56 protein-coding genes, 1 tRNA gene and 1 pseudogene (1 of these 58 cut by a window edge) are annotated in these 56,119 nt (G+C 58.1%); 34 read left to right on the top strand and 24 right to left on the bottom strand.

Going from position 1 to position 56,119, the window contains the following annotated elements; translation table 11 throughout:
• Positions 1–538 carry the 3' portion of an enoyl-CoA hydratase gene (locus H7698_RS20000; protein WP_194692588.1) on the top strand. The gene continues 212 nt to the left of window position 1, outside the view, so the window shows 538 of its 750 coding nt (coding positions 213–750); its start codon lies off the left edge, out of view; the stop codon is at positions 536–538.
• A gap of 102 nt (positions 539–640) precedes the next feature.
• On the opposite strand, the gene pyk is transcribed toward H7698_RS20000, so the two are convergent.
• Positions 641–2,092: a pyruvate kinase gene (gene pyk, locus H7698_RS19995; protein WP_162439638.1), complete on the bottom strand. Its 1,452-nt coding sequence runs from the start codon at positions 2,090–2,092 to the stop codon at positions 641–643.
• Between the two features lie 173 nt (positions 2,093–2,265).
• Between pyk and H7698_RS19990 the strand changes: the two genes are divergently transcribed.
• Both H7698_RS19990 and H7698_RS19985 read left to right on the top strand, forming a co-directional pair.
• Positions 2,266–2,640: a tetratricopeptide repeat protein gene (locus H7698_RS19990; protein ID WP_162439637.1), complete on the top strand. Its 375-nt coding sequence runs from the start codon at positions 2,266–2,268 to the stop codon at positions 2,638–2,640.
• 232 nt (positions 2,641–2,872) lie between these two features.
• On the top strand, positions 2,873–3,232 hold the full coding sequence (locus H7698_RS19985; RefSeq protein WP_194692587.1) for a PilZ domain-containing protein: 360 nt from the start codon (positions 2,873–2,875) through the stop codon (positions 3,230–3,232).
• Between the two features lie 82 nt (positions 3,233–3,314).
• Here the strand turns inward: H7698_RS19985 and H7698_RS19980 are convergent, their stop codons facing one another.
• Genes H7698_RS19980 through H7698_RS19955 form a run of 6 tightly spaced genes read right to left on the bottom strand, consistent with a single transcriptional unit; the run spans position 3,315 to position 10,084 of the window.
• Entirely contained in the window at positions 3,315–4,646 is a 1,332-nt protein-coding gene (locus tag H7698_RS19980) for a DUF58 domain-containing protein (RefSeq protein WP_194692586.1), read from the bottom strand.
• Positions 4,647–4,695: 49 nt separating this feature from the next.
• Positions 4,696–5,697 carry an AAA family ATPase gene (locus H7698_RS19975; RefSeq protein ID WP_194692585.1) on the bottom strand — a complete coding sequence of 334 codons (1,002 nt, stop codon included), beginning with the start codon at positions 5,695–5,697 and terminating at the stop codon, positions 4,696–4,698.
• Positions 5,694–6,839, bottom strand: a complete 1,146-nt coding sequence (locus tag H7698_RS19970; RefSeq protein WP_194692757.1) for a DUF4350 domain-containing protein — start codon at positions 6,837–6,839, stop codon at positions 5,694–5,696. The genes H7698_RS19975 and H7698_RS19970 overlap by 4 nt, the downstream gene beginning before the upstream one ends.
• Positions 6,840–6,853: 14 nt before the next feature.
• Entirely contained in the window at positions 6,854–8,398 is a 1,545-nt protein-coding gene (locus H7698_RS19965) for a DUF4129 domain-containing protein (protein ID WP_194692584.1), read from the bottom strand.
• Positions 8,385–9,362, bottom strand: a complete 978-nt coding sequence (locus tag H7698_RS19960) for a stage II sporulation protein M (protein WP_194692583.1) — start codon at positions 9,360–9,362, stop codon at positions 8,385–8,387. The genes H7698_RS19965 and H7698_RS19960 overlap by 14 nt, the downstream gene beginning before the upstream one ends.
• Positions 9,359–10,084 (bottom strand): RDD family protein, encoded by a 726-nt coding sequence (locus H7698_RS19955; protein WP_194692582.1) that lies wholly within the window; start codon positions 10,082–10,084, stop codon positions 9,359–9,361. The genes H7698_RS19960 and H7698_RS19955 overlap by 4 nt, the downstream gene beginning before the upstream one ends.
• A gap of 183 nt (positions 10,085–10,267) precedes the next feature.
• Between H7698_RS19955 and sbcB the strand changes: the two genes are divergently transcribed.
• Complete coding sequence (sbcB, locus tag H7698_RS19950; protein WP_194692581.1) at positions 10,268–11,698, top strand: exodeoxyribonuclease I; 1,431 nt, start codon at positions 10,268–10,270, stop codon at positions 11,696–11,698.
• A 98-nt stretch (positions 11,699–11,796) separates the two neighbouring features.
• Here the strand turns inward: sbcB and mvaT are convergent, their stop codons facing one another.
• Positions 11,797–12,174 (bottom strand): histone-like nucleoid-structuring protein MvaT, encoded by a 378-nt coding sequence (mvaT, locus tag H7698_RS19945; RefSeq protein ID WP_007933316.1) that lies wholly within the window; start codon positions 12,172–12,174, stop codon positions 11,797–11,799.
• Between the two features lie 337 nt (positions 12,175–12,511).
• On the opposite strand from mvaT, the gene purU reads away from it, so the two are divergent.
• Complete coding sequence (gene purU / locus H7698_RS19940) at positions 12,512–13,360, top strand: formyltetrahydrofolate deformylase (protein ID WP_162439629.1); 849 nt, start codon at positions 12,512–12,514, stop codon at positions 13,358–13,360.
• 87 nt (positions 13,361–13,447) lie between these two features.
• Entirely contained in the window at positions 13,448–13,627 is a 180-nt protein-coding gene (locus H7698_RS19935; RefSeq protein WP_162439628.1) for a hypothetical protein, read from the top strand.
• A 7-nt stretch (positions 13,628–13,634) separates the two neighbouring features.
• On the opposite strand, the gene H7698_RS19930 is transcribed toward H7698_RS19935, so the two are convergent.
• The 5 genes from H7698_RS19930 to H7698_RS19910 form a co-directional block, all read right to left on the bottom strand.
• Positions 13,635–13,787, bottom strand: coding sequence for a hypothetical protein (locus H7698_RS19930; protein ID WP_194692580.1), 153 nt, complete (start codon positions 13,785–13,787; stop codon positions 13,635–13,637).
• Between the two features lie 398 nt (positions 13,788–14,185).
• Positions 14,186–15,181: a lysylphosphatidylglycerol synthase transmembrane domain-containing protein gene (locus H7698_RS19925; protein ID WP_194692579.1), complete on the bottom strand. Its 996-nt coding sequence runs from the start codon at positions 15,179–15,181 to the stop codon at positions 14,186–14,188.
• Entirely contained in the window at positions 15,178–15,954 is a 777-nt protein-coding gene (locus H7698_RS19920; protein WP_194692578.1) for a DUF2334 domain-containing protein, read from the bottom strand. Before H7698_RS19920 ends, H7698_RS19925 begins: the two co-directional genes overlap by 4 nt.
• Positions 15,947–17,068 carry a glycosyltransferase family 4 protein gene (locus H7698_RS19915; protein WP_194692577.1) on the bottom strand — a complete coding sequence of 374 codons (1,122 nt, stop codon included), beginning with the start codon at positions 17,066–17,068 and terminating at the stop codon, positions 15,947–15,949. Before H7698_RS19915 ends, H7698_RS19920 begins: the two co-directional genes overlap by 8 nt.
• A 234-nt stretch (positions 17,069–17,302) precedes the next feature.
• A complete protein-coding gene (locus H7698_RS19910; protein WP_194692576.1) occupies positions 17,303–19,192 on the bottom strand; it encodes a methyl-accepting chemotaxis protein in 1,890 nt (629 codons plus the stop codon).
• Between the two features lie 172 nt (positions 19,193–19,364).
• Between H7698_RS19910 and H7698_RS19905 the strand changes: the two genes are divergently transcribed.
• Positions 19,365–20,852 carry a helicase HerA-like domain-containing protein gene (locus H7698_RS19905; RefSeq protein ID WP_194692575.1) on the top strand — a complete coding sequence of 496 codons (1,488 nt, stop codon included), beginning with the start codon at positions 19,365–19,367 and terminating at the stop codon, positions 20,850–20,852.
• A gap of 57 nt (positions 20,853–20,909) precedes the next feature.
• On the opposite strand, the gene H7698_RS19900 is transcribed toward H7698_RS19905, so the two are convergent.
• On the bottom strand, positions 20,910–21,365 hold the full coding sequence (locus H7698_RS19900) for a DUF721 domain-containing protein (protein ID WP_162439851.1): 456 nt from the start codon (positions 21,363–21,365) through the stop codon (positions 20,910–20,912).
• Positions 21,366–21,672: 307 nt separating this feature from the next.
• Here H7698_RS19900 and secA point away from each other — a divergent pair, with 307 nt between their 5' ends.
• From secA to H7698_RS19880, 4 genes are all read left to right on the top strand, one after another.
• Positions 21,673–24,408 (top strand): preprotein translocase subunit SecA, encoded by a 2,736-nt coding sequence (gene secA, locus H7698_RS19895; protein WP_162439852.1) that lies wholly within the window; start codon positions 21,673–21,675, stop codon positions 24,406–24,408.
• 120 nt (positions 24,409–24,528) lie between these two features.
• Complete coding sequence (gene argJ / locus H7698_RS19890) at positions 24,529–25,746, top strand: bifunctional glutamate N-acetyltransferase/amino-acid acetyltransferase ArgJ (protein WP_194692574.1); 1,218 nt, start codon at positions 24,529–24,531, stop codon at positions 25,744–25,746.
• Positions 25,747–25,906: 160 nt separating this feature from the next.
• A complete protein-coding gene (locus tag H7698_RS19885; protein WP_194692573.1) occupies positions 25,907–26,539 on the top strand; it encodes a glutathione S-transferase family protein in 633 nt (210 codons plus the stop codon).
• Positions 26,536–27,480 (top strand): Nudix family hydrolase, encoded by a 945-nt coding sequence (locus tag H7698_RS19880; protein WP_194692572.1) that lies wholly within the window; start codon positions 26,536–26,538, stop codon positions 27,478–27,480. The genes H7698_RS19885 and H7698_RS19880 overlap by 4 nt, the downstream gene beginning before the upstream one ends.
• Positions 27,481–27,570: 90 nt before the next feature.
• Here the strand turns inward: H7698_RS19880 and H7698_RS19875 are convergent, their stop codons facing one another.
• Genes H7698_RS19875 through H7698_RS19865 form a run of 3 tightly spaced genes read right to left on the bottom strand, consistent with a single transcriptional unit; the run spans position 27,571 to position 31,155 of the window.
• Positions 27,571–28,152: a cob(I)yrinic acid a,c-diamide adenosyltransferase gene (locus H7698_RS19875; RefSeq protein WP_162439856.1), complete on the bottom strand. Its 582-nt coding sequence runs from the start codon at positions 28,150–28,152 to the stop codon at positions 27,571–27,573.
• A 3-nt stretch (positions 28,153–28,155) separates the two neighbouring features.
• Positions 28,156–30,192 carry a sensor histidine kinase gene (locus H7698_RS19870; protein ID WP_194692571.1) on the bottom strand — a complete coding sequence of 679 codons (2,037 nt, stop codon included), beginning with the start codon at positions 30,190–30,192 and terminating at the stop codon, positions 28,156–28,158.
• A gap of 45 nt (positions 30,193–30,237) precedes the next feature.
• Positions 30,238–31,155 (bottom strand): putative 2-dehydropantoate 2-reductase, encoded by a 918-nt coding sequence (locus tag H7698_RS19865; protein ID WP_162439858.1) that lies wholly within the window; start codon positions 31,153–31,155, stop codon positions 30,238–30,240.
• A 132-nt stretch (positions 31,156–31,287) separates the two neighbouring features.
• Between H7698_RS19865 and H7698_RS19860 the strand changes: the two genes are divergently transcribed.
• Both H7698_RS19860 and H7698_RS19855 read left to right on the top strand, forming a co-directional pair.
• Positions 31,288–31,773, top strand: coding sequence for a YajQ family cyclic di-GMP-binding protein (locus tag H7698_RS19860; protein WP_007906601.1), 486 nt, complete (start codon positions 31,288–31,290; stop codon positions 31,771–31,773).
• A gap of 133 nt (positions 31,774–31,906) precedes the next feature.
• On the top strand, positions 31,907–32,749 hold the full coding sequence (locus H7698_RS19855; protein WP_162439859.1) for a mechanosensitive ion channel family protein: 843 nt from the start codon (positions 31,907–31,909) through the stop codon (positions 32,747–32,749).
• A 75-nt stretch (positions 32,750–32,824) separates the two neighbouring features.
• On the opposite strand, the gene H7698_RS19850 is transcribed toward H7698_RS19855, so the two are convergent.
• Positions 32,825–34,153: an OprD family porin gene (locus H7698_RS19850; RefSeq protein ID WP_162439860.1), complete on the bottom strand. Its 1,329-nt coding sequence runs from the start codon at positions 34,151–34,153 to the stop codon at positions 32,825–32,827.
• Positions 34,154–35,042: 889 nt separating this feature from the next.
• Between H7698_RS19850 and H7698_RS19845 the strand changes: the two genes are divergently transcribed.
• Both H7698_RS19845 and H7698_RS19840 read left to right on the top strand, forming a co-directional pair.
• On the top strand, positions 35,043–35,468 hold the full coding sequence (locus tag H7698_RS19845; RefSeq protein ID WP_162439862.1) for an HIT domain-containing protein: 426 nt from the start codon (positions 35,043–35,045) through the stop codon (positions 35,466–35,468).
• A gap of 3 nt (positions 35,469–35,471) precedes the next feature.
• Positions 35,472–35,678, top strand: a complete 207-nt coding sequence (locus tag H7698_RS19840) for a SlyX family protein (protein ID WP_194692570.1) — start codon at positions 35,472–35,474, stop codon at positions 35,676–35,678.
• A gap of 63 nt (positions 35,679–35,741) precedes the next feature.
• Here H7698_RS19840 and H7698_RS31740 read toward each other — a convergent pair whose 3' ends face one another.
• A complete protein-coding gene (locus H7698_RS31740) occupies positions 35,742–36,344 on the bottom strand; it encodes a cold-shock protein (RefSeq protein WP_162439864.1) in 603 nt (200 codons plus the stop codon).
• Positions 36,345–36,653: 309 nt separating this feature from the next.
• Here H7698_RS31740 and H7698_RS19830 point away from each other — a divergent pair, with 309 nt between their 5' ends.
• From H7698_RS19830 to nadA, 19 genes are all read left to right on the top strand, one after another.
• Complete coding sequence (locus H7698_RS19830) at positions 36,654–37,124, top strand: Dps family protein (RefSeq protein WP_162439865.1); 471 nt, start codon at positions 36,654–36,656, stop codon at positions 37,122–37,124.
• Between the two features lie 260 nt (positions 37,125–37,384).
• On the top strand, positions 37,385–37,711 hold the full coding sequence (locus H7698_RS19825) for a ribbon-helix-helix domain-containing protein (protein ID WP_162439866.1): 327 nt from the start codon (positions 37,385–37,387) through the stop codon (positions 37,709–37,711).
• 147 nt (positions 37,712–37,858) lie between these two features.
• Positions 37,859–38,080: an FmdB family zinc ribbon protein gene (locus H7698_RS19820; RefSeq protein ID WP_010457489.1), complete on the top strand. Its 222-nt coding sequence runs from the start codon at positions 37,859–37,861 to the stop codon at positions 38,078–38,080.
• A 109-nt stretch (positions 38,081–38,189) separates the two neighbouring features.
• On the top strand, positions 38,190–39,965 hold the full coding sequence (aspS, locus tag H7698_RS19815; RefSeq protein ID WP_162439867.1) for an aspartate--tRNA ligase: 1,776 nt from the start codon (positions 38,190–38,192) through the stop codon (positions 39,963–39,965).
• Positions 39,966–40,081: 116 nt separating this feature from the next.
• Positions 40,082–40,828 (top strand): YebC/PmpR family DNA-binding transcriptional regulator, encoded by a 747-nt coding sequence (locus H7698_RS19810; RefSeq protein ID WP_194692569.1) that lies wholly within the window; start codon positions 40,082–40,084, stop codon positions 40,826–40,828.
• Positions 40,829–40,982: 154 nt separating this feature from the next.
• Positions 40,983–41,507 carry a crossover junction endodeoxyribonuclease RuvC gene (gene ruvC / locus H7698_RS19805; protein ID WP_162439869.1) on the top strand — a complete coding sequence of 175 codons (525 nt, stop codon included), beginning with the start codon at positions 40,983–40,985 and terminating at the stop codon, positions 41,505–41,507.
• Between the two features lie 115 nt (positions 41,508–41,622).
• Positions 41,623–42,240: a Holliday junction branch migration protein RuvA gene (gene ruvA / locus H7698_RS19800; RefSeq protein ID WP_090187430.1), complete on the top strand. Its 618-nt coding sequence runs from the start codon at positions 41,623–41,625 to the stop codon at positions 42,238–42,240.
• Positions 42,241–43,302, top strand: coding sequence for a Holliday junction branch migration DNA helicase RuvB (gene ruvB, locus H7698_RS19795; RefSeq protein WP_162439871.1), 1,062 nt, complete (start codon positions 42,241–42,243; stop codon positions 43,300–43,302). It abuts the gene before it with no gap.
• A 127-nt stretch (positions 43,303–43,429) separates the two neighbouring features.
• Positions 43,430–43,897: a tol-pal system-associated acyl-CoA thioesterase gene (ybgC, locus tag H7698_RS19790; RefSeq protein WP_162439872.1), complete on the top strand. Its 468-nt coding sequence runs from the start codon at positions 43,430–43,432 to the stop codon at positions 43,895–43,897.
• Positions 43,887–44,582: a protein TolQ gene (gene tolQ, locus H7698_RS19785; RefSeq protein ID WP_017340467.1), complete on the top strand. Its 696-nt coding sequence runs from the start codon at positions 43,887–43,889 to the stop codon at positions 44,580–44,582. Before ybgC ends, tolQ begins: the two co-directional genes overlap by 11 nt.
• A 23-nt stretch (positions 44,583–44,605) precedes the next feature.
• Positions 44,606–45,058, top strand: a complete 453-nt coding sequence (gene tolR, locus H7698_RS19780; protein WP_162439884.1) for a protein TolR — start codon at positions 44,606–44,608, stop codon at positions 45,056–45,058.
• A complete protein-coding gene (tolA, locus tag H7698_RS19775; RefSeq protein WP_162439873.1) occupies positions 45,058–46,137 on the top strand; it encodes a cell envelope integrity protein TolA in 1,080 nt (359 codons plus the stop codon). Before tolR ends, tolA begins: the two co-directional genes overlap by 1 nt.
• Positions 46,138–46,154: 17 nt before the next feature.
• Positions 46,155–47,435 carry a Tol-Pal system beta propeller repeat protein TolB gene (gene tolB / locus H7698_RS19770; protein ID WP_178114329.1) on the top strand — a complete coding sequence of 427 codons (1,281 nt, stop codon included), beginning with the start codon at positions 46,155–46,157 and terminating at the stop codon, positions 47,433–47,435.
• Positions 47,436–47,487: 52 nt separating this feature from the next.
• Positions 47,488–47,988 carry a peptidoglycan-associated lipoprotein Pal gene (pal, locus tag H7698_RS19765; RefSeq protein ID WP_028621922.1) on the top strand — a complete coding sequence of 167 codons (501 nt, stop codon included), beginning with the start codon at positions 47,488–47,490 and terminating at the stop codon, positions 47,986–47,988.
• Positions 47,989–47,994: 6 nt separating this feature from the next.
• A complete protein-coding gene (ybgF, locus tag H7698_RS19760; protein ID WP_194692568.1) occupies positions 47,995–48,831 on the top strand; it encodes a tol-pal system protein YbgF in 837 nt (278 codons plus the stop codon).
• Positions 48,832–48,998: 167 nt separating this feature from the next.
• Positions 48,999–49,646: a 7-carboxy-7-deazaguanine synthase QueE gene (gene queE / locus H7698_RS19755; RefSeq protein ID WP_194692567.1), complete on the top strand. Its 648-nt coding sequence runs from the start codon at positions 48,999–49,001 to the stop codon at positions 49,644–49,646.
• A 1-nt stretch (position 49,647) separates the two neighbouring features.
• Entirely contained in the window at positions 49,648–50,340 is a 693-nt protein-coding gene (gene queC / locus H7698_RS19750; protein ID WP_194692566.1) for a 7-cyano-7-deazaguanine synthase QueC, read from the top strand.
• Positions 50,341–50,403: 63 nt separating this feature from the next.
• Positions 50,404–50,479 (top strand) — tRNA-Lys (locus H7698_RS19745).
• Between the two features lie 272 nt (positions 50,480–50,751).
• Positions 50,752–51,810 carry a quinolinate synthase NadA gene (nadA, locus tag H7698_RS19740; RefSeq protein WP_162439877.1) on the top strand — a complete coding sequence of 353 codons (1,059 nt, stop codon included), beginning with the start codon at positions 50,752–50,754 and terminating at the stop codon, positions 51,808–51,810.
• Between the two features lie 71 nt (positions 51,811–51,881).
• Here the strand turns inward: nadA and H7698_RS19735 are convergent, their stop codons facing one another.
• The 5 genes and pseudogenes from H7698_RS19735 to H7698_RS19715 all read right to left on the bottom strand — a co-directional run.
• On the bottom strand, positions 51,882–52,370 hold the full coding sequence (locus H7698_RS19735; RefSeq protein ID WP_162439878.1) for an RDD family protein: 489 nt from the start codon (positions 52,368–52,370) through the stop codon (positions 51,882–51,884).
• Positions 52,371–52,466: 96 nt separating this feature from the next.
• Positions 52,467–52,679 carry a cold-shock protein gene (locus H7698_RS19730; RefSeq protein WP_003175786.1) on the bottom strand — a complete coding sequence of 71 codons (213 nt, stop codon included), beginning with the start codon at positions 52,677–52,679 and terminating at the stop codon, positions 52,467–52,469.
• 403 nt (positions 52,680–53,082) lie between these two features.
• Complete coding sequence (gene gcvT, locus H7698_RS19725; RefSeq protein WP_194692565.1) at positions 53,083–54,207, bottom strand: glycine cleavage system aminomethyltransferase GcvT; 1,125 nt, start codon at positions 54,205–54,207, stop codon at positions 53,083–53,085.
• Between the two features lie 41 nt (positions 54,208–54,248).
• Entirely contained in the window at positions 54,249–55,625 is a 1,377-nt protein-coding gene (locus tag H7698_RS19720; RefSeq protein ID WP_194692564.1) for an L-serine ammonia-lyase, read from the bottom strand.
• A 205-nt stretch (positions 55,626–55,830) separates the two neighbouring features.
• Positions 55,831–56,119 (bottom strand): annotated as a pseudogene (locus tag H7698_RS19715) (glycine dehydrogenase (aminomethyl-transferring)); the annotation flags it as partial.

The raw sequence follows: 56,119 nt of genomic DNA, 5'->3' as shown, positions 1-56,119 counted from the left end.
ACAACCACCCAGCGATCTCGACAGTCCGGTGTTTCACTTCATGCTCAATTTGCTTGAATGTCGCAAACCGGTGATTGCCGGCGTGGCGGGTGCGGCGGTGGGGATTGGTGCGACACTGTTACTGCATTGCGACCTGGTGTATGTCAGCGCCGATGCGCGTTTGCGCATGCCATTCGTCAATCTCGGGTTGTGCCCGGAGTTTGGGTCCAGCCTGATCCTGCCGCGTTTGCTGGGGCATGCAAAAGCGGCTGAATTATTGCTGCTGGGGGAGCGTTTCAGTGGTGAGCAAGCGGCGGCGTGGGGCATCGCGAACGAAGCCCTGGACAGCGGCGAGGCGGCGTTAGCCAAGGCTCGAGAGATGGCGTTGCGGTTTGAGTCACTGCCGCCAGAAGCGGTGCGCATCAGCAAGCAACTGATGAAAGCCCCGGACCGGGAGTTGTTGCGCAAGGTGATAGAAGAAGAAGGGGCGCTGTTTACCCAGCGGCTGCGTTCGCCGGAGGCGATGGCTGCGTTGTCGGGGTTTATCAATCGGCATTGAATCCGACGATGAGGCCCGATCAGCCTGCACTTCTTTTGGATCAGAAACGCAAAAGCCCCGCCATTCACATGGCGGGGCTTTCGTTTTTCAGCAACCGATCACTCAGACCATCGGATCGCCAACGTGCAGGATCTTCATGCCGTTGGTGCCGCCAATGGTGTGGTAGCTGTCGCCCTTGGTCAGGATGACCCAATCGCCTTTCTCCACTACGCCACGCTTGAGCAACTCGTCGATCGCGGCCTGGCTGACTTGCTCAGGCGGCAACGATGCCGGGTCGAACGGAACGGTGTAGACACCACGGAACATGGCCGCGCGGGCCTGGGTTTCGCGGTGCGGGGAGAACGCGTAGATCGGCACCGAAGAGCGGATACGCGACATGATCAACGGCGTGTAGCCACTTTCGGTCAGGGCGATGATCGCCTTCACGCCCGGGAAGTGGTTGGCGGTGTACATCGCGGCCAGGGCGATGGACTGGTCGCAGCTTTCGAAGACCTTGCCGATGCGGTGGCTGGAGGTCTTGCTGGTCGGGTGCTTTTCCGCACCGACGCAGATGCGCGCCATGGCTTGCACGGCTTCCAGCGGGTACAGACCGGCAGCACTTTCAGCCGAGAGCATCACGGCGTCGGTGTAGTCGAGCACGGCGTTGGCCACGTCGGACACTTCGGCACGGGTCGGCATCGGGTTCTGGATCATCGACTCCATCATCTGGGTCGCCACGATCACCGCCTTGTTGTGGCGGCGAGCGTGCAGAATGATCTTCTTCTGAATGCCCACCAGCTCGGCGTCGCCGATTTCCACGCCGAGGTCACCACGGGCAACCATCACAGCATCGGAAGCCTTGATCAGCGCATCCAGCGTGTCGTCGTCAGCCACGGCTTCGGCGCGTTCAATCTTCGCCACCAGCCAGGCAGTACCGCCCGCTTCGTCGCGCAGTTGACGGGCGTATTCCATGTCGGCGGCATCGCGCGGGAAGGACACTGCGAGGTAATCCACTTCCATTTCCGCAGCGAGCTTGATGTCGGCCTTGTCTTTCTCGGTCAGGGCCGGTGCCGTCAGGCCACCACCGCGACGGTTGATGCCTTTGTGATCCGACAGCGGACCGCCGATCAGCACGGTGCAGTGCAGTTCGGTAGCAGTGGCGGTATCAACGCGCATGACCACGCGACCGTCGTCGAGCAGCAGTTCGTCGCCTACACCGCAGTCCTTGACCAGGTCCGGGTAGTCGATGCCGACCACTTGCTGGTTGCCTTCGGTCAACGGATGGCTGGTGGAGAAGGTGAATTGATCACCGATCTTCAGCTCGATCTTCTTGTTGGCGAATTTGGCGATACGGATTTTCGGGCCTTGCAGGTCACCCAGCAGGGCAACGAAGCGGCCGTGCTTGGCAGCGAGGTCACGCACCAGCTTCGCGCGAGCCTTGTGCTCGTCGGGAGTGCCGTGGGAGAAGTTCAGGCGGGCGACGTCCAGGCCAGCCAGAATCAGCTGTTCTAAAACTTCCGGCGAGTTACTGGCCGGGCCAAGGGTAGCGACGATTTTGGTACGACGGACGGACATGCAAAGACTCCTGAGTTCAAGCGCTGAGCAGAGGCTACTATGCTCCGTGGGTGTAGTCATTGTTCGAGTGCACTACTTATTTTTTTGTTTTTTTATCAATTGCATCTTTAAACGAACAAACCTGAAGATTTCGGGCAACGGGTCGATACAGAGCTCAAGACAGGAGAACCTTCATGCGATTCGTGCTTATTGCCGCCCTGGCCCTCAGTGTCACGGGCTGCACCCGTTGGTCGATGAACCATCATTTGAATAACGCCTACAGTGCTTATGACCGAGGCAACTGTGAGCAGGTGATGCTCGAACTGTCCAAGGTCGACCGCGCCAGCCGCGCCCGGCGCTATGTACAGCCAGAGGTGTCGATGATGCGGGGGCAGTGCCTTGAACGTCAGAAAATGTTCATCGATGCCGCCCAGACATACCAGTTCATCATCGCGTCCTACCCGCAAAGCGAGTACGCCTTCCGTGCCCGCGCACGGCTGGAAACCTTGCAGAGCCTGGGGCATTACCCGATGCGGTCTGCCGCTGTCGTACGCCCGACGCAGTTCTGATTGCAGTTGTCATTTGATGGCTGGCCGACCAGCGGTAGTGAGCTATAGTCCAATAATGCGGCTTTGGAGGATTGCCCCCGGGTCGATGTCATACCTGTGATCGGCAGAAGTAAGTGGCAGCGGTTCAGGGACTGTCGCACCAGGATCAGGGAGAGCGTGCCCCTCATGCAGAGAGGCCCGTTCCGAAGCATTAGTGCGGTCCTGCTTAAGGGCCTTGCGTAGCGAAATCAGCATGTTCACTGACCGCCGGATCAAGCGGCATCAACTGCCGTATTTTCTAAAAGTGTTCAACAGCGTCACTGACAAGCCAATCGGCTTTCTGGGTAACGTGTCCGAAGACGGGCTGATGCTTATCAGCCATTTGCCGATGATGATCGGGGCGGATTTTGATCTGCGCCTGAAGATCCCTGCCGGCGACGGCGTCTACCAGGTCATCGATGTGCGGGCGTATTGTTTATGGTGCCATGAAGATGCGACACCGCATCACTATGATGCCGGTTTCAGCATTCAGCAGGCGCCGCCGGAATATGGGCAACTGGTCAGCGCAATAAGGCAATATTTCAGCTTCCAGCCATTGCCGGCGTCGGCTTGAGAAAGGCTGAGGATCACGGCCTGCGAACGATGGAGTGACTACCGATCCAACAGGAGCCGCCGCAGGCTGCGATCTTTTGATCCTAAGCGCCCCCACCACGCTTCCAGTTCAAATAGTGCGTCACCATAGCCGGTCCCAACTCGCCCGGTCTCACGTCCATCACGGGAATGCCGTGGGCGCTCAAGCGCTCCTGAAGTGCTGCGCGAGCGTTCAAATAATCCACCGTCCCGCAATAGGTCAACGCCTCCCCCAGGGTTTGCACCGGCATCTGTCGCGTGGTGTCGAGGACTTCTTCACGCAAGCTCGCGACCAGTACCTGATGCTGTTTACTCAACCGTTGCACGGCACTGATCAATTCTTCATCGTCCTCATCGCGCAGATTGGTGACCAGCACCACCAGGCCTCGACGCTTTTGGCGGGCGAGCAACTGGCTGACGGCCGCCAGGTAATCCGCTGGCCGCTGAGTGGTGTCCAGATCGTAAACGGTGTTGAGTAGCACATTGAGCTGGGCGCTACCTTTGGCCGGTGCGAGGTAGCGCGGTGGATCGCTGGCAAACGTACTCAGCCCCACCGCGTCGCCCTGACGCAGGGCGATGTAGCTGAGCAGCAGGCAGGCATTGAGCGCGTGATCGAAATGCGCAAGTTCGCTGTCCTGGCTGCGCATGCGCCGACCGCAATCGAGCATGAACACGATCTGTTGATCGCGCTCGTCCTGATATTCCCGGGCAATCGGCGTGCGCTGGCGGGCGGTGGCTTTCCAGTCGATCTGACGCAGGCTGTCGCCTTCCCTGAATTCGCGCAGCTGATGAAACTCCAGGCCCAGGCCGCGACGTTGTCGCTGCCGTACCCCCAATTGATTAAGCCAGTTATCCACCGCCAACAATTGCCCGCCGTAGAAACGGGCGAAGTCGGGGTACACACGGGTGGTGTCGCTGACGCTTAGCAGGCGCTTTTCCGACCACAGGCCCAATGGGCTTGGCAGGCTGACTTCACAGTGTTCGAAGGTAAAGTGACCCCGTTTTAACGGGCGTACGCGGTAACCGATCTGGCTGATCTGGCCTGGCTGAAGTTCGAATGTCAGGGGCAGGTTTTCGATGCCCAGGCCTTCGGGTACATGGTCAAAGACCTGGGCATTCGTCGGTTGTAAAAGATCGTGCTCGACCTCCAGCCGCACTTCGCTCCAGCGACCAAGCGCCAGGGTGCCAGGCATTTGTCGGCGTATGCGCGGTGAAGGCAGGCGCCTGAGACGGATGGCATCGAGTATTGCCAAGGTCAGCAACGCCAGCAGCAAGCCCCAGTTGATCGATGAAAGGCTCGAGGGCAGCGTGATACCCAGCGCCCGCAACGCGCCCAGCAGGATACCGATGGCCAGCAGCGTAGCGAGCCAGGTCAGCAGCAGGCGCGAGGGTTTCATTGCAGCCCCGCGGGAGCAGGCTCCCTCACCATAGAATGTTTGCGCATGATCACAGCCGCGGTGCCGGGACTTCATCGAGCAGTTGCCTGAGTACGTGATCGACCTCAAGCCCTTCAATATCCAGCTCCGGTGCGATGCGCACGCGATGGCGCAAGACGGCCAGTGCACAGCCTTTGATGTCGTCCGGAATCACGAATTCGCCACCTCGCAGCAGGGCGCGCGCCCGGGCGCAACGTACGAGGGCAATGGAAGCCCGTGGTCCCGCGCCGAGAATCAGACCTGGCCAGCTACGGGTTGTGCGGGCCAGACGGACTGCGTAATCGAGTACCTGATCGTCCAGAGGCAGGTCGCTGGCGATGCGTTGCAAGGCCAGCACATCCTTGGCCTGCAACACCGTACGCAACGGTTGTACGTCGAGCATGTCGGCACGCGTGGAGCGGCTGACCTGGCGGACCATGTCCAGCTCCTGCTCGGCGTCGGGGTAATCCATGCGGACCTTGAGCATGAAACGGTCAAGTTCGGCTTCGGGCAGCGGGTAGGTGCCTTCCTGTTCGATGGGGTTTTGGGTGGCGAGCACCATGAAGGGTTGCGCAATAGGCAGGGCGCGACCTTCGAGGGTGACCTGGCGCTCCTGCATGGCTTCGAGCAACGCCGCCTGGGTTTTCGCCGGGGCGCGGTTGATCTCATCGGCCAGCAACAGGTTGGTAAACAACGGGCCCTTGCGCAGTTTGAATTGCTCGGTCTGCAAGTCGTACACCGCGTGCCCGGTGACGTCGCTGGGCATCAGGTCCGGGGTGAACTGAATGCGCGTGAACTCGCCGCCAAAACAGCGGGCGAGGGCGCGGACCAGCAGGGTCTTGCCCAATCCCGGGACACCTTCGAGCAACACGTGCCCGCCGGCGATCAGTGCGGTCAGCACGTCGTCGATGACAGTGTTCTGGCCAATCACGGCTTTTTGCAATTCGACACGAACCGCCTGGGCCAATTGACTGGCACGCTGGCGTTGCTGGGCGGCGTGGGAGGGTGAGCCGGGCTCGGTCTGTTCACTCATAAGGCGTTCCTCAAGGTTTGCAGGTGGGCAACCTGGCGGCTGAAGTCGGCGTTGTTGAGCCGTTGCTTCGGTCGCGGGCTCATGGCCTGGCTGATAGCGCGTGTGGGTTGGCCGGTCAGGCGTGAAAGCACCAGCCATTGCTCGGCAACGCCGAGTTGATCAAAACCTGGATGACGGCGGCGGACACGCCGCAGGATGTCTTGCTGCAGGGCTTGCAGCAGGTGGGGCTGACCCTTGCGGCGCAGCATGAAATCGGCACTGGCACGCAGGTGTTCCTGAAGTTGTCGGCGGGCTTTCGGTGCCGGGGCAAGCAAGGGACCGCTGCGCATGCCGACGTGCCAAAAGCCCAGGCCGATCAGTGCCACAAGGGCCACCAATGCCTGAGGGAAATAGCGCAGCAGCAAGGTCAGCAGGCTGTCGTGATCGGTGTTGAACATCAGGGTCACGCTTGTGTCAGCGGTCAGGTACCAGAGCAGCCAGGCGTTGTCGTACTGTCCGATGGTCGGGGTTTTCCAGAGGTCGGCATCGGTGACCACGATGATTGAGCCGAGCCCGTGATTCAGCTGCATCATGTGCGTGGCCTTGGCGCTGTTGGCCCAGGACTGCGCGAGGTTGTTCGGGTCTTCGAGGTGAAACGCCGTGTCGAAACTTGCGTAGGCCGGTGCGTCTTCGTTTTCCAGGTACAGCTTGGTCAGCTTGGGAAACGAGTCGTTGTCGAGATCGGGCGGTGGATCCTTGAGGTCTTTGCTCAGGGACTGGTGCAACTGAACCCGGTCGAGCAACAGGTCATTGCTTTGACCGGTTTTGTCATCCCATAACGATTGAGCGACAAACAGCAGTCGACCTCCGGCCCGTGTCCAGTTCATCACCTGGTCGATCTGCCGTGGGGTCATGTTGTAGCGTTCTCCGAACAGCAACAGACTGTGCTGGCGCGGATCGAGCGTAGGCAGTACGTCGAGGCTGTTGGCGTGGCCAACGGTCAGACCTTGTTTACGCAAAAAGTACTCGGCAGCCAGGTACGGATTTGCCTGGGCTTCGGGAGCGGGGCCGTGATCAATCTCGGTCTGATAGGGCGTTGCCTTGAGGTACAGATAGACACCGAGCGCAGTCACCAGCACCGCAATGAGCCCACCGATCGTCATCAACCTGGCCCGTTTCAACGCGAGGCTCCCGGACCGAATAATTCTCGCCAGCCGTCACTGAGTTCCTGTTGTGCAGGCCCTGGCGGCAGGCGATGTCCGTAGGCCATGTTTTGCCAGTGTCCGGTCAGGTTTCTGCTGAACGCCAGCAGAGCCGGTTGTTGCAGGCGTTCGATGCGCTCGAGTACCTGGCCTTCGGTGTCGGCGGGTTTCAGCGCCATGTTGTAGTCATGCAGCAAATGGCTGAGCAGTGCGCGGTAGAGCAAGCCGAGCGCTTCTCGAGGGTGACTCTGCCAAAGGCTTTCAGCACTGCCGGCGATATCGGCGGGCAGCGTTTCCCGAGTGAGGTCGAGGCCAAATGCTTGTTGTGGCAAAGGGCGGTCGATTTTGTTCGTGCTACTCGGCCGCCGCCTGACGAAGGTTCGCAGCCAGTCGCGGTAGCGCCAGATGACCAGCACCACTGCACCGATCACTGCCCCCCACAATACGACTTCAATCAGCGTGGCGATGGCGCCGAAGCGTTGAGCTTCCAGCAACTTGAGAAGTGCCCTTAGCCATGCCGGCAGCTTGTCATCACCAGCCTTTTCGGCGGCGGGGTTTTCTTCGCCGAAGCGGTAACGGGTGACGCTCTCCTTGTTTTTGAACGGTGGTTGATCGAGAAGCGCCTTGATGCTGTCCCGAGACGCCTGGCTGGTGAGCGGCTGCTCCAGCAGGCGCGGGGCGTCAGGTGAGGTGACCGGTTCAGCTGCCCACGTGGATTGCGTGACGGGAACCCACAGAAGCGCCGCCATCAGCAGGACCCCCGCGGTGCTCGCCAGACGCTGGCGCAATCGACGGAACACCAATTCGATATCCCAGGCTTCCAGCACCGTGCGCCGGTTCAGGTAAAGGCTGAAACCGCAGGCGACATAAATCGGTTCCCACACCACCAGCACCAGGACGTAAAAGACATTCGTCAGGTGTTCCAGCCACCGCCAGTCCTGCTGCGTGGCGGTGATCAAGGTTTGCCAGCTCCAGTCGAGTTCGGTTTGTTGCGGCAGTAGCAGGTAGAACAGCACCATCAGACCGATCCAAAGCGCGCTTTCCAGGTGCACGCCGATGATCGTCAGCCAGCGGGCGGCGCCTGCATTGCGCTGCAACAGCACTTGCAAACGCTGTTGCCGCGCCTGACCGTTCAGGCCTTCGAGTTGCACCACAGGCATGAGAAAGCTGCGACTCAAGCTCAGGCGTCGCCAGGTCAGGCTGGCCAGCAGTTGGGGTTTGAGCAGGCGCGGCCATTGGCGCAGTGCCTGTTTCAGGGTGGGTGTTTCACCGAACATGGCTTTGGAGAGGATGTACAGCGGCAGGCGTTCGAACGCCGGTTTCAGCCACCAGAAGATGAACACGGCGAGCGATGGCGAATCCCACAACGCCCAACTCAGCAGCGCGAAGATCGGCAAGGTCACGATCGCCCAACTGGTCATCAACAGGCGTCGGTGGCGCTGGCTGAGAAGTACGCCAAGGTCCATGGCTTCCCAGTGGTTGCGGGGACGGATAACAACGCTGGCATCACTCAGGCGCATGGCGGGTCCGTCCGGCAAACAGCAAATACAGCGCCACCAACATCCAGAGCAGTGCACCGACCAGGTATTTGGTGGTGGGCGCGGGTGCGGTCATGGACGACCAGTACGCTTCGATAAAGGCGGCAATCAGCAGAAACAACATGACCCCGCAAATCAGCAGTACGCTTTTGCGCGCCGCCAATCGCAAGGCTTCGACGCGAGGCAGACGACCCGGTGCGATCAGCGCCCAACCCAGTTGCAGGCCTGCAGCTCCGGCCAGGGCGATGGCGGTGAGTTCGAAAGCGCCATGGCCGATCACGAATGACCAGAAGGTTTGCCCATAGCCGATCTGCGTGAGATGCCCGGCTACCGCGCCAATCATCAAGCCGTTGTAAACCAGGAAAAACGCGCTGCCCAAGCCAAACAGCACACCACTGGCGAAGGTCTGAAAGGCAATGCCGATGTTGTGCATGATGTAGTAACCGAACATGACCCAGTCTTCGCTGGCGGCTCGTTCCGCTGAACGACCCAAGTGACCGCCATCGGGGTCGTACATGCTTTGCATCTGACTGACCTGCTCGACTGGAATCAGGTTGTAGACCAGGTCCGGGAACAGGTAAACCAACAGCGCGAAGCCGATCAGGCTGCCAAAGAAAAGCAGGCTGGCCGCCAGGACAAAGCGCCATTGCGCGCGCACCAGACGGGGGAAGTCCGCCAGAATGAACCCCAGTGCATTGGCGCCGAGTTGGCTGCGATGTCGATAAAGCTGTTGATGACCACGCAGGACTTGTTGCTGCAGCGAGTCGATCAGGAAACTGCTGTAGCCGCGTTCCTGAGCCAAGGCGAGTTGGCAGCAAAGGCGCCGGTAATCGCCCGGAAAACTACCGGTCCGTGACGTTTTTCTACCCCGTTCCAAGGCATCAAGCGTCAGCGAAAATCGCTCCCATTCGGCTTTGTGCCGACTCTCGAAAAGACTTTGCTTCATGCGGGGCCCAACAAGCCGCGGGCGATTGCGTTGAGCTCGACCACGGACCCTGACGCGGGAAGGTGTAACGGCTGCGCCAGGATGGACGCGAGTTCATTGATCCGCGCCTCGGAAAGCTCACGTTGGCGTTCGGCAAATCCAAGAATGGCGCGTTGCTCGACCAACGTCAGTGGCACGGCGGGTCGACGAGGTTCGACGTCGGGCAGTTGTGGTCGAGTGAGGGGGTGTTCGCGGTAAATCACAAGGGTGCCGGCGGCGAGATCACCGAGGCGTTTGAAGGTGGGGTGTTGCAGGCAACTGATGGCGCCGAGGAAGTACCCGAACGGCAGCATATCGACGAATCGCAGCAGGTTGCGCAGCAAGGATGCGGACCAGCCGATGGGTGTGCCATCGTCTTGGACAACCCGCAGGCCCATGCATTGCTTGCCCGGTGAACGGCCTTGATTGAGTACTTCAAACAGGACCATGTACCACCAACTCACGATAAAAAGCAGGATGGAACCCAGCCCGGCGCCCAGGTTTCCCAGGAATGCCAACACGATAAACAGCAGGCCCAGAATCAGCCCGCGCAGCGCCAGATCGATGGAGAACGCCACCGCTCGCACCATTAGCCCGGCCGGACGCAAGGGCAAGTCGATGCCTTCCGGCGTTTCGACCTGGTGCCGCGTATCCAGTGGCGGGGACAGCGTCGCTTTCCTTGGCAGTGCTGTGGTCTCGAGCATGGGCAACCTTGGTGTGGCCTGTTCGGGATTCGATGTGCGTCCGATGCTAGCAGTCTCTCGGGGGGGAACGACATCACTATGTAACGCGCCGTAAGTAACGCGAGATGACTGAATCACAAGAATGCTGGCCGGGGCGGGAGGTGAACGCCTAGACTTTGCCGATCTTCAGTTCAGGAATAGCCCGTGACCTCCATCTTCTGGTACGACTATGAAACCACTGGCATCAACCCTCGCTGCGACCGTCCGCTGCAAGTTGCGGGTATTCGTACCGACTTCGATTTGAATGAGATTGACGAGCCGGTCAATCTTTACTGCCAACCCAGCGAAGACATCCTGCCCCATCCTGCGGCCTGTGCAATCACTGGCATCACACCGGGCTGCCTGGCCGAAAAGGGGTTGAGCGAGGCCGATTTCATGACCCGCGTGCATGCCCAACTGGCAGCGCCCGGCACCTGTGGCGCCGGGTACAACACCTTGCGTTTCGACGATGAGATGACCCGCTACAGCTTGTACCGAAATTTTTTTGACCCTTATGCGCGCGAGTGGCAGAGCGGTAACAGTCGTTGGGACCTGATCGATGTCGTGCGCGCCGCCTATGCCTTGCGTCCGGATGGCTTGGAATGGCCGACGGACGAAGAGGGGCGGGTGACGCTCAAGCTTGAACGCCTGAGCGCCGCCAATGGCATTGACCATGGCCATGCCCACGAAGCGCTGTCGGACGTTCGGGCCACCATCGCTCTGGCTCGCCTGATAAGGGAAAAGCAGCCGAAGCTCTATGACTGGTTGTTCCAGTTGCGCAGCAAGCAGAAAGTGATGGATCAGATCCGGCTGTTGCAGCCGATGGTGCACATTTCGGGTCGCTTTTCGGCGGCGCGTCATTATGTCGGGGTGGTGTTGCCGCTAGCCTGGCACCCGCGCAACAAAAACGCCTTGATTGTCTGCGATTTGCACCTGGACCCTGAGGGTCTGCTCGACCTGGACGCCGAGTCTTTGCGCCAGCGGCTGTACACCCGACGAGATGACCTGCTCGACGGCGAGTTGCCGGTGCCTCTCAAGCTTATTCACATCAATAAATGTCCGGTGGTTGCACCGTTGGCGGTTCTGCGTGAACAAGATCAGCAACGCCTTGGGCTGGATATGGCGCTTTATCAGGCACGTGCGCTGCGGCTAAGTGACGCACAAAATGTTTGGAAAGATAAAGTTCAGGCCATCTATGCCCGCGAGGACTTCGCCCAGAGCGAGGATCCTGAGCAACAGTTATACGATGGTTTTATCGGTGATCGGGATCGTCGTCTATGTGAGCAAGTCCGGGTGGCAGACCCGGCGCAATTAGCACAACAACAGTGGCCGTTCGATGATGAACGCTTGCCTGAATTATTGTTTCGATATCGCGCCCGTAACTTCCCCGATACCTTGAGTAGCCCAGAGCAGGAACGTTGGCAATTATTCTGTCAGCAACGTTTGTCGGCACCCGAGTGGGGAGCGCCGAATACGCTGGATTCTTTTGCAGAAGCCGCAGCCCAATTGACGCTTACTGCAACATTTTCCCAGCGAGCGGTGCTTGATGAATGGCAGAAATATGTCCAGGCATTACGCGTTCGTTTGAATCTTTGAAAACGAACATGCCCGGGCTTGAATGCCAGGCATAAAAAAACGCCAGCGTCAGCTGGCGTTCTTTTCTATCGCAGATCAGTCCGCGACAGCCCTGCGGCTTAGCCCAGCAGAGTTGCCCAACCTTCAACCACGTCACCGCCCCACTTGGCTTTCCACTCTTTCAGAGTCTTGTGGTTGCCACCTTTGGTTTCGATGACTTCGCCGTTGTGCGGGTTTTTGTATTGTTTAACTTTGCGAGCGCGCTTGGTGCCAGTAGTTTTTACTGCGCCGCCACGTGGTGCTTTGGTTTTGGACTCTGGGTCCAGCAGCGCAATGATATCGCGCAGGGACTTGGAGTATTCGCCCATCAAGGTGCGCAGTTTGCCTTCGAATTCCAGCTCGGTTTGCAGTTTGTCGTCTTGGGACAGGTTCTTCAAACGGGCTTGCAGCTCTTTGATAGCTTCTTCGGTGGCGCGATATTCGTTGATCAAGGACATGGTGACTACCTTATGTTGGGCGCTGGATAGCAGGTGACAGTGGCCAATAATAGTCAGGGTGTTTCATCAAGTAAACATTTAACCGTCGTTTTATTTAATTCACTTACGGCGAACAGGGCATTAACCCCGTTCGCAGTTAATTATTAGTGAATCGTGCTTAACGAATATTCACAATTGACTCTTGAATAACCGCCACAAGAGCACCATCGCGCGGGTCGGCTATGTGAGCGGAGCCTCTTTTAGCTGCCGCGCGCAAGGCAAGGCATCATCAATACTGCAGTTTTGCTGCGTAATCGCTAGAATGGCGGCCTTTGCGAAGTTCTGGAGTTTCCCCCTCATGCGCACTTTTCGGCTGGTGATTGCTTGCCCGGACCGCGTCGGCATCGTTGCTAAAGTCAGTAACTTTCTGGCGTCACATAACGGCTGGATCACTGAAGCGAGCCATCACTCGGACAATCTCAGTGGCTGGTTCTTCATGCGTCACGAAATTCGTGCCGACTCGCTGCCCTTCGGTATCGAAGCCTTTCGCGAAGCGTTTGCGCCGATTGCCGAAGAGTTCTCGATGAACTGGCGCGTTACCGATACCGCGCAGAAGAAGCGCGTTGTCTTGATGGCCAGCCGTGAATCCCACTGCCTGGCCGACTTGCTGCACCGCTGGCACAGTGATGAACTGGACTGCGAAATCTCCTGCGTGATTTCCAATCACGACGACTTGCGCAGCATGGTCGAGTGGCACGGTATTCCTTACTACCACGTACCGGTCAATCCGCAGGATAAGGAACCGGCATTCGCCGAGGTCTCGCGCCTGGTCAAACAGCACGATGCTGAAGTGGTGGTACTTGCCCGTTACATGCAAATCCTGCCGCCGGAGTTGTGCAGCGAGTACGCGCACAAGGTCATTAACATTCACCACAGCTTCCTGCCGTCGTTCGTCGGGGCCAAACCGTATCACCAAGCGTCCATGCGCGGCGTGAAGTTGATTGGCGCTACCTGTCATTATGTGACCGAAGAGCTGGACGCCGGTCCTATCATCGAACAGGACGTGGTTCGCGTCAGCCACAGCGACAGCATTGAAGACATGGTGCGTTTCGGGCGTGATGTCGAGAAGATGGTGTTGGCCCGTGGCCTGCGTTATCACTTGGAAGACCGCGTGTTGGTTCACGGTAACAAGACTGTGGTGTTCTGACAGCTACCCGATACCGGTTGAAATTCGAAGGGCCTGGGCGTTCAATCGCTTCAGGCCCTTTGCCGTTTCTGACTTGAGGATTTGTTGATGGCCGACCCACTTGATAAAGCAACTTCCAAAGCGCCCGCTACGTTGGGGGAGGGGTGCTTGAGTCGTTATGATCCTGAAGAGTTGAGCGCGGAGGATGGTACGGAGTTTCCTGGGGCGGCGCAGTTGTGGGACGCGTTGCATCCGAAGCCTGAGCGGTTGCCTGAGGGGGATGCCTGATAGTCGATCATGTACCCGGATCAACTGTAGGGGCTGCCTTGCTAGCGATGGCGGCCTGATAGCCGACCATTCTTTGCGGATGTACCCGAATCAAACTGTGGGAGCTGGCCCTGCCGGCGATGGCGGCCTGATTGGCGGTGAGGCTCTTGCTGGTGTACATATCCATTCCTGCGGTCACGGCTTCTATGGGTTTCGCCCTTACGGCGAGTCACTTGGAAAAGCGCCAAGTAACCAAACGCTCTTGCCCCTTTCGTCCGGTGCCTCGCCCAGGCTCGGCATACCCTCACTCCGGTCCTGCTCCGTGGGCCCGCCGCGATCGGCCATCCATGGCCGTGCGCGGCTAACCCGGCATCCATGCCGGGTTGCCCACTGCGCAGAACCTGCGCTCGGCCTTCCCATGGGGCAAGAAGATCAAAAGCAGATCAAAAGCCAAAGCGAGGCGGCCTGACAGCCGACCTGACGCTTGAGGCCTGTGCGTTTCCCTGTGGGAGCTGGCTTGCCGGCGATGGCGGCCTTGCAAGCGTCTGAATTCTCCCTGATACACCCAAACTCTCTCCCCTACGCCTGCTTGACCCTCATCAACTTCTTCAAAAGCGGTCTGCCCAGCATCAACAGGAACACCGGTCCGCCCACCAGTAGATAGAAGTAGTAGGTCACTGCCCGCCAGATCAGAATCGCCGCTGCAGCAGTTGATTTACCCACCATGGGGGTCAACAACGCTGCTGAAGTCAGTTCCGCCGCTCCGGCGCCGCCCGGTAGCAGGCTGAATTGCCCCGCGCTGAGAGAGAGCATCTGGATCAAAAAGGTCCAGGCCCATTGCAGGTCCGCGCCCAGGCCGCGCAGTGCCAGGTACAACACGCTGTAGCGCAGGGCCCAATGCAGGCAGGTCAGTGCGAACACCGTGATCAATGTCTTGCGGGGTAGCTTCAAAGTGTCAGTGAACGCGGCCAGAAAATGCAGGAGTTTTCGTGCCCATCGCAGGCGCGTGCTGGCTTGGACGTTGAGACGAGCGAGCAAACGACCGGTCAGGCGAATCAGCACGCGGTGGTAGCGTGCCACTACCACGCAACTGACCAGACCACCGAACATCGAGAGGGCGCTGACCATCAGCAGCCACTCCATGCGCTGGCTCAGGTGCTGGAACAGTGCATAAATCAGGATCCCACTGAGCGCACAGAGAAAAAACACCAGGTCACTTAACTGGTCCATTGCAAATACAGCGCTGCCCCTGGCCGGTCGGACGCCGTTACGGGCGAGCAGCGCCATGATCGTCAGCGGTCCACCGCTGCCCCCGGGCGTGGCGCAATAGGCAAATTCGGCGGCCATCACCACGCCAAGGCTTTTCACCCGGCCGACCTTGTCGCGCTGATCGCCCAGCAATAGACGTAAACGCAGGGTGTTAAGCACCCAGCACAGCAGGATCATGCCGAACATGATGAGAAGCCAATGCAACGGAAAGTTGCGCAGCCGGTACCAGGTTTCGTTGCCTCCGAGCAGGGAGGGGATCAGCACCGCAACCAGCAGCGCGACGAGCAGCAGAATTCCGCGACTCATGCCGCGCGACCGATGCGCTGGTTTTGCCGTTCAAGCCACCGGGCTTTGGTCATGGGGACGCGGCCTTCGTTGAGCAGTCGTTTAAGGGTTTGTAGCCAATAATTGCGTGAAAACTCATGGCACATGTCCACTGGATGCAGGCCGAGGCGAATCACGGGTGCATGCCGCCAATGTTGTTCACGATAATCGCTGATCCACTTCGACAATCCCCGGCGCCATGGGCTACGCGCGCTCCAGACCAGTCCGGGTGCATCAACCGTGCTGAAATCGGGCAAGCGATACAGGTGCTGCGGGTCGCTGGTGTAGCTCAGCGGTAACTGGCGCAGTGCCTCGCGTGTCCCCTCGCTCATCAGCCAGGCTGGCGCGACGAAGCCATGAAGCGGCCAGTTGTAGCGATCAAACAGTTCGATGCCTGCGCGTAAGCGGGCAAGGGCCGCCTGTTCGGACAGGGTGTAGAACTCACCTTCGTGGGTGTAGACCCGACGCATGAACCAGTCCCGTGGGTTACTCGGTTTCGTGCCGTCATCGCAATGAAAGTAGCCGTGGAGAGCCAGTTCGTCACCTCGGGCGACGCGATGGGTGAGCATTTGCCGGAAGTCCGGGTGAGCATCGAGATTGTTGCGCCGGTGGAAATCGGGCACGACCAACCAGGTGATCGGCACGTCACCCAAGGCGTCGACGGCTTCAACGAAAGGTTGGTAGTCGGCCCAGGTTTGCGGTGCGACATCGTGCAGCACCAATAACACGCTGGGCACGTTCATGGCTTTATCCATTGGCCGTCTGCGGCCAGTGATTGCCGAGCACGGCGTGGTAGTGCCCCAGAAGACTATTGACCACGGTGTCCCAGGCGTAATGCTGTTCGACATGGGCGCGGGCTTTTTTACCAAGCTCTGCACTGCCTGAGTGGAACAGTTCGCGGACCGCACTGGCCATCGCCGACGAATTGTTCGGGGCGCAGAGCAAGCCACATTGATCAGTGACGATCTCCTTGAATGCTCCGGCATCAACGGCGATGACCGGGATGCCGCTGGCCATGGCCTCCAGAATGACCAGGCCGAAAGTTTCCTGGTCGCCGGCATGCACTAGCGCATCGGCACTGGCTAACAATCGCGCCACTTGTACAGCCGGGCAGAACTCATCGACGACGGTGACGTTCTCCGGCACGACCACTGGCATGGACGAGCCGACCAATAGCAAGTGATAGCGAGCACCTAGCTGTTTCATGCAATCGAGCAGCACCGGCAGGTTCTTTTCCTTGGAGCCGCGCCCGGCAAAAATCAGCAAATGGGTCTCTTCAGCAATGCCCAGTTTGGCCCTTAGTTCCGGGTCCCTTGCGCCAGGATTGAATGTTTGCAGGTCGACGCCCAAAGGCTGGACGTAAACATTCTTGACCCCTAGCCCCTTGAGTTTGTCAGCCATGACCTGGCTCGGCGCCAGCACCCGGTCGAAGTTGCCATAAAGTCTGCTGACATAGGCTTCGACATTCGGGGTCACCCAGTTGCCCATGCGATTGCTGCACAGCAACGGCAAGTCGGAGTGATAGAAACCAATCACCGGCACATCCAGTTGACGCTTCGCATCTAAAGCAGCCCAGGCGGTGAGGTATGGATCGCCGACTTCTATGAGGTCAGGCTGCAAATCCTGCAGGACGTTTCGCCACGGAGCCAAACGTACGGGGAAACGGTAGCCCTTGCCGAAGGGCAGGGCGGGAGCGGGAACGGTGAAAATGCCATCCCGTTCGCTCAGGTGGGCACCGGGGATCAGCAGGCTGTGGCGAATGCCGGGCTTGATCCCCAGGCGTCGGTGTTTGGCATCCAGATACGTGCGCACGCCACCGCTGGCAGGGGCGTAGAACATGGTTATGTCAGCGATATGCACGATGAGCATCCCTCCGGTCCGTTGTTCTCCCTTGGTTGACCTTTATGAAGGATAGATGTTCGGTTGGGGTTTGCTGGCGCAGGGGTTAGTGGGGGGCGGTGAGAGCAAGACCGCCATCGCTGCATCGGTATCTACACATCTTTCAGGAGCTGCCAAAGTCCTGTGGCGCGGGAGTAATTCCCTCGCCACAAGTTCGGTGTGTTCTACGACGAGATACGTAGATCTGATGGAGCGCCAACCGTTCTAGATTCGGAAACTCCCCACCAACTGTTTCAAGCGCGCGGCCTGCTGTTCAAGGTCGGAACACGCCCGCAACGTCGATTGCAGGTTTTCCACGCCTTCCTGGTTCAGCGTATTGATCTCCGTGATGTCGACGTTGATCGATTCAACCACCGCCGTCTGTTCTTCGGTCGCGGTGGCCACCGACTGGTTCATGCCGTCGATTTCGCCAATCCGCAAGGTGACGCTGTTCAAGCGTTCACCAGCGAGGTTGGCGATGTCCACGCTGTCCTGGCTGTGGCGCTGGCTGTCGCTCATGTTGCTGACGGATTCACGGGCGCCGACTTGCAGTTCCTCGATCATGGTCTGAACCTGTTGCGCCGATTCCTGGGTGCGATGCGCCAGGTTGCGCACTTCATCGGCCACCACCGCAAATCCACGTCCCGCTTCACCCGCTCGCGCTGCTTCGATCGCCGCGTTGAGGGCCAGCAGGTTGGTTTGCTGGGAGATGCTGGTGATCACTTCAAGGATCTGGCCGATGTTCACGGTTTTGCTGTTCAGCGATTCGATGTTGGTGCTCGACGCGCTGAGCATGCTCGACAGCTGATTCATCGCGGCAATGCTGCGGTCCACCACTTGCTGGCCGTCTTCGGCCAGGTTGCGGGCGTCGCTGGCCTGACTCGAGGCCTGTGCAGCGTTGCGGGCGATTTCCTGGGTGGCGGCGCCGAGCTGGTTGATCGCCGCGGCTACGCTGCTGGTGCGTGAGGCTTGTTGGTCAGAGTTGAACATCGACGAGTTTGAAGCGGCGAGCACGCGCAGGGCCACTTCGTTGACTTGGCCGGTGGCCGATGACACTTCGCGGATCGAACCGTGGATACGTTCCACAAAGCGGTTGAATGCGGTGCCGAGGACACCAAACTCGTCGTTGTTCTGGATGGTCAGGCGCTTGGTCAGATCGCCTTCACCGTCGGCAATGTCTTCCATGGCGCGGGTCATGACATGCAGCGGCTGGATCAGGATGCGGATCAGCATGCCCAGCAAGGCAATGATGATTGCCACGGCAATAAGGGTCGCGACGACGGCCGAGGTGCGAAATTCGCTAAGCATCGAGAAGGCTTTTTCTTTATCCACCGATAAACCGATGTACCAGTTCACCGAAGGCAGGCCTTTGACGGGGGTGAAGTTGACGATGCGGGTCTTGCCATCCACTTCCACTTCGCTGAAATCGCTGCTGATACGCGGCGTGTTGCGTGGATAGGCCTCGCTCAACGTTTTCATCACCAGCGATTTGTCCGGGTGCACCAGGATCTTGCCGTCGGCGCTGACCAGGAATGCGTAGCCCATGCCATCGAAATCCCGAGCGCTGAGGGTGTCGATCAAGGTTTGCAGGCTCAGGTCGCCCCCGACCACGCCGATGCTCTGACCGGCCTTCTTCGAGGCGCTGGCGATGGAAATGATGGTTTGGCCCGTGGCCGCATCGACGTAAGGTTCGGTCAGCGTCGCAGTGTTGCTGCTTTCGGCGCCTTTGTACCAAGGGCGCACGCGCGGATCGAAGCCAGCAGGCATTTTCGCGTCCGGGCGAATGGTGAAGCTGCCGGTGGCATCGCCAAGGTAGGACGCCATGAAGGTCGATGTCAGGGCTTTCTGCTCGAGCAGGCTGTCAACCGTGGACCGCTCGGGGTTGAGGGCGATGTTCTGGGCAAGGTTGTCGATCAACAGGATGCGGCCGGTCAACCAGGTCTGAATGTTGCTGGCGGTAACATCGCCCATTTCAGTGAGGTAGTTGTCCAGGTCTTCGCGGATGGCGGTACGCTGCAAGTAGTCGTTGTACAGCGTGAACGAGGCGAAGGCGGCGATGACAATGAGCGCGGCGGCAAGCAGTATCTTATGGCTGAAACGCAGATTTTTGTTCATGGCTTGGGGTTCCGCTAAGGTCTTAATGTCAAGGGCGTGCTTTTATAAAGGAACGCGAAAGGGGTGGTGGTAAACACAAGCGGATAGTTCCGTCCTCTCCTTAGGGAATTACCGACGCTATTAGTCTTTTATATCGGCCGTGAAGGATCAAAGATTAACCATGGGTGACAAAATGCCTGACTCCTTGCAACTCGTTATCGGTGCCGATCTCGCGGGGCAGCCGATCGCCCAAGCGATGCGTCTCGCAAACCGCCATGGCCTGGTCGCCGGCGCTACCGGGACCGGCAAAACCGTCACCTTGCAACGCCTGGCCGAAGCCTTCAGCGATGCCGGCGTGGCGGTGTTCGCGGCGGATATCAAAGGCGACCTGTGCGGGCTGGGCGCTGCCGCAAGCCCACAGGGCAAGATCGCCGAGCGGATCGCCGGGATGCCCTGGCTGAACTACACACCTCAGGCGTATCCGGTGACGTTGTGGGATATCCACGGCCAGTCGGGTCACCCGTTGCGCACGACCTTGAGCGAGATGGGCCCGTTGCTGCTGGGTAGCCTTCTGGAACTGACTGACAGTCAGCAGTCGGCGCTGTATGCCGCGTTTAAGGTGGCCGACCGTGAAGGTCTGTTGTTGCTGGATCTCAAGGATCTGAAGGCGCTGCTCAATCATTTGCGCGACCACCCGGAGTCATTGGGCGATGACGCCGCACTGATGACCACCGGTTCCAGCCAGGCATTATTGCGGCGCCTGGCGACGCTCGAGCAGCAGGGGGCGGAAGCACTGTTTGGCGAGCCTGCCCTGCAACTCGAAGACATATTGCAGCCGGCCGTCGATGGTCGCGGGCGCATTCACCTGCTTGATGCCAGCCGTCTGGTGCACGAGGCCCCGAAGGTCTACGCGACGTTCCTGCTGTGGCTGCTGGCCGAGCTGTTCGAGCAACTGCCGGAACGCGGCGATGCGGAAAAACCGCTGCTGGCGCTGTTTTTCGACGAAGCACATTTGTTATTCGCTGGCACGCCCAAAGCCTTGCAGGACCGCCTGGAACAAGTGGTGCGGCTGATTCGCTCGAAAGGTGTCGGGGTGTATTTCGTCACCCAATCGCCGGGCGATCTGCCGGATGATGTGCTGGCACAGCTTGGCCTGCGCATCCAGCACGGGCTGCGCGCGTTTACCGCCAAGGAGCAGAAGTCCCTGAGGGCGGTGGCTGAGGGTTTCCGCCCGAACCCGGCATTCGATGCCTTGGCAGTGTTGACGGAGCTGGGCATCGGCGAGGCGCTGGTCGGTACGTTGCAAACCAAGGGCACGCCGGAGATGGTCCAGCGGGTGCTGGTCGCGCCACCGCAATCGCGGATCGGGCCGTTGACCGAGACGGAGCGCACAGTGCTGATTGCAGGGTCGCCGTTCAAGGGGCGTTACGATAAACCGATCGATCGCGAATCGGCCTATGAAGTATTGATGGGGCGCAAGGGATTGTCGCCCGAGCCTGAAGCGTTGCCGGGAAAACCCGCCGCTGAAGAGCCAAGCTTTACCGACAAGGCCGGGGAGTTTCTCGGCACTGCTGCAGGGCAGGCACTGAAATCAGCGATGCGACAGGCGGCTAACCAGTTGGGCCGGCAATTGGTGCGCGGGTTAATGGGGTCGCTGCTGGGTGGCAGCAAAAAACGCTAAAAGCAAAAGATCGTCCGAACGCGACCCGAGCCTTCGGACGATCTTTTGATCCTGCTTTCAATCCTTGGGTTTGGCGTGAGCCGCCAGTCGTTCAAGCGCAGCCCGCAGGTTCGGGTCGGTAATGCCATCGGCCGTCGCCTGGATGGTCGCCCCGGCGTCAACCGACAAGCTGATGGTATGCCCCGCCGCCCCTTGCGGGACAGTCGGTGGCTGCACCTTGAACAGGATGCGTGTCAGGCTGGCAAACTCATCGAACAGCTGCAATTGCCGTTGCAGGCGTTTTTGTTGATAGCGCAGGCGGGTCGCCCAGTGGCCGTCGGTGACGATCAGCAACAGGCTGCCTTCGCGCCATGAAGCCACGTGGCAATGCTCGCGGGCAGCCGGTTGCAATTGGCTTTCCAGCAGACGCTGGAGATGACCCAGGCGTTGAGCGTGGCCGAAGATGGCTTTCAGCGGTTTGGCTTCGCGAAGCAGGACGGCGGGTGCTCTGGCCGTAAGAGGGCGAAATGCCATGATCAGACACCTGAAGTAACAGAGCCGCCATGTTAGCAGAAAGCACCCGATTGACCCGACCCATTGCTTTGCGAGCGCTTTACCCATTAAATCAACAAGTAACTTCTGCCGTGTATGACTTGAAGTTCAGCAAAAAGCCCTTATTTTAAGTGAGCCCCGTAACAACGCTGTGCCAGCATCGTGGAACAACGCCACTTTCCTCACCATCGTTTCCGGGTAGAATGCTCGTTCGCATGCGGCCATGAGGGCTGCTCGGGCGACTCACGGGGCCGCCCTCCATCCCTTTAGTGTGGAAGATCCTGCCGATATGTTTGCGCCTTTGTTAAAGAAACTTTTTGGAAGCAAGAACGAGCGTGAAGTCAAACGCATGCTCAAGACGGTGCAATTCGTCAATGCCTTCGAAGAGCAAATGGTGGCCCTTTCGGACGATCAATTGCGTGCCAAGACAGACGAGTTCAAGGCCCGCATCGCCAAAGGGGAAACCCTCGACAAGTTGCTGCCAGAAGCCTTTGCGGTCGCCCGCGAAGCCGGTAAGCGTGTCATGGGTATGCGCCACTTCGATGTCCAGCTGATCGGCGGCATGACCTTGCATGAAGGCATGATCGCGGAAATGCGTACCGGTGAAGGCAAGACCCTGGTGGCAACGCTGGGTGTTTACCTCAACGCGCTGTCCGGCAAGGGCGTGCACGTAGTGACAGTGAACGACTACCTGGCACGTCGCGACGCCAACTGGATGCGTCCGCTCTACGAATTCCTCGGCCTGACGGTCGGCGTTGTCACGCCGTTCCAGCCGCCGGAAGAAAAACGCCTGGCCTACGCCGCTGACATCACCTACGGCACCAACAACGAATTCGGCTTCGACTACCTGCGCGACAACATGGCGTTCAGCATGGAAGAAAAATTCCAGCGCGAACTCAATTTTGCCGTGATCGACGAAGTCGACTCCATCCTCATCGACGAAGCGCGTACCCCGCTGATCATTTCCGGTCAGGCCGAGGACAGCTCCAAGATGTACGTCGAGATCAACAAACTGATCCCGCAGCTGGAGTTGCACGTCGAGGAAGTTGAAGGCGAAGTCACCAAGGCGGGTCACTACACCGTCGACGAGAAGACTCGTCAGGTGGAGCTCAACGAAGCCGGTCACCAGTTCATTGAAGACATGCTCACCCGCGTCGGCCTGCTGGCTGAAGGCGAGAGCCTGTACTCGGCACATAACCTGGGCCTGCTGACCCACGTATATGCCGGTCTGCGTGCGCACAAGCTGTTCCATCGCAACATCGAATACATCGTGCAGGACGGGCAGGTCGTCCTGGTCGACGAACACACCGGTCGTACCATGCCGGGTCGTCGTTTGTCCGAAGGCCTGCACCAGGCCATCGAAGCCAAGGAAGAACTGAACATCCAGGCCGAGAGCCAGACCCTGGCCTCGACTACGTTCCAGAACTACTTCCGTCTGTACAACAAGCTGTCCGGCATGACCGGTACTGCAGACACCGAAGCGTTCGAGTTCCATCAGATCTACGGTTTGTCGGTGATGGTCATTCCGCCAAACAGACCGTTGGCCCGTAAGGACTACAACGACCTGGTGTTCCTGACCGCCGAAGAGAAATACGCAGCGATCATCACCGACATCAAGGAATGCATGACCCAGGGCCGTCCGGTGCTGGTGGGTACTGCAACCATCGAAACTTCCGAGCACATGTCCAATCTGCTCAACAAGGAAGGCATCGAACACAAGGTTCTGAACGCCAAGTTCCACGAAAAAGAAGCCGAGATCATTGCCCAGGCCGGTCGTCCCGGTGCACTGACCATCGCCACCAACATGGCCGGTCGCGGTACCGACATCCTGCTGGGCGGCAACTGGGAAGTGGAAGTGGCTTCGCTGGAAGACCCGACCCCTGAGCAGATTGCCCAGATCAAGGCCGACTGGCAGAAACGTCACCAGCAAGTGCTCGAGTCGGGCGGCTTGCAGGTGATCGCGTCCGAGCGTCACGAATCGCGCCGTATCGACAACCAGCTGCGTGGTCGTGCGGGTCGTCAAGGTGACGCCGGTTCCAGCCGTTTCTACCTGTCGCTGGAAGACAGCCTGATGCGCATCTTCGCCTCTGATCGGGTGAAGAACTTCATGAAAGCCCTGGGCATGCAGCCTGGCGAAGCGATTGAGCACCGCATGGTGACCAACGCCATCGAAAAGGCTCAGCGCAAGGTTGAAGGCCGTAACTTCGACATTCGTAAGCAATTGCTCGAGTTCGACGACGTCAACAACGAACAACGTAAAGTGATCTATCACATGCGTAACACGTTGCTGGCCGCTGACAACATCGGGGAAACCATCGCTGACTTCCGTCAGGACGTGCTCAACGCTACCGTCAGCGCACACATTCCACCGCAATCGCTGCCTGAGCAGTGGGATGTGGCCGGTCTGGAAGCGTCGTTGCAGAGCGACTTCGGCGTGGCGTTGCCGATCCAGCAATGGCTCGACGAAGACGATCACCTGTACGAAGAGACCCTGCGCGAGAAGCTGATGAACGAGCTGATCGCGGCGTACCACGAGAAAGAAGACCAGGCGGGCGCCGAGGCGCTGCGCACCTTCGAGAAGCAAATCGTGCTGCGCGTGCTGGATGACCTGTGGAAAGACCACCTGTCGACCATGGACCACCTGCGTCACGGTATCCACTTGCGTGGCTACGCCCAGAAGAACCCGAAGCAAGAGTACAAGCGCGAGTCGTTCACGCTGTTCTCCGAGCTGCTGGATTCGATCAAGCGCGACTCTATTCGTGTGCTGTCGCACGTTCAGGTTCGTCGCGAAGATCCGATCGAAGAAGAGCAACGCCTGCGCCAGGAAGCCGAAGCACTGGCGGCACGCATGCAGTTCCAGCACGACGAAGCGCCTGGTCTTGAGCAACCGGAACTGCTCGGTGAAGAGGTCGATGTGGCCCTTGCCGCTGCGCCGGTACGCAACGAGCAGAAGCTGGGTCGAAACGAACTGTGCTACTGCGGTTCGGGCAAGAAATTCAAGCATTGCCACGGGCAGATCCAGTAAAACCCGTTTCATACGCTGAAATACCCGCGCCGCGACCGGCTTATGCCGTCGCGGCGTTTTGCCATTTAACACCGCCGTTCATTCTGTGACGGTGATGACTACTTTTTAAGGAGCGCATTCATGGCTGTTGGTCTTGGTCCTTTGCCAACGTTGCACCCGGTTGCCGGTTTTGAACTCGGCATTGCATCGGCTGGCATCAAGCGCCTCGGGCGCAAAGACGTCGTGGTCATGCGCTGCGCCGAAGGTTCGACGGTGGCAGGCGTGTTTACGCTGAACGCCTTTTGCGCCGCCCCGGTGATTCTGGCCAAGCAACGCGTGCAAGGCCCTGTGCGTTACCTGCTGACCAACACGGGCAACGCCAACGCCGGTACCGGCGAACCTGGCCTGGCCGCCGCCGAGCGCACCTGCGCCAAACTGGCAGAGCTGACCGGTGTCGATGCCAGCCTGGTGCTGCCGTACTCCACGGGCGTGATCGGTGAGCCGTTGCCGGTCGAGAAGATCGAAGGCGCGCTGCAAGCCGCTCTCGATGACCTGTCGGTGGACAACTGGGAAGCTGCCGCCACCGGCATCATGACCACTGACACATTGCCAAAAGGCGCCAGCCGCCAGTTTCAGCATGACGGCGTAACCATCACCGTCACTGGCATCAGCAAAGGCGCCGGCATGATTCGCCCGAATATGGCGACCATGCTGGGCTACATTGCCACCGATGCCAAAGTCTCCCGCGATGTGCTGCAAAACCTGTTGCTGGACGGCGCCAACAAGTCGTTCAACCGCATCACCATCGACGGCGACACCTCGACCAACGACTGCTGCATGCTGATCGCAACCGGTCAGGCAGCACTGCCGGAAATCACCCGCGCCGAAGGCGAGTTGTTCGCCAAGTTGAAGCAGGCCGTGTTCGAAGTGTGCATGGACGTCGCTCAAGCCATCGTCCGTGACGGTGAAGGCGCGACCAAGTTCGTGACCGTTGAAGTCAATGGCGGCGGCAATCATCAGGAGTGCCTGGACGTTGGTTACACCGTGGCACACTCGCCGCTGATCAAGACGGCTCTGTTTGCTTCCGATCCAAACTGGGGCCGCATTCTGGCCGCTGTTGGCCGTGCGGGTGTGCCAGACCTGGACGTGAGCAAGATCGACGTGTTCCTCGGTGACGTGTGCATCGCCAGCCATGGCGCCCGCGCAGCAACTTACACCGAAGCCCAGGGCTCGGCGGTGATGCAGCAGGAAGAAATCACCATCCGCATCGAGCTGGGTCGCGGCGATTGCAGCGAAACCATCTGGACCACCGACCTGTCCCACGAGTACGTCAAGATCAACGCTGAGTACCGTACGTAAACCGGGCCGGCCGAGCGCGACCCCGGCCCATCGCGAGCAGGTTTGCTCCCACATTGGATGTGTGTACAGCTCGACCCATTGGGGGAGCGGGCTTACTCGCGATGATGGTCTGCCAGTCACCACAAGACTGGCCTGTTTTCCTCATCAAAAGGTCCCGAACATGAGCCTGCACCTGATCATCGGCGACAAACTGCTTTCCTCCTGGTCCCTGCGCGGCGCACTGGCTCTCGAACTGGCCGGCGCTACCTATACCGAAGAATTGATCAAGCTGAACCAGCCCGATACTCGCGAACGTCTGCTCAAGCACTCGCCGACCGGGAAAGTCCCTCTGTTGAAAACCGAGCACGGCACCATCGCTGACTCCATGGCCATTGCTGAATACCTGGCCGAACAGTTCCCGGATGCCAATCTATGGCCCAAAGACACCGCCGCCCGTGCCCAGGCGCGTTCGGCCTGCGCGCAGATGCACGCCGGGTTCTTCGCCATGCGCGGCAACATGCCGTTTGACCTGTCTCGCGATGCACCGCTGTCGCCGGTTCCAGCGGACGTTCAGGCGGACACTGAGCGCATGCTGGCGTTGTGGGCCGAGTGCCGTAACGCTGCGTCCGAACCAGGTGCGTTTCTGTTTGGCGATGCGACAATAGCCGACGCCTTTTTCGCGCCGATCGCGGTTCGCCTGCGCACCTATCAGGTGAAATTGCCGGCGGTTGACGAGGCCTATGTCGAAACCATCTACCAATGGCCAGCATTCAAGGCTTGGCAGAAAGCAGGTCTGGAGGAGGTTGGGCAGTGAAACGTGTTCATGTAGCTGCAGCGGTTATTCGTGACGGCAGCGGCAAGATCCTCATCGCTCGTCGTGCGGACACTCAGCACCAGGGTGGCCTTTGGGAGTTTCCCGGTGGCAAGGTCGAGACCGACGAATCTGTTGAAATCGCCCTGGCGCGGGAGCTTCAGGAGGAGTTGGGCATCGTGGTCAACGCTGCGCGTCCGCTGATCAAGGTCCGACACGATTACCCGGACAAGCAAGTGTTGCTGGATGTCTGGGAGGTGTCGGCGTTTAGCGGCGAGCCTCACGGCGCTGAAGGCCAACCGCTGGCCTGGGTCGCACCCCGTGATCTGCTGGATTACGAGTTTCCGGCCGCCAATCAGCCAATCGTCGCAGCCGCGCGTTTGCCTGCCGAATACTTGATCACCCCCGAAGACCTGGAAACCCCGGCCCTGCTGCGCGGTATTCAGAAAGCCATTGCGGGCGGCATCAAGCTGATCCAGCTGCGGGCGCCCAACGGCTACGATCCGAAGTACCGCGATCTGGCCGTGGATGCAGCGGGTCTGTGTGCCGGCAAGGCGCAGTTGATGATCAAGGGACCGTTCGAATGGCTGGGTGATTTTCCGTCAGCCGGGTGGCACATCACTTCGGCACAATTGCGCAAACACGCGGCGGCGGGCCGACCGTTGCCGACATCGCGCTGGTTGGCTGCGTCCTGCCACAACGCTGAAGAGCTGGCACTGGCGGAGCAGATGGGCGTGGATTTTGTGACGTTGTCACCGGTACAGCCGACCCAGACGCATCCGGATGCTCAGCCGTTGGGTTGGCCACAGGCTGCCACGTTGATCGAGGGATTCAGCAAGCCGGTGTTCCTGTTGGGCGGTGTTGGCCCGACTGAACGGCAGAAGGCTTGGGAAGCAGGGGCGCAAGGTGTGGCGGGGATTCGGGCGTTTTGGCCTGAGGCCTGATTTTGTGTTCAGGCTGCTGGCCCCATCGCGGGCAAGCCTTGCTCCTACAGGAGTAATGCTTGCTCGCGATGGGGCCACTCAATGCTTGGACTAAGCCTCAGGTTTGGAAGCCGGCTGCCACAAAATCTCGGCAACGCCCTGGCGCTTGGCAATCAAGCGCGCCACCACAAACAACACATCCGATAACCGATTGATGTAGGCCAACCCAACCCCGGCCAACGGTTCAATCGCATTCAACTGCTGGCACCGGCGCTCCGCACTGCGTGCCAGGCTTCTGCACACATGGGCCTGGGCGATCAGCATCGAGCCGCCCGGCAGGATAAAATTCTCCAGCGGTCCCAGCTCCTCGTTCCAGAGATCGATGGCCGCTTCCAGGCGTTCGATTTCAGCCGCGTTCAGTGCTTGATACACCGGCATCGCCAGCTCGCCACCCAGATCGAACAGGCGGTGCTGACAAGGTGCCAACACGTCGATCACTTCGTTCAAGCCCGGATAACGGTCGCTTTCTGCCGCCAGACCCGCCAACAACACGCCGACCTGGCTGTTCAGCGTATCAACCTCGCCAATCGCCTCGATGCGTGGGTGATCCTTGGGGACGCGGCGGCCGTCACCCAGCCCGGTTTCGCCTTTGTCGCCGGTGCGGGTGTAAATCTTCGACAAGCGAAAGCCCATGGGTTACCTCGATAGCTGATTGAGTTCTTGAGAGACCAGCGGAGTGCCCGCCAGGGGCAGGCGTAAGGTGAAACACGTGCCTTGGCCCAAGGTCGATTGCACTTCCATCTGACCCTTATGGTTGTTGGTGATGATGAAATAAGAAACGGACAGGCCAAGGCCGGTGCCCTGGCCGATTTCCTTGGTGGTGAAAAACGGCTCGAAGGTGCGCTTGCGGACGTTCTCACTCATACCGATACCGTTGTCCTCCACCTGGATCTCCGCCCAAGGCGGGTTCAACTTGGTACGCAGGATAATTCGTCCGGGCTCACGGTCATCCTCGCGCTGGTGAATGGCCTGTGCGGCGTTTTTCAGCAGGTTGAGTAACACCTGTTCCAGTTCGTTGGCGGTGCCAGGCACCGGGCCGAGCTGTGGATCGAACTGGCGAACGATGGCCTGGCCTTTGAAATCGAAACCGATCGCCAGGTCGAAGTCGTTACCCGCGATTTCCACTGCCTGATCAATCAATGCCGGTAGATCGCAGGGGGCCATTTGGCGGGTGCTGCGACGGCTGAAACTGAGCATGTGCGTCACGATCTTCGCCGCGCGAGCGCCCGCCTGCTGGATACCGTCCAGCAGCTGTGGGACTTCGCGCGCGACCAGGTATTGGTTAACGGTCTCCAGCTCAATACCCATGAGTTCAGCCTGTTCGAGGTTTTTCGGCAGCTCCGAGGACAGGCGTCGGCGAATGTTCTGCACGTTATGCAGGATGGCGCCCAGCGGGTTATTGATCTCGTGGGCCATGCCGGCCGCCAGCCCCCCTACGGAAAGCATTTTTTCCGACTGCACCATCATTTCTTCGAGCGACAGGCGTTGGGTGATGTCATCGATGCGGATCACCACACCGCGTCCGGCCCCGCCCATCAATGGATAAAACGTCAACGCATAATGCTTGGGCTCGTCGTCCTTGAACCAGGTCACACGCTCGATCTTGGCCACGGTGTGCTGTTCGACTGTTTGCTTGAGTTGCGGCAGGAACGGCTTGAGGGGTTCGAACGCAAGGAATATCGGCTGATTCAACGCTTCATCGAGGCGCGTGCCGGACAGGGCGCTGGCTTCCTGATTCCATTGCGTCACGTAGAGCTGTTCATCCAGTGCGATCAGCGCCGACGGCATGGAGTCGATGATGCTGTTGAGGTAGTTCTGGAAGCCCGTGAGTTTCTTTTCGATCTTGCTGCGCACCTGGACTTCGAGCTCCAGCTTGCGGTTGGTGTGACGGGTTTCTTCGGCCAGACCCTGGGCCTGGTCATAGGCTGCCTGGGAGTCGTCCCGGGCGCGCTTGAGTTGGTGCTCGCGGGCTTCGATTCGCGAGAGCATGGTATTGAACGCCTCGGCGAGGCTGCCGATTTCATCATGGTTGCCCCGGGACGCGCGCAGGGCATAGTTCTCTTCGCGGGTCACCTGTCGGGACAGTTCTTCGAGTTGATGGATGGGCTGGGTAATCAGGCGTTTGATCTGTCGGGCGATCACCAGCCATAACAGCACACTGAAAATCAGAATGCCGAGACTGGCCGTCAGGGTCCCGGTGTAGAAGGCCACCGGTAATTCGCTGCTGGCAACCAGGAGCAAATGACCGGGAGCCGTGCCGGGGCGGGGCAGGGTGATCAGTTGATTGCTGCGAAATTCAGTCGCTTGCCAGGACTCGATGTGCCGGTAGCGCTCCGGCAGCTTGAGCTTTTCGCCATGTTGCAGTTGCGCGAGCCGTTCGCCCTTGCCGTCGTAAAGCGCCGCCGCGCGCAACGGGGAATAGCTGTTCAGTTCGTTGAGCAGGCGTTCGGCGCTTTCCGGCGACTGCAAGGCCTCGGACACCAGACTCGGGTTGGACACCAGCCGCCCGATGGTCTGCAACGCTTGGGGCGCCATGCTCTCCTGCGAGATGTAATACGCGGCGCTGATAAAGGTCAGGTTGGCAACCAGTAGGACAGTGGTCAATAGCACCAGCAGGGCGGCCAGCAGTTTCTGGCCGACCGGGAGGTTTTCAAGGCGCTGGCGCAATGGCATCAGGTTCGTCGCTGAAAAGGAACAAGTGGCCAGCGTAGCCGCTGCTCAGTCGCTGGGCAATCCAAGGGTGTGCAGATGGGCGATCAACCGTGACTCAAGCTGATTGAGGTGCGGCAGGTTCAATTGATGCCGGGCGGCGACTTTACAGGCGTAGCCCAGCAGGTAGCTGATTTCGGTGCGCCGCCGATTGCTGACGTCCTGATACATCGAAGAGTAATTGGCTGCGGTGGCATGGATGACGCGCTCTACTTCCTGCTGCAGTTCCTCGGCAGCGGCGGGCTGGCCGCAACGTTCGAGCAGCTCGGTCAGTTCGCCACAGAGGGTGGCGACTTCGCAATGATGGTCCTGAAGGCCGCCGTTGCGGCAATCGTGCAGCACCGTCAGCGGATTGATCGCACAGTTGAGCGCCAGTTTTCGCCACAGTCGAGTCAGGATATCGGTACTCCATTCATGTGGGATGCCCGCGGCGGTTACATCATCCAGCCAGAACGGCGCCACTGGATGACTCGCATCTCCCAGCCAGGTGTAACCGTGGCCGGCGAACACTACGCGCCAGTCGCCATCGCGAAAGGCGCCTTCGGTGCTTGAAGCGAAGATGCAGCGCGCCTGTGGGGCCTGTGCGGCGACGGCGTCCTGGCTGCCCAGGCCATTCTGCAAGAGGATCAACTCCGCTCCAGGGACCATTCGGGGTACAAGCTGGGCGACAGCGTTCTCGGCATCGTAGGCTTTGCAGGCCACCAGCAGGCGGGCAATCGGTTCACTGTTGTCAGGCGTCTGCGCCGGTACCGGATAGCAGCGTGCTTCACCGTGTTCGATCAGTGTCAGCCCGCCTGCGGCCTCGTAAGCTTGCAGGCGCGTGGCGTCCCGCACGATCAACCTGACCGGTAACCCGGCACGTGCCAGACGTGTAGCCCACAATGTGCCGAGACTTCCGGCGCCCAGAACATGCCAGGTGGTGGACATCAGCTTTTTGCTCGTATTGAGGCGTGCATCGGCGGCTCGCAGTGAATGATGGGAAAGACCCGTTATAATCAGCGCGGATTTTAACCGCAAGCCGGCGTACTCCATCGGTACGCCTTTTATTGGAGAGATTACATGCCGTCGTTCGACGTGGTATCCGAACTGGACAAACACGAAGTCACCAACGCGGTCGAAAACGCCGTCAAGGAACTCGATCGCCGTTATGACCTTAAAGGCAAAGGCACCTTCGAGTTCAAGGAAAAGGACCTGACTGTCAACCTGACTGCCGAGGCCGATTTCCAGCTCGAAGCTATGATTGAGATCCTCAAGCTGGCGCTGGTCAAGCGCAAGATCGATGTGCAGTGCCTTGAGGTCAAGGACGCTTACGCATCGGGCAAGCTGATGAAGCAGGAAGCTGTGCTCAAGGAAGGCATCGACAAAGAGCTGGCGAAGAAAATCGTCGCTCACGTCAAAGACGCCAAGCTCAAGGTCCAGGCCGCCATTCAAGGCGAGCAAGTGCGTATCACTGGCAAGAAGCGTGACGACCTGCAGGAAGCCATTGCGGCCCTGCGCGCCAAAACCTTCGACATGCCGCTGCAGTTCAACAACTTCCGCGACTGACGGGGGCGGGAACCTCTCGGCGTTTTCGGCGTCCGAGGCCCAAGCAACGGCAGAAACGATTGAGCCCCATGGGTTCGGTCTTTCTGCCGCTCATTTTTCGTGTGCCGGGTAGCCGGAAATCAGGAGTGTAACGATGGATTTGAATGCTGAAGTGGACAACCTGGTCAAGGCGTCCCAGGCCTGGATTCCGATGATCATGGAATACGGTAGCCGTGTTCTGCTGGCGATCATTACCCTGGCCATCGGTTGGTGGCTGATCAATAAGGTCACGCAAAAGCTCGGTGCCCTGCTGGCGCTGCGTAATGCCGACCTGGCCCTTCAAGGCTTTATCAGCAGCCTGGCGAACATCATTCTCAAGGTATTGCTGATCGTCAGCGTGGCGTCGATGATCGGTGTCGAAACCACATCATTCGTTGCGGCCATCGGTGCAGCGGGTCTGGCCATCGGTCTGGCATTGCAGGGCAGTCTTGCAAACTTCGCTGGCGGCGTGCTGATTCTGTTGTTCCGTCCGTTCCGTATTGGTGACTGGATTGAAGCTCAGGGTGTTGCAGGCACAGTTGACAGCATCCAGATCTTCCACACCGTACTGCGTACCGGTGACAACAAAACCATCATCGTGCCAAACGGTAATCTGTCTAACGGCATCATCACCAATACTAACCGTCAACCGACTCGCAAAGTCGTCTTTGATGTGGGCGTGGATTACGAGGCGGACTTGCAGAAAGCCCGTGAGGTATTGCTGGATCTGGCCAAGGACGAACGCATTTTGGCAGAGCCGGCTCCGCAAGCCGTCATTTCTACACTGGGCGATAGTTCGATTACTGTTTCCCTGCGTGTTTGGGTTAAAACAGCCGATTACTGGGACGTGATGTTCATGTTCAACGAACAGTCCCGTGATCGATTGAAAACTGCGGGTATCGATATCCCGTTTCCACAGCGGGTGATTCGAGTGGTTCAGGAATCTGCGGTGCAGTAACTGTAAAACGTAAACAATAAAAAAGGCCCATCCGAAGATGGGCCTTTTTTTTTACCGCGAACTAACTGCTTTCGATTACAAGATCGACAGCGGGTAGTCGACGATCAGACGGAACTCGTCGATATCGCCTTCGCCTTGGTCAGTGTTGGCGCGGTGCCATGCTTGACGAATGCGGAACGACAGGTCTTTAGCCGGGCCAGCTTGTACTACGTACTTGGCCTCAACGTTGGTTTCGTGGTGTTTGCCATCTTCACCGTACAGGCCAGCGTATGCGCCATTAGTTGGAGCGTTCGAACCGTCGATGTCCCAACCTTTAACGTAACGGGTCATGAAGCTCAGACCAGGAACGCCGTATTCGGCCATTTTCAGGTCATAACGTACTTGAGCCGATTTCTCGCCAGGACCGTTGAAGTCAGAGTACTGGATGGAGTTGGCGAGGAAGATCGAGTCGCCGCCACGGTTGTTTTTACCCACGCCGACGTAGTCGAACGGAGTATCGCCGTTGATTTTCTGGAAGCCAACGGTGAGGGTGTGTGCTTTCAGGAACGAGAAAGCAGCTGCCAGGGAGAACGCGGTGTTGCTGATGTCGCCGGCTTCAGCGCTACCGGAATCGTCTGTGCGGTAGATGTTACCGTCCAGGTTCACCGACTGATCGCCACCCATAGGGATGGTGTAGTTGGCGTTGGCGTAGTACTGGTTCCAGATATCTTCGAGCTGGGCGCCATACAGCGACACGCTGAAGTTTTCGTTGATGCCGTATTTCGCACCACCGTAGTTGATGGTGTCGGCTTCAACGCCAGCGTAGTTAGCCCACAGACCGCCGTCACGGCCGTTTTTGTCCTGGCTGGTCGCCGAGTAGAAGTGACCGGCTTCGAGGTCAAGGTCTTTGATCTCGCTGCTTTGCAGTTGGAAACCGCTCGCAGTTTGCGGAAGGATACGCGAGCCGCCAACAGCGAATACAGGAGCGGTGCTTGGCTGCATGTCGCCAGCTTTCAGCTCGGTCTTGGAGATGCGAACTTTCAGTGCAGCGCCGGCTTTGCCTTGGCTGTCATTGTTTTCGCCAGCAGCGTTAGTGCTCAGGTTACCCGAACCCGAGTACTTGTCGGAGCCGTCCAGTTTGATGGCGAGGTAACCGAAAGCGTCAATACCAACACCAACGGTGCCCTGGGTGTAACCAGAGTTGAATACACCGTGGAAACCCTGGGTCCAGTCTTTGTCATCGACTGCGCCGTCTTTCTTGTTACGGTTGAAGTAGTAGTTGCGGAGCAGCACGTTGAAAGTGCTGTCTTCAACAAAACCTTTGGCTTCGGCCTGGTCGCCTACGAAAGGTGCGGCCGTAGCCATTTGAGTGCTGGCTGCTGCTGCAACTGCCAGTGCGATCATGCTCCACTTCATCACGCGCATCGTGATTTGCTCCTTTGGTTTTATAAGAGTACTGCCGTCCCACCTGTTTTATTATCTGGGCGGCTCTTTCTTTTTGTGTCGGCGCAAACTTATATCACGCCGACCATGTTGGCGATACTTGCCCATCTAACCTTTCAGCATCTTTACGAGCGTGTCGCAAATAGCGTGGTCGATGTCGCAAATTGACAGCCCCGACGCAAGCGGACTGACAACTTTTTCGTTGTTTTCCAGGGCCTGAGCATCGGTAAAAAGAGTCCCTGGTAAAACGTGTGAATCTCCATTGGGCAACCCTGCCACTGTTTTTATTTGCCTTCAGGCTGCCACATCCAGTGGAGGCGCTAAAGGCTATGTGGGTGTGAATGCAACAAGCGTGCACAAATCAGGGTTACGCCGCTGTTTTTTTCAGAAACACCTTCTTCAGCTGTAAAATCCTCATAAAGCCGGGGGGTTCAGCACCTTTTTTCAGGGCTTGACGCCATCATTGGCATCGTGTTCTAGCCTGATGGGCGGCAGCGTGACAACCAAAAACGTTACCGGTTCACCCCGTCAGTGAGTAAACGGCGGATGTCCGACGCATCAGCGTAGACGCACTGTGCGATTTTGGTGCAATAAATTTCAATCGCTGTGCTGAATTCATACAGCAAGCCCGCCAAGCTGTCGCGAACACATCGTTGTTTTTCAGTCATTTCCGAGGTTTTTTTAAAGTCGTTGGTTCTGTAGTGGTGCGCCCTGGTCAAAAATGTTCTATGTCGGAGCATGCGTCAGGTGAATTGTCGATCCTCGTGAAGCGGGCGGCGTTCGCGGGTATGCTGCCGTCCTGTCGCTTGGCGCGTCGTCTCTGGAGGCGGACGCTAAGCTGAAAACTGATGACCAGCCGGGAGTGCGCGCAGTGTTCGCTTTAGATCCACGACTTCAACAAGACACGTTACCGATCGGGGATTTCCCGCTTTGCCGGCTGCTGCTGTCCAACGATTCCAACTACCCATGGTTCATTCTGGTACCGCGCCGCAACGATATCAGCGAGATGTTTCAATTGGATGTCGCCGATCAACAGCAGCTTTGGCAGGAAACGACTGCGCTTTCGGAGTTGCTCAAGGATTCGTTCGACGCCGATAAATTGAATGTCGCGGCGTTGGGTAACGTAGTCAGTCAGTTGCACATGCATGTGATCGTGCGCAAGCGCGAGGATGCTGCGTGGCCGGCTCCGGTGTGGGGCAAACACCCTGCCATTCCTTATAGCCAGGAGCAGGTTGCGACCATTCGCGAGCGACTGCGGCTGGTGTTATCCGATGACTTCACGTTTCTGGAGGGTTGAATCATGAGCCTGGAAGAACGCGTCAACGATCTCGAAAGCCGACTGGCGTTTCAGGATGACACCATTCAGGCGTTGAATGATGTGCTGGTAGCGCAACAGCGCGTGGTTGAGCGCTTGCAGTTGCAGATGGCCGCCTTGCTCAGGCGCCAGGAGGAAATGGCGGGTCACTTCGATTCGTCCGAGGAGGAGGCGCCACCTCCGCACTACTGATAAACAGCAAGCAATAAAAAACCGCGATCAGCCTGGCTGCTCGCGGTTTTTTTTAGCCTTGGATCAGCGTCGCGGCAGAGCAGCGATCACGTCTTCGGCTTGCAGGCCCTTGTCACGATTCATGACGGAGAACTCCACGCGCTGGCCTTCAACCAGTACGCGGTGGCCTTCGCCACGAATAGCCCGGAAATGCACAAAGATGTCATCGCCGGAATCACGGGAAATAAAGCCGAAGCCTTTGGACGTGTTGAACCACTTGACGGTGCCGGTATCGCGGTTGGTCATGTCATAGCTTGGCGAGGCGGCAGCCGGTGAAGATTTGTAGAAGCTGATCGCCAGATGCAGCAGAACGGCGATGACGGCAGCGATCAGGCTGAACAGAACGGCAGGCTGGCCGGCAATGACAGGCATTGGCGCGAACAACGTCAGGGTTTGCAAGACAACAGCCAGAACCAGCAAGGCGCTGACGAGGTTTTGCAATTGATGACGCGTGCCTTTGTTCCAGTAAGGAATGACTGGAGCGAGGGTCAGATTAAGCAGGCCGAAAAAGGCCAGGTACAGCGCATCTTGGTGTTGCAGGTAAGGAACAGCTTCGGCTTGCAGGCTAGGGATGAAGGACAGCAGCAGGGCTGCTGCGCCCATTAGCAGGTGGACGATTTTCAACATTTTGATTAACTCACGTTAAGACGGATCACAAGGAAGAGCTGATGGAGCACGGTTCGCTTCAGAACAATAAGAGGCGTTGGGCACGTTCCCGATATCAGCCTATGCGCAGCGCCCGGAAAAATAGGTGCTAGCGACACACTGCCTATTTAACAGCAAAGCCCGTGGCTACTCAAATCAGGGAGTCCAGCGGCACTGGGCGGTCGATTTGTCGCACGCCCCAAGGGCATCCATTGCTGCGGTGTGGCGACAGGCTTGCTAGAGTGGTCCTGCACCTGTTGGATGAATTTTCATCACCTTTAGGGGAAACGCATGGCAATCGATATTGGTATCAGCGAAGAAGATCGCAAGTCGATCGTCGACGGACTTTCGCGTCTGTTGTCGGACACTTATGTGCTTTATTTGAAGACCCATAACTTCCATTGGAATGTCACCGGGCCCATGTTTCGGACCCTGCACCTGATGTTCGAAGAGCAATACAACGAGTTGGCGCTGGCCGTCGATTCGATTGCCGAGCGCATTCGCGCACTGGGGTTTCCGGCGCCGGGCGCCTATTCCATTTATGCGCGTCTGTCTTCCATTAAGGAAGAAGAGGGCGTTCCCAAGGCCGAGGACATGATCCGGCAGCTGGTCGAGGGTCAGGAAGCTGTCACCCGCACGGCTCGCGGTATTTTCCCATTGCTCGACAAGGTCAGCGACGAGCCAACGGCAGATTTGTTGACCCAGCGCATGCAGGTCCACGAGAAAACCGCGTGGATGCTGCGCTCATTGCTGGATCAGTAATAAAGAACAGGCGAGCGCGGATGACGTCTGGTCGATGTCGTCCGCGCAATGCCATCCTTTTCCCTTCTTGCTGAATGAGCTTTTACCCGCGCATGTAGGAAAACGGCTTCAGCAAGACCCGCTCCGAGATCGCCTCTCAGTTGTAGGCTTATCCTACGTCGACGGTCATAAAGTCATCTGGATATACCTTTGCGCCTGCGCTTTGATAAGAGCCAGCATTGCTCTTGCAAGTGGCGGGATGACAAAGGAGTGTCAACAGTATGGATAGTGTTGTCAGAGGCAAAGAGGGACGGTTCGATCCACTCAAAGGTATCGGAATCGATCCGTTTGTCAGTGAATTCGATATGGGGCTTGCCCAGCCGTTATCACGGTCTGTTCGTTTAAACGGCTTTGCGACCTGTTTGCGGCTGGAGCAGGTTTACTGGGATATTCTGGGAGAAATGGCCAGGGCCAATCGATGTTCGGTCAGTGCGTTGTTGTCTCACGTCGATCGCGAGGTGCATTTGCGCCACGGAGGGGTGAAGAATTTCAGCGGACTGGTCAGGGTTGTCTGCGTTGTACATAGCTTGAAGGAAGGGCGCGCGTGACCCTGACTGGGCAGGCGCGCTAAAAGTGGCAGAGTGTCGGTCTGTGCAGTCTTACGGCTGCACTGGCTGCATTTAATGGATATAATCCCGCACTTTTCCGCAAAGCCCTGCGTATGCGGTAGCAACCTGATCGCCGAGACAACCCCCATGCCGATGTACGACTATCAATGTGCTTCCTGTGGTCATCAGTTGGAAGCCATTCAAAAGATCAGCGCAGCACCGCTGGTCGACTGCCCTGCCTGCCAGGCGCCAGAGCTTAAAAAGATGCTGTCCATGCCAGGCTTCCGTCTTAGCGGTACCGGCTGGTACGAAACCGATTTCAAGACCGGTTCCAAGAAGAATCTGGCTGGCGGCGACAAAGCTGACTAAGGTCTGGAACCTGAGTTGAACGACACGAGCGAGTTCTTGCACCATCAGCAGACTGATGCGCGCGGGGCCTCCAACCGAATTTCGAATTACGAGAAGTGAAACCACTACCATGATGCGCAGCCATTATTGCGGCCAACTGAACGAAAGCCTGGAAGGCCAGGAAATTACCCTTTGCGGATGGGTTCACCGTCGCCGTGACCACGGTGGGGTGATTTTCCTCGATATCCGTGATCGTGACGGTCTGGCCCAGGTGGTTTTCGACCCGGATCGCGCAGAAACCTTCGCCGCCGCCGATCGCGTGCGCAGCGAGTACGTGGTCAAGGTCACTGGTAAGGTGCGTCTGCGTCCGGCCGGTGCCGGTAACGCCAACATGGCTTCGGGCATGATCGAAGTGCTGGGCTACGAACTCGAAGTCCTGAACGAAGCGGAAACCCCGCCGTTCCCGCTCAACGAGTTCTCGGATGTCGGCGAAGAGACTCGTCTGCGCTATCGCTTCATCGACCTGCGTCGTCCGGAAATGCTCGAGAAGCTGCGTCTGCGTTCGCGCATGACCACCAGCATCCGTCGCTACCTCGACGAGAACGGCTTCCTCGACGTCGAAACGCCAATCCTGACCCGTGCCACACCAGAAGGCGCTCGTGACTACCTGGTGCCGAGCCGTACCCACGCGGGTTCGTTCTTCGCATTGCCGCAGTCGCCGCAATTGTTCAAGCAACTGTTGATGGTGGCCGGCTTCGACCGTTACTACCAGATCGCCAAGTGCTTCCGCGACGAAGACCTGCGTGCCGACCGTCAGCCTGAGTTCACTCAGATCGACATCGAAACCAGCTTCCTCGATGAAAAAGACATCATGGGCCTTACCGAAGGCATGATCCGCAACCTGTTCAAGGAAGTGCTGGATCTGGACTTCGGCGACTTCCCGCACATGACCTGGGACGAGGCCATGCGCCGTTACGGTTCCGACAAGCCAGACCTGCGTAACCCGCTGGAACTGGTTGACGTTGCCGACCAGCTTAAAGAAGTCGACTTCAAGGTCTTCAGCGGACCGGCCAACGATCCGAAAAGCCGTATCGCCGCTCTTCGCGTTCCAGGCGGCGCAAGCATGCCGCGCAGCAAGATCGACGACTACACCAAGTTCGTTGGCATCTACGGTGCCAAAGGCTTGGCCTACATCAAGGTCAACGAGCGCGCGAAGGGTGTCGAGGGTCTGCAATCGCCGATCGTCAAGAACATCCCTGAAGCTAACCTCAATGTGATCCTTGATCGCGTTGGCGCGGTAGATGGCGACATCGTGTTCTTCGGTGCCGACAAGGCCAAGATTGTCAGCGAGGCCCTGGGCGCGCTGCGGATCAAGGTCGGTAACGATCTGAACCTGCTGACCTGCGAGTGGGCGCCGATGTGGGTTGTCGACTTCCCGATGTTCGAAGAGAACGACGACGGCAGCTTCACCGCCTTGCACCACCCGTTCACCGCGCCGAAGTGCACGCCGGAAGAACTGGAAGCCAACCCGGCGACCGCTCTGTCCCGTGCCTACGACATGGTATTGAACGGTACCGAGCTGGGTGGCGGTTCGATCCGTATCCATCGCAAGGAAATGCAACAGTCGGTATTCCGTCTGCTGGGTATCAGCGAAGCGGAGCAGGAAGAGAAGTTCGGCTTCCTCCTCGATGCTTTGAAATACGGCGCGCCACCCCACGGTGGTCTGGCTTTCGGTCTGGACCGTCTGGTCATGCTGATGACCGGCGCCCAGTCGATCCGTGAAGTCATTGCCTTCCCGAAAACCCAGAGCGCGGCTTGCGTCATGACTCAGGCTCCGGGTGTGGTAGATGCCAAGGCATTGCGCGAACTGCACATTCGTCTGCGCGAAACGCCTAAAGCAGAGTAACGCTGACCGTAAAGGCGCATCCTTCGGGGTGCGCCTTTTCTTTAGGTCGAGATTTTTTTTTGCTGGCCGACGATTCGCGTGGCGGGCAATGTTTCAAAGAGAATTCGGAGCGAGTTATGGCGGGTCATTCCAAGTGGGCGAACATCAAGCACCGCAAAGAACGTCAGGATGCCAAAAAGGGCAAGATTTTCACCAAGTGGATTCGTGAGCTGACCGTCGCAGCCCGTCAGGGTGGCGGTGATCCGGGTTCCAATCCGCGTCTGCGTCTGGCGTTGGACAAGGCGCTTGGTGCGAACATGAGCCGCGACATCATTGACCGTGCAGTCGCTCGCGGTGCGGGCGCTGCCGACACTGACGACATGGTCGAGTTGACCTACGAAGGCTACGGCCCTGGCGGCGTGGCGGTAATGGTCGAGTGCATGACCGATAACCGTAATCGCACTGCTGCAGCCGTTCGACATGCCTTCAGCAAGTGCGGCGGCAATCTGGGAACTGACGGTTCGGTCGCTTATCTGTTCGAGCGCAAAGGACAGATCTCCTTCGCGCCGGGTGTCGACGAAGACGCGCTGATCGAAGCCGCCATGGAAGCGGATGCCGATGACGTGGTCACCCACGAAGACGGTTCCATCGACGTGTTCACCTCGTTCGCCGGTTTCTATTCCGTGCGTAACGCGTTGGAGGCGGCCGGTTTCAAAGGTGATGATGCGGAAATCGTCATGCTGCCGACCACCAGTGCCGAGCTGGACCTGGAGGGCGCCGAGAAGGTCCTCAAGCTGATTGACATGCTTGAAGACCTGGATGACGTGCAGAATGTCTACTCCAATGCGGATATCCCGGAGTCGGTTGCCGCTCAACTCGGTTGATGCATTTATTAAAGATCGCAGCCTTCACTTGGCCCCTGTAGGAGCTGGCGAAGCCTGCGATCTTTTGATTTTGGCTTTTTATTAAAGGATCGCAGCCTTCGGCAGGTCCTACACGGTTATTCTCAAGCTACAGCGATCTCTTTCTGCAGGCGTTATGACTTTAATACTTGGTATCGACCCCGGTTCGCGCATCACCGGTTATGGCGTGGTGCGCGATACCGGGCGTGGCTGTGTGTACGTAGCGTCGGGCTGCATTCGTACCGGTTCGGGGGAATTGCATGAGCGTCTGCAAATCGTTTATCGCGGCGTTCGTGAAGTCATTCAGACCTATGGCCCTGTAACAATGGGAATTGAAAAAGTCTTTATGGCCCGCAACGCCGATTCCGCGCTGAAACTTGGCCAGGCGCGCGGCGCCGCCATTGTGGCCGGCGCTGAGGAAAGCCTGGAAATCGCCGAATACACGGCGACTCAGGTCAAGCAGGCGGTAACAGGGACGGGCTCGGCGAATAAAGAGCAGGTGCAGATGATGGTCATGCATATGCTGAAATTGACCAGCAAGCCGCAAATTGACGCCTCTGATGCCTTGGCCATTGCGATTTGTCACGCTCATACCCGGTCCAGTCTGCTGCCGCATGGCCTGGGTGCCGCACGCAGTCGTGGCGGTCGCCTGCGTCTCTGATAGCATCAGCAATCATTTTTAGGGAATGAGGGTTTCTGTGCCTGTGTTGCCGGTACGAAACCCTTGTTCTGTCAGTCGCCAGCAATGCTCTGGCCAACGCTCAAGGATCTGAAACGTGATTGGACGCTTGCGCGGCACACTGGCTGAGAAACAGCCGCCGCACCTGATTCTGGATGTAAATGGTCTGGGATATGAGCTGGAAGTGCCTATGACCACGCTTTATCGCCTGCCGTCGGTCGGTGAACCGCTGACCTTGCACACCCATTTGGTCGTGCGCGAAGACGCGCAGTTACTCTATGGCTTCTATGGCAAGCGTGAGCGAGACTTTTTTCGCGAGTTGATTCGTCTCAATGGTGTGGGGCCAAAACTGGCCCTTGCATTGATGTCGAGTCTGGAAGTCGATGAGCTGGTGCGTTGCGTGCAATCCCAGGACACGTCCGCCCTGACCAAGGTGCCCGGCGTCGGAAAGAAAACTGCCGAGCGTTTGCTGGTAGAGCTCAAGGACCGCTTCAAGGCATGGGAAACCGTGCCGGCGATGTTCGCTCTGGTACCCAATCAGCCGGGTGGTCCGGATGCGCCGGCGCCGGTCGCGACGGCAGAAAATGATGCGGTCAGCGCGCTGATCTCCCTGGGTTACAAGCCGCAGGAAGCCAGCAAGGCGATTTCCGCGATCAAGGAGAAAGGCTTGAGCAGTGAAGACATGATTCGTCGTGCCCTGAAGGGAATGATTTAAGTGATTGAAGCTGATCGTCTGATTACCGCCGCGCCGGGCCCTCGTGATCGCGAGGAAGTCCAGGACCGGGCAATTCGTCCTGTCAGCCTGGCCGAGTACATCGGTCAACCGACGGTTCGTGAGCAAATGGAGTTGTTTATCCAGGCTGCTCGTGGACGTAACGAATCCTTGGACCACACATTGATTTTTGGTCCGCCGGGGCTGGGTAAAACAACCTTGGCCAACATCATCGCCCAGGAAATGGGGGTATCGATCAAAAGCACCTCCGGTCCGGTGCTTGAACGTCCGGGGGATCTGGCGGCGTTATTGACCAATCTTGAACCTCACGACGTACTGTTTATCGACGAAATCCATCGGCTGTCGCCGATCGTCGAGGAAGTGCTGTACCCGGCCATGGAAGATTTCCAGCTGGACATCATGATCGGCGAGGGGCCGGCTGCGCGATCGATCAAGCTTGATCTGCCACCCTTCACCCTGGTGGGTGCGACGACTCGCGCCGGTATGCTGACCAACCCGTTGCGGGATCGTTTCGGGATCGTGCAGCGCCTTGAGTTCTACAGCACCGCGGACCTGGCGACGATTGTCAGCCGTTCAGCGAGCATCCTCGGCTTGCCGCTTGATCCGGAGGGCGCCTTTGAAATTGCCCGTCGGGCCCGGGGTACTCCACGAATCGCCAACCGCTTGTTGCGTCGGGTGCGGGACTTCGCTGAAGTGCGTGCCAAGGGCCATATCACCAAGCCGATCGCCGACCTCGCCTTGAACCTGCTGGATGTCGACGAGCGTGGTTTCGATCATCAGGATCGGCGTCTGTTGCTGACCATGATCGAAAAATTCGACGGTGGCCCGGTCGGGGTGGACAGTCTGGCGGCCGCGATCAGCGAAGAGCGCCACACCATTGAAGATGTGCTGGAGCCGTACCTGATTCAGCAAGGCTATATCATGCGGACACCCCGGGGGCGGGTGGTCACGCGGCATGCGTACCTGCATTTTGGTTTAAACATCCCGTCACGAATGGGCGATATGCCTGTAGTAGACGAATCCCTGGATGCCGTAGACGATTAATCACTTCTGCGGGCTGATCGATTCGAGGTTTGCGCTGTCCTAGGACCGTGCTTTCGAGAGAAAGCCGCAGAACAATGAAAAACAGTTGCCTGGCCGGATTGGCAACCTGAGGAGTAAGCACTAGAGTATGCGCGCGCAAAACGGGCTTGAGCCTTTCGCACATCGTTGTCGCGTTTATTACGAGGACACCGATGCGGGCGGCATCGTGTATTACGTTAATTACCTCAAGTTTATGGAACGGGCTCGAACCGAGCGGCTCCGGGAGCTGGGCTTTGCCCAATCCCAGCTGGCAGGGGAGGACCTGTTATTCGTCGTGCATTCCAGCGAAGCGCGCTACCACGCGCCGGCGCGACTGGACGACGAGCTTCTGGTAAGTGCTGAAGTAATCGAATTGAACCGGGTCAGCCTGCGTTTCAAGCAGCAGGTCAGGCGGACAACGGATAATGCGCTGCTCTGTGAAGGGCAGTTTTTGGTGGCCTGTGTGCGCACTGACAGTTTGAAACCCCGGGCCATTCCCGAAGCTCTACGTGCGGCCTTTGCCGACGTGAGCGGCGCGGGTACACACTCAAAGCAGGAGATAAAGCGTGGAAGCTAACGTCGTCGACCATTCCTCCATGTGGAGCCTGGTCAGCAATGCCAGTATCGTGGTGCAACTGGTAATGCTGATCCTGGTAGCCGCATCGGTGACCTCATGGATCATGATCTTTCAGCGCAGCAACTTGCTGCGCGCGGGTCGACGTGCCCTGGAGAGCTTTGAAGAGCGCTTCTGGTCGGGTATCGACCTGTCCAAACTCTACCGTCAGGCCGGCAGCAATCCTGACCCGGATTCGGGTGTGGAGCAGATCTTCCGTGCCGGTTTCAAGGAGTTCTCCCGTCTGCGTCAGCAGCCAGGCGTTGATCCTGAAGCGGTCATGGAAGGTGTGGCCCGTGCCATGCGCGTTGCCATTTCCCGCGAAGAAGAAAAGCTTGAACAAAGCCTGCCTTTCCTGGCGACCGTCGGTTCCGTCAGCCCGTACATCGGTCTGTTCGGTACGGTTTGGGGCATCATGAACTCTTTCCGTGGCCTGGCCACCGCGCAGCAGGCAACCCTGGCCACTGTGGCACCGGGTATTGCCGAGGCACTGATTGCTACCGCGATCGGCCTGTTCGCCGCGATCCCTGCCGTTATCGCCTACAACCGTTTTGCTGCCCGCAGCGAAACGCTGATCAGCCGCTACTACACCTTCGCCGATGAATTCCAGGCGATCCTGCACCGCAAAGTGCACACCAGCGAAGAATAAGCAGGTAATTTCCAATGGCTTTAATCGCTCGAGCTCGCAAAAAGCGCAAGCCGGTCGCCGAGATGAACGTAGTGCCTTACATCGACGTGATGCTGGTACTGCTGGTCATCTTCATGGTGACCGCGCCGATGCTCAATCAGGGCGTGAAAGTTGATCTGCCGAAGGTTTCCAGCGAAGCCTTGCCGCAGGACAACAACACCCAGGTCCTGACCATTTCGATCAAGGCTGACAAGACCTATTACTGGAACCTTGGCAGCGAAGTCGATACCCAGAAGCAGCAGGACAAGGCCATGACCTTGCCGCAGATGACTGACGCCGTGACCAAGATCATTCGGACCGGCACTGAAGGTGGCAAGCACACCCAGGTCTTCATTCGAGGCGACAAGACCGTCGATTACGGATCGGTCATGGGCGCCATGGGCGGTCTCCAGAAAGCCGGGGTCGGTAACGTTGGCTTGATTACCGAGGCGCCCTGATGCAGCAACAGCGAGAGCCGACAGCCTCGGAAAGCTACTTCTGGCCTAGTGTCTGGGCAATTGGCTTGCACGTGCTGGTATTCGGCATGTTGTTTGTCAGCTTCGCCATGACCCCGGAGTTGCCGCCGGCCAGGCCGATCGTCCAGGCGACCCTGTACCAGCTGAAATCGAAAAGTCAGGCAACCACCCAGACCAATCAGAAGATTGCGGGTGAGGCGAAGAAATCCGCTGCGCGCCAGACCGAAGTCGAACAGATGGAACAGAAAAAGATCGAACAGGAAGCGATCAAAGCCGCGGAACAAAAGAAGGAAGATACGGCTCAAAAAGCCGAAGAATCCAAGAAGGCCGACGAGACCAAGAAAGCGGAAGAGGCTAAAAAGGCTGATGAAGCCAAGAAAGCCGATGAAGCGAAGAAGACCGCCGAAGCCAAAAAGGCAGAAGAGAAACAATTGGCTGATATAGCCAAGAAGAAATCTGAAGAAGAAGCCAAGAAGGCTGCTGAAGAAGAGGCCAAGAAAGCGGCCGCTGAAGAAGCGAAGAAAAAGATCGTCGAAGACGCGAAGAAGAAAGCCGCGGAAGACGCCAAGAAGAAATCTGAAGCTGAAGACGCGAAGAAGAAAGTCGCCGAAGACGCGAAGAAGAAAGCTGCTGCCGATGCTGCGAAGAAAAAGTCGCAGGAAGCAGCACGTAAATCCGCTGAAGAGAAAAAGGCCCAGGCCTTGGCAGATTTGCTTTCCGACACGCCTCAGCGTCAGCAGGCCTTGGCGGATGAGCAGGGCGATGAAGTCGCCGGCAGCTTCGATGACTTGATTCGTGCTCGTGCAGCAGAAGGCTGGGCTCGTCCACCTTCGGCACGCAAAGGTATGACGGTCGTGCTTCAAATCGGCATGTTGCCGGATGGTACGGTGACTTCGGTCAGTGTCGGCAAGTCCAGCGGCGATGGTCCGTTTGACGCTTCGGCAGTGGCGGCAGTGAAAAATATTGGTCGTTTGACAGAAATGCAGGGAATGAAGCCGAGTGATTTTGCTCCGTATCGTTCATTCAAGATGACATTCACACCTGAGGATCTAGCCTTGTGAGAAACCTTCTTCGAGGAATGCTGGTCTTTATCTGCTGCATGGCAGGTATGGCGGCAGCAGATGAGAAAAACATTCTGGTTACCAGCGGCAGTGATCGGGCTACCCCGATTGCCGTCGTGCCGTTTGGCAACCAGGGCGGCAGCGTGCTGCCGGACGATATGGCCGAAATCATCGGTAACGACCTGCGTAACTCGGGTTACTACTCGCCGATTCCAAAGCAGAACATGATCAGCCAGCCAAGTCAGGCCAGCGAAATCATCTACCGCGACTTCAAGGCGCTGGGCGCCCAATACGTCATGGTCGGCAGCATTACCCCTGCGGGCGGTCGCCTCCAGGTTCAGTACGCGCTGTTCAACGTCGCCACCGAGCAGCAAGTGCTGACCGGTAGCGTGTCGGGTAGCGTTGATCAGCTGCGTGACATGGCTCACTACATCTCAGACCAGTCGTTCGAAAAACTCACCGGTATCAAAGGTGCATTCTCGACTCGCCTGCTGTACGTGACGGCTGAGCGTTTCTCCGAGAAGAACACGCGTTACACGCTGCAACGTTCGGACTACGACGGTGCCCGCGCCGTAACGCTGCTGCAATCGCGCGAGCCAATCCTGTCGCCGCGTTTCGCACCGGATGGCAAGCGCATCGCCTATGTTTCGTTCGAGCAGAAGCGCCCGCGCATCTTCATGCAGAACATCGACACCGGTCGCCGCGAGCAAATTACCAACTTCGAAGGCCTGAATGGCGCGCCAGCCTGGTCGCCGGATGGCAATCGCCTGGCATTCGTCCTGTCGAAAGACGGTAACCCGGACATCTATGTGATGAACCTGGGTTCGCGTCAGATCACGCGTGTCACCAACGGTCCTGGCATCAACACCGAACCGTTCTGGGGTAAAGATGGTTCAACCATCTACTTCACCTCCGACCGTGGCGGCAAGCCACAGATCTACAAAACCAGCGCCGGTGGTGGCGGTGCAGAGCGTGTGACTTTCATTGGTAACTACAACGCCAACCCTAAACTGTCGGCGGACGAAAAGACCCTGGTGATGATTCACCGCCAGGAAGGCTTCACCAATTTCAAGGTGGCGGCCCAGGATTTGCAGCGAGGTAGTGTAAAGATCCTCACTGATAGCACTCTGGACGAGTCGCCTACTGTTGCGCCCAACGGCACCATGGTAATCTACGCCACCCGCCAGCAGGGCCGGGGAGTCTTGATGCTCGTGTCCATTAATGGACGCGTAAGGCTCCCGCTTCCTACCGCACAAGGCGAAGTCAGAGAACCTTCCTGGTCCCCTTACCTGAACTGACGCGGCGCTACACGTTGTACTTAACACATTGGGGTTCATTAGGAGTTTCACGATGGAAATGCTGAAGTTTGGTAAGTTTGCTGCTCTGGCTCTGGCTTTGTCCGTAGCCGTTGGTTGCTCGTCTAAAGGCGGCGACAATGCCGGTGAAGGCGCAGCTGTTGATCCAAACGCTGGTTATGGCGCAAACACTGGTGCAGTTGACGGCTCCCTGAGCGAAGAAGCTGCTCTGCGCGCTATCACCACTTTCTACTTCGAATACGACAGTTCGGACCTGAAGCCAGAAGCCATGCGCGCTCTGGACGTTCACGCCAAAGACCTGAAAGCAAACGGCGCTCGCGTTGTTCTGGAAGGCAACACCGACGAACGTGGTACTCGTGAGTACAACATGGCACTGGGCGAGCGTCGTGCGAAAGCCGTTCAGCGCTACCTGGTACTGCAAGGCGTTTCCCCAGCTCAGCTGGAACTGGTTTCCTACGGCGAAGAGCGTCCAGTTGCTACCGGCAACGACGAGCAGTCCTGGGCTCAAAACCGTCGCGTCGAACTGCGTAAGTAATTCGTCATGCGAACGTGCCGTCGTGCTGTAACTGTTTTGGCTCTCAGCCTCGCACCGCTTGCGGTGTGGGCTGCGGTTCCTGTGGTCGAGGACAACTCCGGCTATAACAATAGCGGGAGTAGTTATCCGCCTGCGGGTTACGGTACGAACGGCGCCTATGCCGGGGGAGGGGTTTCGGCCCCTGTCTCGGCACAGGGCGAGCTGTTCAACCAACTGCAATCGATGCAGGAGCAGATCTCGCGCCAACAAGGCATCATCGAAGTTCTGCAAAATGATGTAGCGCGCATGAAGCAAGAAAGCCTGGAGCGATATCAGGATCTTGATCGGCGCATAGGAACCGGCGGTGCACCAGCCGCGACTCCTGAGAATTCTTCAAGCGGTGGCGATTTGAATGCCCCCGCAGCAGCAGGCGCAGGTGCCGGAGCAGCTGCCGCTCAAGCACCGGCTGCCGGTACTGAACCGGCTGATCCGGCGAAGGAAAAACTGTATTACGATGCAGCCTTCGACCTGATCAAGGCCAAGGATTTCGACAAGGCCAGTCAGGCCTTCGCCGCTTTCCTGCGCAAGTACCCGAACAGCCAGTACGCGGGTAACGCTCAGTACTGGTTGGGCGAGGTAAACCTGGCCAAAGGCGACCTGCAAGGCGCAGGTCAGGCGTTTGCCAAGGTTTCGCAGCTGTATCCCAAGCATGCAAAAGTGCCTGACTCGCTGTACAAGCTTGCTGATGTAGAGCGCCGCCTGGGTCATACCGACAAGGTCAAAGGCATTCTGCAGCAGGTGGTTGCCCAGTATCCGGGGACTTCCGCCGCTCAGCTGGCACAGCGCGATTTGCAGCGCATGTAAGCTTGCTGGACCCGTTTTGAAGAAACCCGCACTTGTTGCGGGTTTTTTCGTTAGAATTCACGCCCTTTTTCTGTAATACCGCTTTTTGGGATTCGCGCGATGGCGGGGTTCCTTGAAGTGCCTGACGGAGGCGGACAGCCTGTTTAGCTGTTACGCCCGTGGCGACTATGCAAGACACATTGAGAATCACCGAAGTTTTTTACTCGTTGCAGGGTGAAACGCGAACTGCCGGGCTGCCCACTGTTTTTGTGCGACTGACCGGTTGCCCACTGCGTTGCCAATACTGCGACAGCGCCTACGCGTTCACTGGCGGCACTGTCCGTCCGCTCGATGACATCATCGAGCAAGTCGCCGGCTTTCGTCCGCGCTATGTGTGTGTCACAGGCGGCGAGCCTTTGGCGCAACCCAACGCCATTCCTTTGCTCAAGCGGTTGTGTGATGCCGGTTACGAAGTGTCACTGGAAACCAGTGGTGCTCTCGACATCTCGGCAGTAGATTCGCGGGTCAGTCGAGTTGTTGACCTGAAGACGCCGGGTTCGAAGGAATCGCACCGTAATCGCTACGAGAACATCGAGCTGCTCACACCCAATGATCAGGTGAAGTTTGTCATCTGTTCCCGGGAGGACTACGACTGGGCTGTCTCCAAACTGATCCAGTACGGTCTGGATCGACGGGCCGGCGAGGTGCTGTTCTCACCCAGTCACCATGACCTGAATGCTCGGGACCTGGCTGATTGGGTAGTCGCGGACAATCTCCCAGTGCGTCTGCAACTGCAGCTGCATAAATATCTTTGGAATGACGAGCCGGGGCGCTGAAATGACTGATCACCTGAACACTGCTGAAAAACGTGCGGTTATCCTGCTGTCCGGCGGCCTGGACTCGGCGACTGTCGTGGCCATGGCGCGCGCAGATGGTTACACCTGCTACACCATGAGCTTCGATTACGGTCAGCGCTCCCATGCGGAATTGCACGCTGCTGCACGCGTCTCCCGAGACCTCGGCGCGGTTGAGCATAAAGTGATTGGTATAAACCTGAACGGCATCGGCGGTTCAGCGTTGACTGACAGCAGCATCGATGTGCCTGAGGTTGCCGGTGAAGGCATTCCGGTGACTTACGTCCCTGCGCGCAACACGGTGTTTCTATCCCTGGCGCTGGGCTGGGCCGAAGTGCTGGGTGCGCGTGACATCTTTATCGGCGTGAACGCGGTGGACTATTCCGGATACCCGGATTGCCGTCCCGAGTTCGTCGAGGCGTTCGAGCGTATGGCTAATCTGGCGACCAAGGCTGGAGTCGAGGGGAATGGTTTCCGCATCCAGGCGCCTTTGCAAAACCTGAGCAAGGCACAGATTGTCCAGGCAGGGGTGAAGCTTGGGGTTAATTACGGCCTGACCGTTTCCTGCTATCAGGCCGACGATAACGGCCGGGCGTGCGGTAAGTGCGACAGCTGCCGACTGCGTGCTGAAGGCTTTGCAGCGGCCGGAATCGACGATCCAACACCTTATTTTTGATTTATTTCAAATTAGGTGTTGAATAGTCCTTAAAAATCAGTATTATACGCGCCACCACACAGCGGGTCGTTAGCTCAGTTGGTAGAGCAGTTGGCTTTTAACCAATTGGTCGTAGGTTCGAATCCCACACGACCCACCATTTTTATAGCAGTTTTAAAAGTCTGGAAGGCCCACGAAAGTGAGGATTTCCGGATTTTTTTTTGCCCGCGATTTGTGTTTGCCGCCGAGCGAGCCGTATCGCATGGCACAGGTCAGAATCATCTTTTGCATCCATTGGATATTCTGTAGCCTTGCGCCTCTTCAACGTTGTCCGTGCCTGATGATACTCACTCTCCCGGCGGTGCCCTCAAGGGGGCTGGAGCCGGGTGTATACTCGACTTTCGCGCGTAAGCGCTTGCAGGTCTTGCGAACATGACGCAGATTTCTGAACGCCTTCTGGTTCAAGCCCACCTCGACGCCAAGCAGCCCAAGCCGCTGACTGCCGAGGAAGAGGCCTATTACCGCGCCGCTATCGCCGCCGAGCTCAAGGCTCAGGACGCGGTACTGGTCGCCCATTTCTATTGTGATCCGGTTATTCAGGCCCTTGCCGAAGAGACTGGGGGCTGTGTCTCCGACTCGCTGGAGATGGCCCGCTTCGGCAATGCTCATCCAGCCAAGACTGTGGTCGTCGCCGGTGTGAAATTCATGGGGGAGACGGCGAAAATCCTCAACCCTGAAAAGCGCGTCCTGATGCCAACCCTGGAAGCGACCTGCTCGCTGGACCTGGGTTGCCCGGTGGACGAGTTTTCAGCGTTTTGCGATCAGCACCCGGAACGCACGGTGGTGGTGTATGCCAATACATCGGCCGCCGTCAAAGCCCGGGCGGACTGGGTCGTGACTTCAAGCTGTGCGCTGGAAATCGTCGAAAGCCTGATGGATAACGGCGAAACGATTATCTGGGGTCCGGACAAGCATCTGGGTACCTATATCCAGCGCAAGACCGGTGCGGACATGCTGCTGTGGGACGGTGCCTGCATCGTTCACGAAGAGTTCAAGTCCAAGCAGCTCGAAGACATGAAGGCGCTGTACCCGGACGCGGCGATTCTGGTGCATCCGGAGTCGCCAACGTCGGTGATCGAGCTGGCCGATGCCGTAGGCTCCACCAGCCAGCTCATCGCCGCGGCTCAGAGCCTGCCCAACAAGACGTTTATTGTCGCCACCGACCGCGGCATCTTCTACAAGATGCAGCAGCTGTGTCCGGACAAGGTGTTCATCGAAGCGCCAACAGCCGGTAACGGGGCAGCGTGCCGCAGTTGCGCACATTGCCCATGGATGGCCATGAACACGCTTGAGCGCACGCTGAAGAGCTTGCAGGAAGGGACTAACGAGATCTTTGTTGATCCGGCGTTGATACCGCAGGCGATTCGCCCTTTGAAGCGGATGCTGGATTTCACCCAGGCTGCCCGGATGAAGCTGGCGGGTAACGCTTAAGACCGAAATCGAAAGCTCAAAAGATCGTCCGAACGCGGCCCTCGCCTTCGGACGATCTTTTTTTTGGACCGTTATTTGGTTTTCTTTGGAATTCGAACGAGTTGGGTTCCTGAATACATGTCATGCCAGCTGCGTTTCTGTTTATCGAACAGTGACCAGACGAATCCCATACCAACACACAGCAGTGACGCGATCGATACCACAAAGCGCAGCAGTGCCTGCCACAAGCTGATAGATGAGCCGTCGGCATTCTGCACGCGGATGCACCAGACTTGCATGCCCAGTGTCTGACCAGACCAGGTCCAGAACTTGGCGAAGAAACCAAACAGCACAAACACCAACACAGTAGACAGTAATGGATCGCCATCCAGCGCCCCTGCTTCGGTCAGCGTGCGCATTCTGTCTTCACCAATGATCGCCATCTGAATCATCTTGTAAATACCGCTGGTGACAATGAGCAGGGCGGTGCACAACAGGAAGTCGTAGAACATCGCTGCCAGACGACGACCCAGACCAGCGGCGGGAAAATCGCCCTGGGGATTCAGCAGGTGTTTCGACATGGCAGGCTCTCGGCGGAAAAAAGAAGCCATTTTACGGATTTACGCGCACAAAAAAGCCCCTGATGTCAGCATCAGGGGCTTTTTCGTAACAGAAGATTAGGCTTCTGCTTGTACTTCGTCAGCCTGCATGCCTTTCTGGCCCTGCACAGCAACGAAAGTCACTTTCTGGCCTTCTTTCAGGCTTTTGAAGCCGTTGCCCTGAATAGCGCGGAAATGCACGAACAGATCCGGACCGCTTTCTGGAGTGATAAAACCAAAACCTTTCTCGTCGTTAAACCACTTGACGGTACCGCTCTGACGTTGGGACATTTCTTATTTCCTATCACGCAAAAATTAATGACAGCCTCCTTCTAATGAAAGAGTACTGGGGCTGGTTGCAGGAGAGTAAGAAGACGTCGAACGGGATGTAGCTAACTTGTAGGCTACTGCCCAGGTCACGATTCCAAGCGACCCATGCAAACACAGTGAACAAACTCTACGCCAACTAAGGGAGAAAAAACAAGCCCCCGCGAAGGCCCGGTTTTGCTCAGGTTGGCGGCAATAGTCAGTGCACTAGTGCTCGCTTATTCGTTAGCGTTGTTCAATTGTTTTCGATCGTTATAAGCAAAGTTCATAATCGAAGCCTGAGGCCAAACCATGCACTCTTTTATGGCGATTGCGTTACACATTAGTGCACTGTTAACGCAATCGCGTTACTTATAGGAACAGTCAATCAACCGCGATAGTAGCGTTGTGGAACAAATGGCATTTTGCTTACAAGCAAAGGCACCTTTTTCCCACGAACGATCGCCCAGACCGGGGTGTCGATGGCGACGTATGCACTGTCCACGTAACCCATCGCCAGTGGCGCCCCTAACGTCGGCCCGAAACCGCCGCTGCAGACAGTGCCGATGATATCGCCTGCTTCGTTGACGATTTCCGCGCCCTCACGTACGGGAGTGCGTTCCTGGGGCAATAGTCCAACGCGTTTGCGGCTGACACCGGATTGCTGTTGGGCAAATATCGGTTCAGCGCCAGGGAAGCCGCCAGCACGTGCACCCTCGGCACGACGAGGCTTGGAGATGGCCCACAGCAGGCTCGCTTCGATGGGGGTGGTCTCGGTGTTCATGTCATGGCCGTAAAGGCACAGGCCGGCTTCCAGGCGCAGTGAATCGCGAGCGCCCAGGCCAATGGCGGCGACTTCCGGTTCGGCCAACAGTGCGCGAGCCAAGGCTTCGGCACTGGCCGCCGGTACGGAAATTTCGAAACCGTCTTCACCGGTGTAACCGGAGCGGCTGACGAAGCAATCAACACCCAGCAGTTTTACCCGAGTGAACTGCATGAACGTCATGTTCGCTACTTCGGGTGCCAGTCGCGCGAGTACGGTCACAGCCGCCGGGCCTTGCAGCGCCAGCAGGGCGCGTTCTTCGAACAGCGGCTCGATGGTGCACTGGTCGCCGATGTGCTTGCGCAGGTGAGCCAGGTCCTGATCCTTGCAGGCCGCGTTGACCACCAGGAACAGCTCATCGGCACCCAGGTTGGCAACCATCAGGTCGTCCAGAATGCCGCCGGTGGCGTTGGTGAACATGGCGTAGCGCTGCATGCCCACTGGCAGGTCGATGATGTCGACCGGAACCAGTGTTTCCAGTGCCTTGGCAGCATTGGCGCCGGTCAGACGGATCTGGCCCATGTGCGACACATCGAACAACCCGGCCTGATCACGGGTGTGCTGGTGTTCTTTCATCACGCCAAGCGGGTATTGCACCGGCATGTCATAGCCGGCGAACGGCACCATGCGGGCGCCGAGTTCGATGTGCAGGGCATGCAACGGGGTTTTCAACAGGTGTTCGGTGGACATATTCAGCTCCTGAAAAAAGTGTGCAGATGCAGGTAAGCGCATCAGCACTCGATAATGTTGACCGCCAAACCGCCACGGGCGGTTTCCTTGTATTTGCTTTTCATGTCTGCACCGGTCTGGCGCATCGTGCGGATGACCTTGTCGAGCGAGACGAAGTGCTGACCGTCCCCGCGCAATGCCATGCGTACCGCATTGATCGCCTTGACCGAACCCATGGCATTGCGCTCGATGCAAGGGACTTGCACCAGCCCGCCGATCGGGTCACAGGTCAGGCCGAGGTTGTGTTCCATGCCGATTTCGGCGGCGTTTTCCACTTGCTGCACGCTGCCGCCCAGGACTTCACACAGTGCGCCGGCGGCCATGGAGCACGCTACGCCGACTTCGCCCTGGCAACCGACTTCGGCGCCGGAGATCGAGGCGTTTTCTTTATAGAGGATGCCGATAGCGGCGGCGGTCAGCAGAAAGCGCACCACGCCGTCGTCATTCGCGCCGGGAATAAAGCGCATGTAGTAATGCAGTACCGCTGGAACAATGCCCGCGGCACCGTTGGTAGGTGCCGTCACTACCCGTCCGCCATTGGCGTTTTCTTCGTTGACCGCCAGCGCATAGAGGTTGACCCAGTCCAGCACCGACAGTGGGTCGCGCAATGACGATTCCGGGTTTTTGCACAATTGCCGATGAAGTGCGGCGGCACGACGCTTGACCTTTAAACCGCCGGGCAAGATGCCTTCGTTGCGGCAACCGGCGGCAACGCAATCCTGCATCACCTGCCAGATTTTCAGCAGACCGGCGCGCGTCTCCGCTTCCGGTCGCCAGGCACTTTCGTTGGTCAGCATCAGCTGGCTGATCGACAGACCGTAGGTGGTGCAGTGACCGAGCAAGTCCTTGGCGCTTTTGAACGGGAAGGTCAGTTTTGTTGCGTCTTCGACGATTCGGTCGGCGCCCGCAGCGTCTTCATCGACCACGAACCCGCCACCGACCGAGTAATACTCGCGGCTGCGTATTTGCAGGCCAGCGGTGTCGAAAGCGCGAAAGATCATGCCGTTGGGATGATAGGGCAGGGGCTTGCGAATCATCGCCAGGTGCAGCTTTTCATTGAATTCGATGGTGTGTTCACCGAGCAGGTTCAGGCGACCGCTGCTGCGAATTTCCAGCAGGCGGGCGGCGACTGTTTCAGTGTTCACTGTATCCGGGTGTTCGCCTTCCAGGCCGAGCAGCACTGCTTTGTCGCTGCCATGTCCTTTGCCGGTGGCGCCGAGCGAGCCGTAGAGCTCGACCTTGACGCAGGTGGTTGAAGACAAAAGCGCATCACGCCGCAAGCCTTCAACGAACCGTGCGGCTGCACGCATCGGGCCAACGGTGTGGGAACTGGAGGGGCCGATGCCAATCTTGAACAGGTCGAACACGCTTAAAGCCATGGTTGTTCTCCGGTTTCTTGTTATAGGAATTGGCGGAATCTGTAACCTTCCACAGATCCTTTGTAGGAGTGAGCCTGCTCGCGATAGCGCTCTGACATTCAACAAAAATGTCCACATACAGATAGCTATCGCGAGCAGGCTCACTCCTACAGGGTTTTGTGGTGTTCTTGAATTTGGGGGCGATTAAACCCGCCCCCTTATTTGTTTAAGCGTAGCTTTCGATCGACGGGCAGGCGCAAACCAGGTTGCGATCGCCAAACACGTTGTCGACACGACCGACCGGTGGCCAGTACTTGCCTTCGATCAACGACGCTACCGGATACACCGCCTGTTCACGGCTATACGGATGCGACCACTCGCCAACTAGCTCCGCCGCAGTGTGCGGGGCGTTTTTCAGCGGGTTGTCGTCCTTGTCCAGCGTGCCGTTTTCCACCGCACGAATCTCTTCGCGGATGCGGATCATGGCGTCGCAGAAGCGGTCCAGTTCTTCTTTG

The organism is Pseudomonas sp. p50(2008), assembly GCF_015351605.1.
Classification (GTDB): Bacteria; Pseudomonadota; Gammaproteobacteria; order Pseudomonadales; family Pseudomonadaceae; genus Aquipseudomonas.
Note: the sequence above shows the minus strand (reverse complement) of the source record. Positions and strands in the feature narration are given on the sequence as shown.

Bases quoted from the DNA above. Each gene is read 5' to 3' on its own strand.
- pyk (WP_162439638.1), bottom strand. From the start codon at position 2,092: ATGTCCGTCCGTCGTACCAAAATCGTCGCTACCCTTGGCCCGGCCAGT.
- H7698_RS19990 (WP_162439637.1), top strand. From the start codon at position 2,266: ATGCGATTCGTGCTTATTGCCGCCCTGGCCCTCAGTGTCACGGGCTGC.
- H7698_RS19985 (WP_194692587.1), top strand. From the start codon at position 2,873: ATGTTCACTGACCGCCGGATCAAGCGGCATCAACTGCCGTATTTTCTA.
- H7698_RS19980 (WP_194692586.1), bottom strand. From the start codon at position 4,646: ATGAAACCCTCGCGCCTGCTGCTGACCTGGCTCGCTACGCTGCTGGCC.
- H7698_RS19975 (WP_194692585.1), bottom strand. From the start codon at position 5,697: ATGAGTGAACAGACCGAGCCCGGCTCACCCTCCCACGCCGCCCAGCAA.
- H7698_RS19970 (WP_194692757.1), bottom strand. From the start codon at position 6,839: ATGACGATCGGTGGGCTCATTGCGGTGCTGGTGACTGCGCTCGGTGTC.
- H7698_RS19965 (WP_194692584.1), bottom strand. From the start codon at position 8,398: ATGCGCCTGAGTGATGCCAGCGTTGTTATCCGTCCCCGCAACCACTGG.
- H7698_RS19960 (WP_194692583.1), bottom strand. From the start codon at position 9,362: ATGAAGCAAAGTCTTTTCGAGAGTCGGCACAAAGCCGAATGGGAGCGA.
- H7698_RS19955 (WP_194692582.1), bottom strand. From the start codon at position 10,084: ATGCTCGAGACCACAGCACTGCCAAGGAAAGCGACGCTGTCCCCGCCA.
- mvaT (WP_007933316.1), bottom strand. From the start codon at position 12,174: ATGTCCTTGATCAACGAATATCGCGCCACCGAAGAAGCTATCAAAGAG.
- purU (WP_162439629.1), top strand. From the start codon at position 12,512: ATGCGCACTTTTCGGCTGGTGATTGCTTGCCCGGACCGCGTCGGCATC.
- H7698_RS19935 (WP_162439628.1), top strand. From the start codon at position 13,448: ATGGCCGACCCACTTGATAAAGCAACTTCCAAAGCGCCCGCTACGTTG.
- H7698_RS19930 (WP_194692580.1), bottom strand. From the start codon at position 13,787: ATGTACACCAGCAAGAGCCTCACCGCCAATCAGGCCGCCATCGCCGGC.
- H7698_RS19925 (WP_194692579.1), bottom strand. From the start codon at position 15,181: ATGAGTCGCGGAATTCTGCTGCTCGTCGCGCTGCTGGTTGCGGTGCTG.
- H7698_RS19920 (WP_194692578.1), bottom strand. From the start codon at position 15,954: ATGGATAAAGCCATGAACGTGCCCAGCGTGTTATTGGTGCTGCACGAT.
- H7698_RS19915 (WP_194692577.1), bottom strand. From the start codon at position 17,068: ATGCTCATCGTGCATATCGCTGACATAACCATGTTCTACGCCCCTGCC.
- H7698_RS19910 (WP_194692576.1), bottom strand. From the start codon at position 19,192: ATGAACAAAAATCTGCGTTTCAGCCATAAGATACTGCTTGCCGCCGCG.
- H7698_RS19905 (WP_194692575.1), top strand. From the start codon at position 19,365: ATGCCTGACTCCTTGCAACTCGTTATCGGTGCCGATCTCGCGGGGCAG.
- H7698_RS19900 (WP_162439851.1), bottom strand. From the start codon at position 21,365: ATGGCATTTCGCCCTCTTACGGCCAGAGCACCCGCCGTCCTGCTTCGC.
- secA (WP_162439852.1), top strand. From the start codon at position 21,673: ATGTTTGCGCCTTTGTTAAAGAAACTTTTTGGAAGCAAGAACGAGCGT.
- argJ (WP_194692574.1), top strand. From the start codon at position 24,529: ATGGCTGTTGGTCTTGGTCCTTTGCCAACGTTGCACCCGGTTGCCGGT.
- H7698_RS19885 (WP_194692573.1), top strand. From the start codon at position 25,907: ATGAGCCTGCACCTGATCATCGGCGACAAACTGCTTTCCTCCTGGTCC.
- H7698_RS19875 (WP_162439856.1), bottom strand. From the start codon at position 28,152: ATGGGCTTTCGCTTGTCGAAGATTTACACCCGCACCGGCGACAAAGGC.
- H7698_RS19870 (WP_194692571.1), bottom strand. From the start codon at position 30,192: ATGCCATTGCGCCAGCGCCTTGAAAACCTCCCGGTCGGCCAGAAACTG.
- H7698_RS19865 (WP_162439858.1), bottom strand. From the start codon at position 31,155: ATGTCCACCACCTGGCATGTTCTGGGCGCCGGAAGTCTCGGCACATTG.
- H7698_RS19860 (WP_007906601.1), top strand. From the start codon at position 31,288: ATGCCGTCGTTCGACGTGGTATCCGAACTGGACAAACACGAAGTCACC.
- H7698_RS19855 (WP_162439859.1), top strand. From the start codon at position 31,907: ATGGATTTGAATGCTGAAGTGGACAACCTGGTCAAGGCGTCCCAGGCC.
- H7698_RS19850 (WP_162439860.1), bottom strand. From the start codon at position 34,153: ATGCGCGTGATGAAGTGGAGCATGATCGCACTGGCAGTTGCAGCAGCA.
- H7698_RS19840 (WP_194692570.1), top strand. From the start codon at position 35,472: ATGAGCCTGGAAGAACGCGTCAACGATCTCGAAAGCCGACTGGCGTTT.
- H7698_RS31740 (WP_162439864.1), bottom strand. From the start codon at position 36,344: ATGTTGAAAATCGTCCACCTGCTAATGGGCGCAGCAGCCCTGCTGCTG.
- H7698_RS19830 (WP_162439865.1), top strand. From the start codon at position 36,654: ATGGCAATCGATATTGGTATCAGCGAAGAAGATCGCAAGTCGATCGTC.
- H7698_RS19825 (WP_162439866.1), top strand. From the start codon at position 37,385: ATGGATAGTGTTGTCAGAGGCAAAGAGGGACGGTTCGATCCACTCAAA.
- H7698_RS19820 (WP_010457489.1), top strand. From the start codon at position 37,859: ATGCCGATGTACGACTATCAATGTGCTTCCTGTGGTCATCAGTTGGAA.
- aspS (WP_162439867.1), top strand. From the start codon at position 38,190: ATGATGCGCAGCCATTATTGCGGCCAACTGAACGAAAGCCTGGAAGGC.
- H7698_RS19810 (WP_194692569.1), top strand. From the start codon at position 40,082: ATGGCGGGTCATTCCAAGTGGGCGAACATCAAGCACCGCAAAGAACGT.
- ruvC (WP_162439869.1), top strand. From the start codon at position 40,983: ATGACTTTAATACTTGGTATCGACCCCGGTTCGCGCATCACCGGTTAT.
- ybgC (WP_162439872.1), top strand. From the start codon at position 43,430: ATGCGCGCGCAAAACGGGCTTGAGCCTTTCGCACATCGTTGTCGCGTT.
- tolA (WP_162439873.1), top strand. From the start codon at position 45,058: ATGCAGCAACAGCGAGAGCCGACAGCCTCGGAAAGCTACTTCTGGCCT.
- tolB (WP_178114329.1), top strand. From the start codon at position 46,155: ATGCTGGTCTTTATCTGCTGCATGGCAGGTATGGCGGCAGCAGATGAG.
- pal (WP_028621922.1), top strand. From the start codon at position 47,488: ATGGAAATGCTGAAGTTTGGTAAGTTTGCTGCTCTGGCTCTGGCTTTG.
- ybgF (WP_194692568.1), top strand. From the start codon at position 47,995: ATGCGAACGTGCCGTCGTGCTGTAACTGTTTTGGCTCTCAGCCTCGCA.
- queE (WP_194692567.1), top strand. From the start codon at position 48,999: ATGCAAGACACATTGAGAATCACCGAAGTTTTTTACTCGTTGCAGGGT.
- queC (WP_194692566.1), top strand. From the start codon at position 49,648: ATGACTGATCACCTGAACACTGCTGAAAAACGTGCGGTTATCCTGCTG.
- nadA (WP_162439877.1), top strand. From the start codon at position 50,752: ATGACGCAGATTTCTGAACGCCTTCTGGTTCAAGCCCACCTCGACGCC.
- H7698_RS19735 (WP_162439878.1), bottom strand. From the start codon at position 52,370: ATGTCGAAACACCTGCTGAATCCCCAGGGCGATTTTCCCGCCGCTGGT.
- H7698_RS19730 (WP_003175786.1), bottom strand. From the start codon at position 52,679: ATGTCCCAACGTCAGAGCGGTACCGTCAAGTGGTTTAACGACGAGAAA.
- gcvT (WP_194692565.1), bottom strand. From the start codon at position 54,207: ATGTCCACCGAACACCTGTTGAAAACCCCGTTGCATGCCCTGCACATC.
- H7698_RS19720 (WP_194692564.1), bottom strand. From the start codon at position 55,625: ATGGCTTTAAGCGTGTTCGACCTGTTCAAGATTGGCATCGGCCCCTCC.